At 36.1% G+C, this 41,758-nt stretch carries 37 protein-coding genes and 1 tRNA gene (1 of these 38 running past the window's edge); 9 read left to right on the top strand and 29 right to left on the bottom strand.

Annotated features, from left to right (window positions below):
• The 15 genes from HHU12_RS09115 to ccoS form a co-directional block, all read right to left on the bottom strand.
• Positions 1-1,600, bottom strand: partial view of a SusC/RagA family TonB-linked outer membrane protein gene (locus tag HHU12_RS09115; protein WP_169656433.1) — the 5' portion only. 1,502 nt of this gene lie to the left of the window's left edge; the window shows 1,600 of its 3,102 coding nt (coding positions 1-1,600); it begins with the start codon at positions 1,598-1,600; the stop codon falls past the left edge of the window.
• Between the two features lie 416 nt (positions 1,601-2,016).
• Positions 2,017-3,213, bottom strand: a complete 1,197-nt coding sequence (locus HHU12_RS09120; protein ID WP_169656434.1) for a hypothetical protein — start codon at positions 3,211-3,213, stop codon at positions 2,017-2,019.
• A 205-nt stretch (positions 3,214-3,418) separates the two neighbouring features.
• On the bottom strand, positions 3,419-4,480 hold the full coding sequence (locus tag HHU12_RS09125) for a family 16 glycosylhydrolase (protein ID WP_169656435.1): 1,062 nt from the start codon (positions 4,478-4,480) through the stop codon (positions 3,419-3,421).
• 111 nt (positions 4,481-4,591) lie between these two features.
• Positions 4,592-5,581 (bottom strand): Ig-like domain-containing protein, encoded by a 990-nt coding sequence (locus HHU12_RS09130; protein WP_169656436.1) that lies wholly within the window; start codon positions 5,579-5,581, stop codon positions 4,592-4,594.
• Positions 5,582-6,310: 729 nt separating this feature from the next.
• The gene (locus HHU12_RS09135; RefSeq protein ID WP_169656437.1) at positions 6,311-9,454 is read right to left on the bottom strand and encodes a M4 family metallopeptidase; all 3,144 of its coding nucleotides are present in this window, start codon (positions 9,452-9,454) and stop codon (positions 6,311-6,313) included.
• 581 nt (positions 9,455-10,035) lie between these two features.
• Positions 10,036-10,683 (bottom strand): hypothetical protein, encoded by a 648-nt coding sequence (locus HHU12_RS09140; RefSeq protein ID WP_169656438.1) that lies wholly within the window; start codon positions 10,681-10,683, stop codon positions 10,036-10,038.
• Between the two features lie 238 nt (positions 10,684-10,921).
• Positions 10,922-11,155, bottom strand: coding sequence for a cysteine-rich CWC family protein (locus HHU12_RS09145; protein ID WP_317170463.1), 234 nt, complete (start codon positions 11,153-11,155; stop codon positions 10,922-10,924).
• Entirely contained in the window at positions 11,146-11,856 is a 711-nt protein-coding gene (locus tag HHU12_RS09150) for a sulfite exporter TauE/SafE family protein (RefSeq protein WP_169656440.1), read from the bottom strand. The genes HHU12_RS09145 and HHU12_RS09150 overlap by 10 nt, the downstream gene beginning before the upstream one ends.
• Positions 11,857-11,858: 2 nt before the next feature.
• Positions 11,859-12,299, bottom strand: coding sequence for a FixH family protein (locus HHU12_RS09155; protein ID WP_169656441.1), 441 nt, complete (start codon positions 12,297-12,299; stop codon positions 11,859-11,861).
• 25 nt (positions 12,300-12,324) lie between these two features.
• Positions 12,325-13,944 carry a 4Fe-4S dicluster domain-containing protein gene (locus HHU12_RS09160; RefSeq protein WP_169656442.1) on the bottom strand — a complete coding sequence of 540 codons (1,620 nt, stop codon included), beginning with the start codon at positions 13,942-13,944 and terminating at the stop codon, positions 12,325-12,327.
• 436 nt (positions 13,945-14,380) lie between these two features.
• A complete protein-coding gene (locus HHU12_RS09165) occupies positions 14,381-15,253 on the bottom strand; it encodes a cbb3-type cytochrome c oxidase N-terminal domain-containing protein (protein ID WP_169656443.1) in 873 nt (290 codons plus the stop codon).
• Between the two features lie 34 nt (positions 15,254-15,287).
• Positions 15,288-15,530: a hypothetical protein gene (locus HHU12_RS09170; RefSeq protein WP_062617598.1), complete on the bottom strand. Its 243-nt coding sequence runs from the start codon at positions 15,528-15,530 to the stop codon at positions 15,288-15,290.
• Positions 15,517-15,714 (bottom strand): hypothetical protein, encoded by a 198-nt coding sequence (locus HHU12_RS09175; RefSeq protein WP_062617599.1) that lies wholly within the window; start codon positions 15,712-15,714, stop codon positions 15,517-15,519. Before HHU12_RS09175 ends, HHU12_RS09170 begins: the two co-directional genes overlap by 14 nt.
• Positions 15,715-15,777: 63 nt before the next feature.
• Positions 15,778-17,940, bottom strand: coding sequence for a cytochrome-c oxidase, cbb3-type subunit I (ccoN, locus tag HHU12_RS09180; RefSeq protein WP_169656444.1), 2,163 nt, complete (start codon positions 17,938-17,940; stop codon positions 15,778-15,780).
• On the bottom strand, positions 17,894-18,076 hold the full coding sequence (gene ccoS / locus HHU12_RS09185) for a cbb3-type cytochrome oxidase assembly protein CcoS (RefSeq protein ID WP_044206551.1): 183 nt from the start codon (positions 18,074-18,076) through the stop codon (positions 17,894-17,896). Before ccoS ends, ccoN begins: the two co-directional genes overlap by 47 nt.
• Before the next feature lie 244 nt (positions 18,077-18,320).
• On the opposite strand from ccoS, the gene HHU12_RS09190 reads away from it, so the two are divergent.
• The 4 genes from HHU12_RS09190 to truA all read left to right on the top strand — a co-directional run bounded on the left by HHU12_RS09190 (position 18,321) and on the right by truA (position 22,176).
• The gene (locus HHU12_RS09190) at positions 18,321-19,403 is read left to right on the top strand and encodes an endonuclease/exonuclease/phosphatase family protein (protein ID WP_169656445.1); all 1,083 of its coding nucleotides are present in this window, start codon (positions 18,321-18,323) and stop codon (positions 19,401-19,403) included.
• Positions 19,404-19,447: 44 nt separating this feature from the next.
• Positions 19,448-21,091 carry a dipeptidyl-peptidase 3 family protein gene (locus HHU12_RS09195; protein ID WP_169656446.1) on the top strand — a complete coding sequence of 548 codons (1,644 nt, stop codon included), beginning with the start codon at positions 19,448-19,450 and terminating at the stop codon, positions 21,089-21,091.
• Positions 21,092-21,259: 168 nt separating this feature from the next.
• Positions 21,260-21,332 (top strand) — tRNA-Trp (locus tag HHU12_RS09200).
• Between the two features lie 82 nt (positions 21,333-21,414).
• Entirely contained in the window at positions 21,415-22,176 is a 762-nt protein-coding gene (gene truA, locus HHU12_RS09205; RefSeq protein ID WP_169656447.1) for a tRNA pseudouridine(38-40) synthase TruA, read from the top strand.
• 74 nt (positions 22,177-22,250) lie between these two features.
• Here truA and HHU12_RS09210 read toward each other — a convergent pair whose 3' ends face one another.
• The 11 genes from HHU12_RS09210 to HHU12_RS09260 all read right to left on the bottom strand — a co-directional run bounded on the left by HHU12_RS09210 (position 22,251) and on the right by HHU12_RS09260 (position 33,356).
• Positions 22,251-22,745: a GNAT family N-acetyltransferase gene (locus tag HHU12_RS09210; protein ID WP_169656448.1), complete on the bottom strand. Its 495-nt coding sequence runs from the start codon at positions 22,743-22,745 to the stop codon at positions 22,251-22,253.
• A 145-nt stretch (positions 22,746-22,890) separates the two neighbouring features.
• The gene (locus tag HHU12_RS35615; protein WP_169656449.1) at positions 22,891-23,457 is read right to left on the bottom strand and encodes a metallophosphoesterase family protein; all 567 of its coding nucleotides are present in this window, start codon (positions 23,455-23,457) and stop codon (positions 22,891-22,893) included.
• A complete protein-coding gene (locus HHU12_RS35620; RefSeq protein ID WP_169656450.1) occupies positions 23,435-23,848 on the bottom strand; it encodes a metallophosphoesterase family protein in 414 nt (137 codons plus the stop codon). Before HHU12_RS35620 ends, HHU12_RS35615 begins: the two co-directional genes overlap by 23 nt.
• 320 nt (positions 23,849-24,168) lie before the next feature.
• The gene (locus HHU12_RS09225; protein WP_169656451.1) at positions 24,169-25,149 is read right to left on the bottom strand and encodes a pyruvate dehydrogenase complex E1 component subunit beta; all 981 of its coding nucleotides are present in this window, start codon (positions 25,147-25,149) and stop codon (positions 24,169-24,171) included.
• A gap of 323 nt (positions 25,150-25,472) precedes the next feature.
• Positions 25,473-26,054, bottom strand: a complete 582-nt coding sequence (locus HHU12_RS09230; RefSeq protein ID WP_169656452.1) for a hypothetical protein — start codon at positions 26,052-26,054, stop codon at positions 25,473-25,475.
• Between the two features lie 154 nt (positions 26,055-26,208).
• The gene (locus HHU12_RS09235; RefSeq protein ID WP_169656453.1) at positions 26,209-27,999 is read right to left on the bottom strand and encodes an OmpA family protein; all 1,791 of its coding nucleotides are present in this window, start codon (positions 27,997-27,999) and stop codon (positions 26,209-26,211) included.
• Positions 28,000-28,278: 279 nt separating this feature from the next.
• Positions 28,279-29,325, bottom strand: coding sequence for a glycosyltransferase family 2 protein (locus tag HHU12_RS09240; RefSeq protein WP_169656454.1), 1,047 nt, complete (start codon positions 29,323-29,325; stop codon positions 28,279-28,281).
• 103 nt (positions 29,326-29,428) lie between these two features.
• Positions 29,429-29,758 (bottom strand): YbaB/EbfC family nucleoid-associated protein, encoded by a 330-nt coding sequence (locus tag HHU12_RS09245; protein ID WP_205959834.1) that lies wholly within the window; start codon positions 29,756-29,758, stop codon positions 29,429-29,431.
• A 94-nt stretch (positions 29,759-29,852) separates the two neighbouring features.
• Entirely contained in the window at positions 29,853-31,088 is a 1,236-nt protein-coding gene (gene clpX, locus HHU12_RS09250) for an ATP-dependent Clp protease ATP-binding subunit ClpX (protein WP_169656455.1), read from the bottom strand.
• 270 nt (positions 31,089-31,358) lie between these two features.
• The gene (locus HHU12_RS09255; protein ID WP_169656456.1) at positions 31,359-32,042 is read right to left on the bottom strand and encodes a ClpP family protease; all 684 of its coding nucleotides are present in this window, start codon (positions 32,040-32,042) and stop codon (positions 31,359-31,361) included.
• A 171-nt stretch (positions 32,043-32,213) separates the two neighbouring features.
• A complete protein-coding gene (locus tag HHU12_RS09260; protein ID WP_169656457.1) occupies positions 32,214-33,356 on the bottom strand; it encodes a DNA polymerase III subunit in 1,143 nt (380 codons plus the stop codon).
• Between the two features lie 914 nt (positions 33,357-34,270).
• Here HHU12_RS09260 and trmD point away from each other — a divergent pair.
• The gene (gene trmD, locus HHU12_RS09265; RefSeq protein ID WP_169656458.1) at positions 34,271-35,002 is read left to right on the top strand and encodes a tRNA (guanosine(37)-N1)-methyltransferase TrmD; all 732 of its coding nucleotides are present in this window, start codon (positions 34,271-34,273) and stop codon (positions 35,000-35,002) included.
• Between the two features lie 65 nt (positions 35,003-35,067).
• On the opposite strand, the gene HHU12_RS09270 is transcribed toward trmD, so the two are convergent.
• Complete coding sequence (locus HHU12_RS09270) at positions 35,068-35,730, bottom strand: outer membrane beta-barrel protein (RefSeq protein WP_169656459.1); 663 nt, start codon at positions 35,728-35,730, stop codon at positions 35,068-35,070.
• A 143-nt stretch (positions 35,731-35,873) separates the two neighbouring features.
• The gene (locus HHU12_RS09275; RefSeq protein ID WP_169656460.1) at positions 35,874-36,950 is read right to left on the bottom strand and encodes a branched-chain amino acid aminotransferase; all 1,077 of its coding nucleotides are present in this window, start codon (positions 36,948-36,950) and stop codon (positions 35,874-35,876) included.
• Positions 36,951-37,090: 140 nt separating this feature from the next.
• Between HHU12_RS09275 and HHU12_RS09280 the strand changes: the two genes are divergently transcribed.
• Positions 37,091-38,413 carry a hemolysin family protein gene (locus HHU12_RS09280; protein ID WP_169656461.1) on the top strand — a complete coding sequence of 441 codons (1,323 nt, stop codon included), beginning with the start codon at positions 37,091-37,093 and terminating at the stop codon, positions 38,411-38,413.
• Positions 38,414-38,571: 158 nt separating this feature from the next.
• Here HHU12_RS09280 and tpx read toward each other — a convergent pair whose 3' ends face one another.
• A complete protein-coding gene (gene tpx, locus HHU12_RS09285) occupies positions 38,572-39,069 on the bottom strand; it encodes a thiol peroxidase (RefSeq protein WP_169656462.1) in 498 nt (165 codons plus the stop codon).
• A gap of 151 nt (positions 39,070-39,220) precedes the next feature.
• Here tpx and HHU12_RS09290 point away from each other — a divergent pair, with 151 nt between their 5' ends.
• The 3 genes from HHU12_RS09290 to HHU12_RS09300 all read left to right on the top strand — a co-directional run bounded on the left by HHU12_RS09290 (position 39,221) and on the right by HHU12_RS09300 (position 41,676).
• Positions 39,221-39,880 carry an HD domain-containing protein gene (locus tag HHU12_RS09290; RefSeq protein WP_169656463.1) on the top strand — a complete coding sequence of 220 codons (660 nt, stop codon included), beginning with the start codon at positions 39,221-39,223 and terminating at the stop codon, positions 39,878-39,880.
• Between the two features lie 102 nt (positions 39,881-39,982).
• Complete coding sequence (locus HHU12_RS09295) at positions 39,983-40,591, top strand: TetR/AcrR family transcriptional regulator (protein WP_169656464.1); 609 nt, start codon at positions 39,983-39,985, stop codon at positions 40,589-40,591.
• A 317-nt stretch (positions 40,592-40,908) separates the two neighbouring features.
• Positions 40,909-41,676 (top strand): haloacid dehalogenase type II, encoded by a 768-nt coding sequence (locus HHU12_RS09300; RefSeq protein WP_169656465.1) that lies wholly within the window; start codon positions 40,909-40,911, stop codon positions 41,674-41,676.
• Positions 41,677-41,758: the final 82 nt, after the last annotated feature.

The following is a 41,758-nucleotide window of genomic DNA, read 5'->3' on the forward strand; positions in this document are numbered from 1 at the left end:
ATTCCCATGTTCTTACGGTATTACCTACCAAAATACTCAGCTTATGGTCATTAATTTTCTTTGCATAAGAAATCACATTCTCCCATTGAAGCGTGGTATAAGTACCATGATTCTGATTCACTCTCGACACATCTGCATAAGTTACATTATTGAAGAAAGCTTCTGGAGAATAACTTCTGCCGTACCAGTTTCCTACATCTACACCCAAATCTGTTTTGATGGACAAACCTTCAATTCCCGGTGTCAATTCCAAGAACATATTGCCAATAAACTTGTTGTTTTTATTATTCCCGTAGGTATTTTCAATTCGAGCTAACGGATTTACAATCTCACGCAATGATCTATCTGAAATACCATAGAAGTCACCGTTGCTATTCTTCACGGGCAGAATATCCATGTTCTCGTATTCTTCAATTTTTGCAGGGTCGCTTTCAAGTACAGGTGTTAGCGGATCATGCAACAATGCATTTTGCAATACACTACCAAACTGATTGTTTTCATTGATACCTTGAGATTCTTCTCTTACAAAACTCATATTAGTACCCATTTTGAAATATTCAGAAAGCTTATGCGATGCATTTAAACGTACAGTAAAACGTTCGAATTTTGATTTTTCTGGAGCAACAATACCTTGCTGTCCGAAGTAACCAATACTAGTCATAAAACTCGATTTCCCTGTTCCTCCAGAAAACTGCAAATTATGGCTTTGAATAGGTGCTGGCTCAAAAATCTCTCCCTGCCAGTCTGTATCCACAGTATTATTTAATATATCATTTTCTGTGAAAGGCATTAAAGCTCCACCATTCTCAGCGCCTTCATTATGAAATGCCATATATTGTTGCGCATTCATTACAGGTACATTTCTCCATGCTTCTTGAACACCATAGTAACCATCATAAGAAACCGAAGTCACGCCTTCTTTACCTTTTTTTGTGGTTACTAAAACGACACCGTTGGCACCTCTTGATCCATAAATCGCTGAAGACGCTGCATCTTTCAAAACTTCAATTGATTCTATATCTGAAGGGTTCAAGAAATTGATATTATCAATCTGAATACCATCCACTACATACAAAGGAGTGTTGTCGCCGTTTGACCCCGTACCCCTTACTCTAATATCAATACCTGCTCCCGGTTGACCAGAAACCGGCGTCACTAAAACACCTGGCGTTTTACCTTGCAATGACTGTGCGGCATTCTGTACAGGCACTTGCGTAATGTCTTCAGATTTTACAGAAGCAATAGCACCTGTTACAACGCTTTTCTTCTGTACCTGATAACCTACAACTACCACTTCATCCAGCTGTTCTACATCTTCATCCAAACGCACATTGACACTTGTCTGAGTACCGATGTAAACGGTTTTGTCTTTGTAACCAATAAATGTAAAAACCAATTCTGTTTCTGAAGGTTCGAGCAGTAAACTGAAATTACCTCCCAAATCTGTAATCGTACCTTTCGTTATCCCTTTTACCTTTACACTTACTCCCGGAATCGGGGCATTTTGACTACCATCTACTACTGTACCCGTAATCATTCTGGATTGGGAAAAGGCAATATTGCTGATCAATAGTAAACTCAAAAAGAGGAGCTTTTTCATTGTTTTCATTTGTATTAATTATTCATCTAAAAAATTAGCTTGTTTAAGCGTGTATTTATTTAAGTACCAGGACAAAAGTAAAGGGACATTTTATCTTATCTTTTTTATCCTACTCTTCGTTAGATTTTTATCGCGTAACTAAGGCTATGCTCTGCAAATCTGCCTCGATTAGAATAAAAAATCTTAAACTAAAATTATCCCTTTTCTTCTGTCCTAGTACTTAAGGCGACTCAAGCTGTATATCATCAAATCCAATTTTATAAAGCAACGGATGCTTGAAATCTGGTTATTTTTGGATTAAGTACTGGGACAAAAGAAATGGACATTTTGAAATGTAAAAAAGTGGTCCGTGTTGTGGTTCAGTGAACCACCATAAAAACCATAATTCTTAATTCTTCTTCCAAAAAGTTTTTGTCCTAGAATTTATTTTTCTCAATCATGACATTGTGTGTGTTTTTTAATTGATATATACTGATCAGAATAGTGATGATCAGAACTAAAAAGTGATAAGTGTTTGGACTGAAAGAGGTATTTATAACGGTAATATTTTCTCTTAAAATTCCATATATCAATGTAATGACAAGCAAAGCACTAAATAGTATATCCTCTATTTTTAAGGCATTCAAAAAGTAGTGATAAATCGAAAACAATAGCATGCTAATAAGAACGGGTAGCAATAGAAAATACTGCCTCCATATATTCTGGAATGCATTATTTCCAATACTTTGATAAATTAAAGCAGCCACACACCACGCAACGATCAAATGAACTAATTGAATTCTCTTATAATTACATTTATAAAGTTGAGGTACAATACTCAGAAGCAGTGCTACATGAAGTATGACAAATAAATTGCGGAAAGGAAAAATGTTTTCGTATTCTGTATCGAATATGTACTGAAAAATGTAAATATTGCTTGATAAAAATAAAATCAGAATCCCAACTAAATATATAAAAAGTGATACCTTCTTTTTATCAAAAATTACAATCCAAATAAATGCTACAACAAACAATATTCCTAAGACCCCATATTTCAAACCCATTAAAAACTGCTGTTCATTACTGGCTCTACAAAAAGCTTCATCACTCACTATTTCGAAAGAGAGCTCATTGTTACTCGCATTGGTAAAATGAAAATACAAATCAACGGCATCTTTGTCTGTCACACCGTTGATTTTGCTTAGAGAGAAAACAGTATGCTTTGTAAACGGCGAGGAATATAAAGCATGTGTTTTAGAAATATAAGTGATAAAAAAAGTAGAGTCGTTTTGTGTTTTTCCAAAAACCTCAAGGTCTGATTGATTGTCCTTTATCTCAAAAAGCCAATTACATCTCTTTAAAAATGAAGGCTTTATGGTAACTTTTGCCCAATACGCTGTACTGCTTTCTAGTGAATGCTCTTTAGAATAAACCTGAAAATACTCCGAACCCTCTTTTACGACTTCGTTCAGCGTAAAAGGACGATCTGCAGTAAATACTGCAATTTCGCGATCTAAAATCTTATAGTGATCAGAAAAAGAAGAAGGATGAATCACTTCACATTTTTGATTTCCAAAAGTGCAAAGCGGAATAAACAGAATATAAAATATAATAAGTTTAAAAATAATTTTCATCCTTCTCTTAGTTATCTAAACACACTGATTTAAATTAGATTTCATCAACCTCAAAACGTATGAATGATTTTCAGTTGATTTGGATTCGTCGGTTATACACATCTATTCTTCGTTATAAATTTCTTCCTGTCATCAAAGCGATGTATTCTTTATTTTTAAACAAAACGATTAAAATTACACCTCTTTTCTGATTCTTATTTTTGTATTATTCTACTTCTGCAAGCTGATAAACTCTCACATAATCCACCTCATATAATACTGGAGTATCAAACATGCTATCATCAACGCCCTGTACTCCTCCCCATGATCCACCAATGGCTAGGTTCAGGATGATAAAGAACTTATCATTGAAAGGCCAGTCTCCTGCATCTTGAAGCTGAGTTGTCTCTGCAAAAGTCTTTATTAATTTTCCATCAACATAAATATGTATACGATCAAATCCCATAAACTCATTTTCTACCCACTCCATCGTGATCGTATGGAATTGGTCTGCTACAGCATAATCAAAGTTTTGCTCAGCATGCTGATTCTGCCCATTCAAACCATTTTTATTTTTTGTATGTAAAGCACAATGAAAAACATTAGGCTGATACCCCACGTGCTCCATAATATCTATCTCTCCAGCATCCGGCCAGCGACCGTAACCCAACATCCAAAATGCAGGCCATGTACCTCTACCACTTGGCACCTTAAGACGGGCTTCTACTTTACCATACCTGAAATCTCTTTTGTTTTTTGTGACGATTCTTGCCGAAGTATATCCCTTCCCTTCATATTCTTCTTTTCTCGCTTCAATGATTAGTTTGCCATCCTGCACTCTTATGTTTTCGATTCTGTCTGTATAGTATTGCAATTCTTGGTTTCCACCTCCATTGCCGTTCACCTCGTAAGTCCAGTTATCAAGATTCAGCGTGTTGCCATCAAACTCATCCTGCCAAACCATTTTATATTCTCTTTCAGGAACAGTGACGGTACATGTTGCCACTTCATCACCCATTACTACTGAAATTGTAGTAGTACCACTTTGATGCGCAGTCACTAAACCGTGAAACACCGTAGCTATATTTTCATCATCTGATGTCCAAACAACCTCTTCACCGGATTGTGGAGCGCTCAGTATTGTAATTTTTTCTGATTGATCAACACTTATTGTCAATGCATCATGTGAAAGCTGCAGGGTCTTTGTCTCACCCCCAACCACAGAAGGATTGTCTGCTACACATGCATAAAAAGATAAAGTGATAAGTAGAAGTAAAATTCGTTTCATTATAGTAATTATTGATCCAATTTGAGTCATCAATTGTAAGTAATTATGCAGTCGAATAAGTCAGTAAAGAATAACCTTCACAGTTTTGTAAAGGTTATTCTTTAGGATACCTTATTTTTTCTTCTTGTAGAAGAATACAGCATCAACATCTACAGTGTCACCAGAGTTGCCTCCTGCTAAGAATGCAAAGATGTTCACATTGCTCACTGCTTGGTTATAGAATACTCCTTGCTCATGTAAGTGAGTAAGTGGAATGCTGATTTCCTGCCATTCACCGTTACGCTCGAAATCACCGTAAGGAGCTACACCGTCACCGTCAGGGCCTGCACCCATTACTACTTTTGCTTCAGCAATTCCATCTGAAAAAATCAAAGTATAAACAGTTGACGCACTAGCGCTTTTCATTGCAACGTGGAAGTAATATTCTTCTGGGTTGTTGTACAATGGTGTCATATCAATTGATCCAAATCCAGAACCTACATTGTAACCTGCTCCAGACCAGCCTACTGAACCTACCACTAAACTCATCCAGCCTTCTTCTAAACCAAAATAGTTGTTACCGCTTGGCTGTCCTGCTAACAATGTATTCTCCCAGATGTAAAAATTCTTATCTACATCATCAGTACGTAAATCATAAGTTACTTTTGATTCAATAGTAGCAAATGCTGTCTCGTCTAAAGAAATCACATAATAGTCTTCACCTTGTAATACCTCTGGTACTGGATCTAATGTACCGCTTGTTGGGTCTTCGATTACTGTCACTTTACAAGTTGTAGTAAAAGTACCATGAGTAGCCGCCACATTTGCTTCACCTACTTTTAAAGGTTGAATATCTCCGTCTGCTACTGCTAGTACCGTTGGATCTGAAGTACTCCAAGTAATATCTCCTGTAACACCTTCAGGTTGCAATGTAGCTTTTAAAGAAGCTGATGTACCTAAAACTACAGTTAAAGAAGTCTGATCTAAAACGATACCTGTAACTTCTGGATCTACATCTCCTTCCTGTCCTCCTCCAGATTCACTGCTAGAACATGATACAAAAAATGACGTGCCTATTAAACCTAATAGAACAAATAAAGCTGATCTAAAATTAGTTGACATAATAAAAAAATAAATTAAATAGTGTACGAATAACTTTTTAGCTCTTGAGAAGGGAAAATGATTTCTACGTATTAAAAAGAATGTTTCATTTCATAATCATTTCATAAAAATTCCCTTATTGAAGAGATAGAAAAAAGCTTGCTTTGAACTTTCGATACAATTTTAGGTGTAAAACAGACACCAACAAAAAAGCGAACGTCAACTAAATCTTTACAGGCAAAAAAAACATGTCAACACACTCTCAACAACAAAACACAAAATATTGACTACCATCAATTTAAAATTAAAATATCAAACAAAAAAAAGTGGAAATATCACCTAAAAACAACAAAAAGAAGGTTATCACAACCACTCAACAACTTCATTTTTTGGCAATGTTGTAGCTTTCTTTTTAGCATTTTTTCAGAAAATAACAGAACTGCTGTTTCTTCCATTACTCATTACAAACATCGAGCTCTATTCTGAATAGGTAAGTACTAGGACAAAAGTAAACGAACATTTTATCTTATCTTTTTTATCCTACTCTTCGTTAGATTTTTATCACGTAACTAAGGCTATGCTCTGCAAATCTGCCTTGATTAGAATAAAAAATAGCAAGCTAAAATTATCCCTTTTCTTATGTCCTAGTACTTATAATGGTTTTAAAGCAAGAAAAGCCACCTCCATAAGAGGCAGCTTTAGCTATTAATTATCATTTTATTCTAATGTACTAACTATTTATTCGAAGAGTTATTCGACAATAAACTTCTTCGTTTTTGACTCTAATGCATTGCTAACTTTTATAAAATATAAGCCTTTCTGAAGGTCTTGAATTGATATGGATACCTTTTCGTTATCTATTTCCTGATCCAATACTTTCTTTCCATTAATATTGTAAATAGATAATGCTCCATTTCCTATAAATGAACTTGCATTGATGTTAAGCACTGATCTTGCTGGATTTGGATACACATCAAATACAGAATTCATCAACTCACTTTTCAAGGTTTCACCTCTTTGATTTGATATACTCTGAGCAATCGTGTTTATACTGGCACTATTAGAAATATTGACTGTGTAATCTTCTACTTCTCCATAGGTAAATGACTCACATGGAGTAGAGGCACTACCATATTTCATGGCTACTCTCATTCTCGTTAAACCTGATAGTGCTGTTTCAGGAATTGTTTGCGTAGAAGATAATAAGTTGGCACTACCTGATGAACCTTGTACAAATAATTCTCCTGCATCTTCAAAATCTCCATCCTGATTGTAATCTATCCACACAGACCAGTAAACTGTGTATGTTGATCCACTGTAGCCGGCACTGAAAGAGATTGTCTCTTGGGCACCTTTTACAAGTGTTCCTGCACTCAATGAGGTATAATCTGCATATCCTCCATCTGCATTGCTGCTATTAGAAAGTGATCCAAATCTCACGTCATCAATCCAGAAATAAGAATCGTTATTGCCATTTGAAGCACAGTAGTTTGATGGTGTTCCTCCTCCATTTGTTGTAGTGAAAGACAACGCAGGTGAGTAAGATGAACTTCCAGAAGTACAATTTGAAGCCACCTGCACTTCATAAGTTGTAGAAGCAGATAAGCTGCTAAATGATGCTGTATTAGAAGTAGCTGTATATGTTGTCCAAGTTCCTCCTTGCTCTCTTAATCGAACACTGAAATCATTAGCAGCACTTACATTATTCCAAGATAGGTCCATAGTACTTGAAGTCACTGTTCCGACCGTTAAACCTGATGGAACAGCACAAACAGATGTTGAACCTGTAGTAATTTCTACAGCATAATCTTCCACTTCTCCGTATTCAAATGTTTCACAAGCTGTTTGAGCTCCATTGTATTTCATAGAAACTCTCATTCTTGTAGTGGTTGCATCTGTACCCGACGGAATCGTTAATGTTCCCGTTTTGGTAGCATTTGAAAGAGAACCGCCATCGAAAACCAATTCATTGGCATCATCAAAATCTCCATCTGCGTTTAAATCTATCCATATTTTCCAGTACTCATCATAAGCTTGATTTGAAAAACCTGGAGAAAGAGAAACATTGTAAGTATTTCCCGCTTCAAGTGTAACAGATTGTGATGCTGAAAAATCATTATAGCCACCATTTGTGCCAGTAGTATTGAGTAAATCACCAACAGTTACATTGGCAATCCATTCATAAGATGCATTACTGCCTTTTGAAGCACAATATGCTGATGCTTCTCCATATTTAGCACCTACTCCAACAGCATGCCACGCATTGGTAGTTTGAATTTCTTCATTAGATCCTGCTCCGTAAAGGTCAATTGCAGACTGAATAGAAAATGTGCGGGCATCTGCAAAAGTTGAATTAGAAGAAAGGTAAACTGCCTCTGTTCTATAAGCAATTCTCCCTGCTTTGTCAATACCGATACCTGCCACTGAGTACGCTGTACCAAGATCATTTGTTGCTGTTTTACCTTCTGTCAATAGATAGAACCAGTAGTTTAAAACACCACTATTGATGTGCACGCCACAATAATCATTATTTCGTGTTGGAGTACCGCAGTTGGGATTGTACCAGTTTGTACCTCCGTAAGTATCAGGCTGATTTTCGGCTTTTGGATCACGCATTGAACGTAAAGCCTGACTTGTCGATCTTCTTTCAATATCTTCACCCACTAACCAAATATCTTTTTCAGGTGCAGCATAAGCTTCTACACAAGCCGCCCAGATATCAGAAAAACCTTCATTCAGTGCACCTGACTCTCTTTGATAAACAAGGTTTGCTGTTCTTTCACATACAGCATGTCCAATTTCATGCGCCGCTACATCCAAAGAAGTCAATGCATCAAAATAGGTATCACTACCGTCTCCATAAGTCATCACTGACCCATTCCAGAAAGCATTATCATAGGCGTTATCATAATGCACATAACTTTTTATTGCTGCTCCATTACCATCCCAGCTATTTCTACTGTGAGCCGACATAAAGTAATCATAAGTCATCTGTGCACCCCAATGTGCATCTAATGCTGCATTATCTTTCTGTGCATTATTCCATTCTGCCGCTGTCCAGTTGTTATCATTGTCCACAAAATCCTGCGCCTGACTGTAGTTCGTACCGGTATTCATATCGTAGGTCTCTATACCATTTCCTCTTGTATAGTCCCTCAAACGATATGATCCATTATAAGCATCCGTTTTACTTGCTTTAGTTCCAGAATAACGAGTGGCAAGTGATCCTTCTGCTGTAGCATGTTTGATAATAGGATTCATGTGCACAATGTCACCGGTAGTAGCATCTACATATACATAATCCCTGCTTAGCGGTTGTTCTGCATAAATATCAAATTTGTAAGCTAAGACCGGCTGTAAACGAAATGTTTTTTCTTTTGCTTCGTAATTGGGTACAATCACAAGTTCAGCTTTAGGATAGAAAGTATCATGCTCGCCTTCTGTCATTTTGAGTGCAATTTCCTTTTCATCAGCTCTTTGCCACATGTACGATGTTGCACCCACAGCTTTCAATGCAACACCAAGTGCTTCCTCTTCTGACAAAGAAGGCTTGACAGACTGCAACTTGATGGGCTTTACGTGATGAATAATTGACAAAGGATTTTCGCCTTTAAAATTAAGAGTATACCCACCATACTCTACCTTTACGCCGTTAAAAAACTCTTGAAATCTTCGATGACTAATGCCTAGTTCATCCACTTTGGTTTCAATTTGTTTAAAGCTACTTGGGGCCTCCAAGTTTAATTTTTTTCTTAGTACACTTTCAGCTTGCTGCAGAGTAATTTTTTGTTTTCGGTCATTGCTAGTTTGATCGAGACGTATTAACTCTTGTGCATTTAAGTTAGTGATGCTGAATATCCCCATCAGGACGACAGCGAGTAAAACTTTTCTCATTATCTTAGTTAAAGTTATTGAATTGAATTGGATTTAATTAATGCCCGTTAGCAAAGGCTATTATTAAACAGTTAGTAAATTAGAATATGATAATACTTCAATAGCTGTGCACAAATATATCGAAGTAGTTTTTTAAATCACAAATCACAACGTCCGTTAAAATCATTACATTTTTATAGAATCTACTTAAAATACAATTCAGATATTTGGTGAAAATTCATTCACTAAAAATTTTATCTGTTTCAACAAAAATGATGATTAAAGAACAGAATCCATTATTTATTACAATTCACACGCTTGAAACCTAACAACGTACACTCTTTAATTTATCATAAGTAAACTATAGAATATACAATCTATTTTTTTTTGATATTTTTTTACTGAATGACTTCAATCTGATCACTTCTCACATTAATTCTAAATTTATAAGCAGTCAGCAATACATTCATAGAGGTGATTATAACAATTGTTATAGGTACTAGGACAGAAGAAAAGAGAGATTATTAATGCATAAAAAAATGGTATTCTACCTATTAAAGTAAGAATACCATCCTTTGTGAAATCAAGAAAGTCTTGTTCTTTTATAACTCATCTTGATATATTGATAAAGAAAATTCAGGCATATCACCATAGTGGACAAGTACTTCTTGTGTCTCAATAATTTTTGTTTTTGCATTATTCATAATAATAATCATAAATAAACTACTAGATTCTCCTGTACGTATACCAAACTCATTATCATAGGTTGGCAAATCATTAAAAGTGACCTGACCGCTTGAATTTGTTATAGCATTCATTTGTAAATTCTGGATAATTTCAGTTCTATTCACCCAATAAAAATCCCAGTACTTTTCAGCACGGACAATACCTACATTTACTCCTGCAATTGGGGTGTAAACGTAATCTGAAATAGAATAATCATAAACGCCCCTATTAGTAACCTTTACTCGAAGGTCATTTTTGTTTTGCATTGGGTTAAGTGTTACAGTTTTACTTTGATCTGCAATCACTTGCACAATACTACTATCTGAGTATTCCATACCATTACTTTCTGCTGATACAATTACAGAGTAGCTTCCTTCTAATAAGGGTTCGGATTCGTAATTTCCATTTTGATCTAAATTATCAGAGATAATCAAACCATCGCTATGATAAATCTTCACTTTTCCACTTTCTGTTGCTTCAGTTGAAATCGAAAGAGATCCCGCTCGGTTGATTACAATTTCCATTTGACTTGGTTCACAACCAGTCAAAGACAATAGTATTACGCTTAAACAGATTAAGAGTTTGTTTAGTTTTATTCATTTAAAATCAAGTGAGTCTTAAGTAAAAAAAATAGTCATTGCTTTTCTTATAAGTCACTTTTACAATAGTTGAATGCAAAGATATAAATTAAAGGGTTAGGCATAAAAAAATGCCATGAAATAAGATCCCATGGCATTCAAAATATGTAAATTTTCGATTAATTCATGACTTTTGAATTTGCTCTTTTCTGTACTTAATTTGCAAATCCAACATACACGCCGCACACAAACACTCCTCGTATTCTTCCCTCATCTTTTGTGTTTCTTCATAGGTCAGCTTCACCTCATAACACTGGCACTGCGTAATGTTCCCTACTTTACACTCAAATGATTTTCCACATCGCTGACATGTTTTAATTTCGTGTTCCGGCATTTTTTTCTCTTTTTTTAATGACATTTCATTTCCACTTGACCGGCAGGCTTTTCGTCAATTCCTTCTGAGGATTGATGGATATTATAAGCTCTCCATAATAGTAAAGCTCCCATTGCTAAGAACAGCACAGGGTAAATTTTCCTTACGTTATTACGTACTTTGGTTTCAATAAACTGCCCCGCTACGGCTACTGCAAACATCATAGGGATCGTACCCAAACCAAATGCAAACATATAGCCCATACCCTCTGAAACACTTCCTGTTGAAAGAGCTGTAAACATAGCCATATAAACCAATCCGCAAGGTAAGAAGCCATTTAACACACCTATGCTAAAGAAGGTATGCCACTTTGCCTGACGCATAAACTTACCCAACTGCTTTCTTACAAATTGAAACCACTCACCTAGAAACGGTATTAACTTTAATAATTTGTCTGGGTTTACAGAAAAAATACCAAAGGCAATCATCATGGCGGCTAAAAACAAAGTCAAGTAGACTTGATAGCCGATCAACCATGATAAACCTTGACCTATTAGCCCTGCAAACGCCCCCAACAAACTATAGGTAAACGCTCTGCCTAAATTATACAATAAACGATCGAGAACTAATCTTGCTCCCGATGCTTTTCCTCCTTGAATCGCTAACGCAATAGGACCACACATTCCCAAACAATGGAAACTTCCGGCAAATCCTAATCCTAATGCTGTAAGATATAACTCTGTCATGATTAGATCACCAATGCCTTCTCAAATAAATAATCAACCCCGCTGTCTGAAAAATTGACTTGCAAAATCCATCTCCCCTTCACTATTCTTGATGCGTCGATATGCTGTATGTTTTCAGCATTCAAATCTAATTTCACATTGAAATCCAAACGTGAATCTGACGGTCTGAAAAAACGGATATTTCCTTCTGCATTTTTGATTTCTGCAGGAAGAATAATTTCTACTGCTCCTTTCTCTCTATTTAAAGTCAATACAGGAGCAGCTGATAACTTCTCTGTATTTTCTTTTTTCTTCATCGTTTCCTCATAGCGTTGTTCTTCCGCATAGTAATCTTTAGAAACCATATTTACAGGTACAGTAAACATCTTGATCACTAATCCAATCATAGTCACTCCGAATACACAGAAGACTATTACTACTCCCCAACCCCAGTTTAATTTCATGTTTGTTCTCTCTAAAGTTTGTTATTTATTTCTTTATAGGTCCAAGGAAATTAGTGGTCACTTCATCCAATTCCTCTTCCCCATTCATGATCTTGATGGTGATTTTATTTTTCATTCCATCAAGTTTATCAGGGGCAATATCAATAAAGAACGCACCATCTAAATGCGCACCTTCTTTTAACTGCATATCGCCTCCAGCAATCGTAATTTTTCCTTCTGGATCTACTAATACAACATCCAGATCGTCAAAACTAGTATTGCTTTTATTTACAAGCTGTATGGTGTATAAATTTCTTATGTCGCCATTATCCGCCTTCTGAAAAAGCATCCCCGGTGCTCTCAACACTGTCACTTCTACATCTCCACGCTTCACTAAAGCCAAGGAAATGGCTCCTACTAATACTAGCAGTACTGCAGTATAAGCCTTAATTCTTGCTGTGAATTTAAACGGCTTTCCTTTTTCAATATCGTTGGCAGATGCAAAACGGATCAAACCTCTTGGCTTATCAATTTTATCCATGACCTCATCACAAGCATCAATACATGCAGTACAATTGACGCATTCTAGCTGTGTACCGTTTCTGATATCAATACCCGTCGGGCAAACATGAACACACAGTTTACAGTCGATACAATCTCCTAAAGGTTGTTCTTCTGTCACTGTAGGATTCACATCCTCCAAGGTCATTTTTCTTACTTTTTCTTTCTTTTCTGCAACAGGCTTCTTCACCTCTTCCACTTCAGGTTTCTTGATTTCCGGAAGCGGACTTGGTTTTACTTTAGGCTTTTTCGCTTTCCCAACAATCGGTTTTACAGCCGGTGAACTTCCTCCACAGCCACCACAACCTCCTGCAGTTGCTTTTTTACCTTTCTTTAATTTTCCTCTAGGTTCTCCTCTTACATGGTCATAAGAAATTACTATGGAATCTTTATCTAAAAATACACCCTGCAAACGGCCATAAGGACAAACCTGCGTACATGCTTGCTCTCTGAACTTTGCAAAAACGTAATAGAAAACTCCTGCGAAAGCAATATGTGCTAAGAATACAGGCCAGTTTTCGGCAGGTTTGCTCGTCATCATATTAATCAAAGCATCACCTCCTACTATATAACCTAATACCATATTGGCAATGGCTAAAGAGAAGACCACGAAGATTGTGTGCTTTGTTCCTTTCTTGATTATTTTTTCTGTGGTCCAAGGTGCTTGGTCCAGTTTTCTTTTCTGATTAGCATCGCCTTCAATCCAATATTCTATTCTACGGAATACCATTTCCATAAATACAGTCTGTGGGCAGGTCCAGCCACACCAAACTCTACCATAGACGACGGTAAAAAGTACAATGAATATGATCAGTGCGATCATAATTAATACAAAAACAAAGAAGTCTTGGGGAACGAATAAACGTCCGAAGATGACAAATTGCCTTTCTAATATGTTCATCATAAAGAAAGGTTGTCCATTAATTTTGATGAAAGGGCCAACAAAGAAGAAAGCAATTAGAATGTAGGCTACCCATTTTCTTGCATTGTAATATCTACCGCTTGGCTTCTTTGGGTACAGCCAAACTCTTTTACCATCAGAATCAACCGTAGAAATACTATCGCGAAATGATTCAGGTGATTGGGAATGTAGATCTTTTCTCATGACTAAAGGTCGTTTTGATAATTTGTTCAGTGGTGGATAATTCTGAACAGTCTTTTATTCCTCTGTGTTTAAGTCCTTGGAAAGAAAAAAAGTGAGAGAATATCGTGCACCATGACTGAAGTCTTGGGCTTGTGATATTAACTCCGACAACACTAAAGTGTTGCCTCCTTTATCAACCTTCGAGACTTTAGTCTTGGTTAGGTTGCTGTATCACTTACCCATAGTTTTAACTATGGTGTACGAAACACCCGATTATTTTTTCCTAGTACTTATATCAAAAATACAATTTTGAAAACACATTGAACACATCCATAACATCTATTTACAATTCAATAGACATTAAAAATATGATCTTATATATGATGATATGTTAATATATAGAAAGTATAAAAAGGGTAACCTCTTCAGGCTACCCTTTTATATTTTCAAGCAATGATTACATTGCTACTTTTTCTCCTTGAGGTGCTTTCGCATTTGGAGGATTTGTACCTTGTAAGCTTAAAATATAGCTTGATACCTCTTGAATTTGTAATGGTGTCAACTTCGCTTCCCAAGCTAACATACCTTTGGCAGTTACACCATATTTGATTGTTTTGAAGATGCTTTTCACATCACCTCCATGCAACCAGTACTCATCAGTAAGGTTTGGTCCAACACCACCTTCACCTGCACCACCGTGACAAACTTTACAGTTGGCATCGAAAGCTTTTTTACCTGAAGCCAGTGCAGCTGCTTCTACTACAGCCTCTACATTTGTTTCATCAATGGAATTAGCCATTGTAGCTAGGTATTCTTTCTTTGCAATTGCAGCTTGTTCTACATCATAGTGATATTCGGCGATAGATACCGGTTCAGCATCTGTTTCACCCCACCAGTGATAAACACCAAGGTAACCGAATGCTAAAACGATACAACCATAGAACAATGCTTTCCACCAAGGTGGAAGATCGTTATCCAATTCTTGAATACCATCATAGTTGTGATCCATGATGATATCTTTTTCCAAAGCGATTGGTTTAGCAGCATTAATTCTTGCTAAGAAACCTTTCCACCCTGTTTCACCTTCCATTTCGAAGGCTACATCTTCTGCTGTCTTAGGAGCTTTTTTCAAGCTTTCTTTCACAATGAAAAGAAGACCTAAAGCTACAATAATGATAGCGAAGAATAGTAAAACTAATACTGATCCTAAAGTATAAATAAGTAAATCAAAATTATCTATACCATAAACCAGCTGCTCTGATGCCCAAGCTGCATTACCAGTAAGCGTAAGAGCTAAAAGCGATAATATTTTTTTATTTGCAGATTTCATGACCTGTTCAGTTTGAGAGTCAATAGCATGTTACCTATTGAGCCGTATGTTTTTTTGTAACAACTACAGTATAAAAGACCAATGCCAATACTAGGAAGATTAAGAAAAAAACAATAATCGCAAACCCTAACAATGTTACTGCCCATTCGCTTGCATTCATCATGTTTAATGATTCCTGCATTGATGACGCTGCAAAAGTTGATGAAGCGTTTAATAAGATTGCACTGATTGTCAATACAAATGACAATAATGGCTTTGAAAGTTTACTTAAATTCATTTGTGCTGTCATTTTCTTTCTCTTCGTCTAAATCTAAAGGAAGGTTGGATATTTCAGACACTGTATCATTTTTCATCTTAAAAGCATAGAAACTCCACGCCAAAAAGAAAACAAAAAAGATAAGGAATCCGATGACCGGAAAAATATCAATCCCTTCTATAGATCTAAGTACATCTTTATACATAACTATATGTTATTCAGAATGTTTACTCCCGATTTAAAAACATCAGGAGTAAACATATCTAATCTATTTTAATGGAAGGTTACTTGCTTTACCTGCGTCTATACCTAAACGCTGTAAGTAGGCAATCAAGGCAACGATTTCCTTACGAGGAGCAGTGTCAGCACCGTCATTAATTAAGCTTTCAGTAATTTCTTCTGCTTGCTTATCTAAATCTGCTACTGCTTTGTCCTCATAACCTTCTTCATATGGTACACCCAAGTTTCTCATCAATGAGATTTGAGCAGGAACGTCATCAACAGAAATGTCATCCTCCAATAACCATGGGTAAGATGGCATGATTGAACCTGGAGACATTGAACCTGGATCCAACATATGGTTGTAGTGCCATGAATCTGGATATTTACCTCCTAATCTTGCTAAATCTGGACCAGTACGCTTAGAACCCCACTGGAATGGATGGTCATAAACAAACTCACCTGATTTAGAGTAATCACCATATCTTTCAGTTTCAGAACGGAAAGGTCGGATCATTTGAGAGTGACATAAGTAACATCCTTCTCTGATGTAAATGTCACGTCCTTTTAACTCAAGAGGAGTATATGGTTTCACCGTCGCAATTGTCGGTGTATTTTCTTCTACGAAATAAGTTGGTAAGAATTCTACAAGACCACCAATTGAAATCGCTACGAAAGAGAAGATTGTCATTTGGATAGGACGAGCCTCAATCCATTCGTGCCATCTCTTCACGTTGTGCGATCCTTGTAATGCTGGAGCACTTGCTTTTTCTTCTTCTAGTAAGTTACCTGACTTAGCCGTCATATAGTAGTTATAAACACCTACTAAAGCACCTACTACATATAATAAACCACCCACTGCTCTCAACATATACATAGGTACAATTTGAGTGACTGTCTCTAAGAAGTTAGGATACTTCAAGAAACCTTCTGGAGTGAATTCTTTCCACATTAATGACTGTGTCAAACCTGCCCAGTACATTGGTACTACATAGAATACAATACCCAATGTCCCTAACCAGAAGTGAACGTTAGCCAACTTCAATGAGTGAAGTTTTGTACGGTACATCTTAGGGAACAACCAGTATAACATACCGAATGTTAAGAAACCGTTCCATCCTAAAGCACCTACGTGAACGTGAGCAATTGTCCAGTCAGTGTAGTGTGTTATAGCATTAACGTTTTTGAAAGACAACATTGGACCTTCAAAAGTAGCCATACCGTAAGCTGTCAATGCAACAACCATAAACTTCAATACAGGTTCTGTACGAACTTTATCCCAAACACCACGAAGTGTCAATAAACCGTTCAACATACCACCCCATGATGGAGCAATCAACATTACTGAGAATACAGTACCCAATGACTGAGCCCAGTCAGGAAGTGCAGTGTATAATAAGTGGTGAGGTCCAGCCCAGATATAGATAAAAATCAGTGACCAGAAGTGAATGATGGATAATCTGTATGAATATACAGGTCTGTTAGCTGCCTTAGGTACGAAGTAGTACATTAAACCTAAATAAGGAGTAGTAAGGAAGAATGCTACGGCATTGTGACCATACCACCATTGTACTAATGCATCTTGTACACCTGCAAAAACAGAGTAAGAATTGAATAATGATAACGGTAATGACAAACTGTTTACAATGTGTAGTACAGCTACCGTTACGAATGTTGCCAAGTAGAACCAAATTGCTACATAAAGGTGTCTCTCACGTCTTTTGACCAATGTCATGATCATATTAAGACCGAAAACTACCCAAATTACGGCAATGGCAATATCAATTGGCCATTCTAATTCGGCATATTCTTTACCTTGTGTAAAACCTAATGGTAAAGTGATTAAAGCGGATAAAATAATTAACTGCCATCCCCAGAAATGAATCTTTCCGAGTAGATCACTGTACATTCTAGCTTTTACCAAACGAGGTAATGAATAATAAATACCGGCAAACATACCATTACCCACAAATGCAAAAATCACTGCATTGGTATGTAGTGGTCTTAATCTACCGAAAGTCAACCATGACGTATCAAAGTTGAAAATAGGGTTTGCTAATTGCAAAGCCACGACTAGTCCAACGACCATCCCGGCTATACCCCAAAACATAGTGGCGATTGCAAAATTTTTCACAATCACATTGTCGTACGAAAAATGCTCTAAGTTAGCGCTCGTCGTCTCCTGCTTGTGTTGCTGTTCGTTGTCGATCATCTTCTTCGAATAATATTCGGATGCTTGGAGTGTAAGTATCCTCATACTGATTAGATTTTACAGACCAAATGAAGATACCCAGAAAGATCAGGGCTACAATCAAGCTGATTCCAATCAATACGATAATTGCACTCATAAGATATTTAAATAAAAAGAGTCCTATACTAATATGATACAAATATAGTCGACCTTCGAAATCCTATTACATGACATCCATCAACACAAAACATTGACTTTCGTCAATGTTTAATTCTTTGTAAAACCATTGATGAATAAAGATTCAACAGGACAAACATGACTTATATCACATATTCCTCTAACTTGCGATATGCGTCTAAATTAATTTTTTTTTCGATTAAAAAAGGTGATAAAAACTAGGTATGATATTTTTTTTCAAGCGTAATAAATTTAGAATTTTCGGAGTATTATGTGTTGTTTTTTCTCAGCTAGGAACACTTCCTGAGTCTATGTTCCCATCTGCAATATTATGGGCTTTAATTACTCCCTTTTTAGGGCTATGCTTTATTCCATTATTGATTGAAGAATTAATTGTACGGAAAAAGTATTTTCTTCATTTCACCACATTTTATATCCTTTTCTTATTAATACTAACCGTCAAAACTTTTCAATACAGTGTTCCTTCTGATGAAAAAAGCGATTTCTCTATTATGAGCTATAATGTCTCAGTGTTTAATATATACGGCTATCTCAATCATAATTACAAGGAAAGCAAAGAAATGATTGAATGGCTGAAAAAAAACAATTCTGATATTTATTGCTTTCAGGAATACTATCATTTAACTCCAACCAGTAAAAAACACAACCCTGACGGAATTTTCAATACCAATTATCAGCTAGGAACATCAAAAGGGCTGCATGTTTACGCCCCTGCATTTCTAACGAACCACATAGATGCCACTTTCGGTTTAGCCACTATTTCAAGGTTTCCTATTATAAATAAAGAGAAAATTGATTTTAAGGATATTGGAGGTTCCGTGACCAATGGAGTATTAATTACAGACCTTAAAGTCTCTGCTAAAGATACTGTAAAGGTGATCAACTGCCACCTTCAATCCATCATTCTTGACAATGGCGAAACAAAATACAAGAGCAGATGGGATAGATGGTCCAGCACAATCTTAAAAATTTACAAAGGTGCCCTCCTCCGTCAGAAACAAATAGAGATTATAATGGATCTCATCAAAAAAAGTCCTTTTCCTGTTGTACTTTGCGGTGATTTTAATGAACCTCCTTACGGATATGGGTATTTCTCTTTCGACAGTTTGTTAAAAAACAGTTTTGAAAACAAAGGGAACGGTTTTGGTTTCACTCTTAGAGATTTACCTTTCAGGATTGATCAAATCTTTTATTCAAGTCAATTGAAGCTGCATGCATTTACAACTGATTCTTCAATAAAAGCTTCGGATCATTATCCAGTTATTTCTTATTTTTCGGTGAAATAAAGATCCTGAAGGAAAACACAACGAAACACATATTAATTAGAAGAATGAAAAAATCATTACTAGCAGGTATTTCTATTTGCGCTTCATTAATGATGGGATGTGCTGAACAACCTCATAAACAAGAAGTGAAAAAGGCAGTTGCCGCTCCTAAAGTAAATCACCTTGTTGATTATACAGATTTCACTTTGACTTCAGACCTGAGCCATATGAGTGGCAATCAAAAAATAATGATCAAAAAGATGATCGAAGTGGCTGAAATCATGGATAATTTATTCTGGAAACAAGCGTATGGCAACAAAGATTCATTTATAGAAAGCTTACCTAATGATGAATTAAAAAGATATGCCGCTGTCAATTACGGTCCTTGGGACAGACTGCAAGACAACAAGCCTTTTGTAGATAACACTCCTGAAAAACCTTTGGGAGCCAATTTCTACCCTCAAGATATGACAAAAGAGGAGTTCGATAACTTAAAGGATGATGCGAAGACAAGTTTATATACTGTTATTCGTAGAGATCCTAGAGGAGAGTTGAAAGTAATTCCTTATTCTAAAGAATTTGAAGCAGAACTTGACAGGGCTTCTTCTTTATTGATGGAATGTGCTCAATTAGCAAAAGATCCTGGTTTGAAAAAGTATTTAGAATTAAGAGCTAAGGCTTTTGTATCTAATGATTACTTCACTTCGGATTTAGCATGGATGGATATGAAATCAAACCCAATCGATTTTGTGGTAGGTCCTATTGAGAATTACGAAGACATGTTATTTGGTTATAAAGCCTCTTTTGAAGCTTATGTTTTAATCAAAGACATGAAGTGGTCTAAGAAATTAGAAAAATACGCTTCATTCTTACCAGAACTTCAAAAAGGCCTTCCAGTGGATAAGAAGTACAAGGATGAAATGCCTGGTACGGATTCTCAATTGAACGCTTATGATGTCGTTTATTACGCAGGTGATTGTAATGCCGGTGGTAAAACGATTGCCATCAACCTTCCAAATGATGAAAGAGTACAAGATCAAAAAGGTTCAAGACGTTTGCAGTTGAAAAACGCTATGCGTGCAAAATTTGATAAGATCTTAGTACCTATCTCAGAAGTATTGATTGATCCTTCTCAACGCAAGCATATCACTTTTGATGCTTTCTTTGCTAACACAATGTTCCATGAAGTGGCCCACGGCTTAGGTATCAAAGAAACAATCAACGGAAAAGGTACAGTTAGAAAAGCATTGAAAGAACATGCTTCAGCACTAGAAGAAGGTAAAGCTGATATTTTAGGTCTTTATATGGTATCACAACTCCACAAGAAAGGTGAGATCGATGGTGACATGAAAGATTACTACACTACTTTCTTAGCGGGTATTTTCAGATCTGTTCGTTTTGGTGCCGCTTCTGCTCACGGTGTTGCCAACATGGTGCGTTTCAATTTCTTCAAAGAGTACGGTGCATTTGAACAAGATGCGGCTGGTCTTTACAAAGTAAATTATGAGAAAATGGAAGAGGCTATGAACGCTCTTTCTGCAAAAATCTTAGAATTACAAGGAAATGGCGATTACAAAGGCGTAACAGAATTAGTAAAATCACACGGAAAAATTTCTTTTGAGCTTCAAAAGGACTTAGACAAGATAGATGACGCTAATATTCCTACTGATGTTGTATTTAATCAAGGTGTAGAAGTGTTAGGTTTATAGTCTATTTTCGATAGATTATTTCAAAAACAGGTGTTAAATGGCTTTAACACCTGTTTTTTTCTCCCTCAAAATGAATTATTTAAAATTTTATCTCAAAAAATGTTTTGAGTAGATTTGTATAGAAATAATTTAACCGTTAATATTGCAACGTCTTAAAGAGAAAGACACACGGGCATAGCTCAGCTGGTAGAGTTACGGTCTCCAAAACCGCAGGTCGTGGGTTCGAATCCTACTGCCCGTGCTAAACCGCAAGTTCTGAATAGAATTTGCGGTTTTTTTTGTTTATAATGTACCTCTGATCAAATCGAGAAAAATCCACAGATATGAGATACTTTGCTGAAATCGCTTATTTAGGCACAAATTACCATGGCTGGCAAGTACAGCCCAATGCTGAAACAGCCCAAGGGCATCTTGACTATGTTTTAAGCAAATTATTAGGCAAGGAAATCAATACAATTGGCAGTGGAAGAACCGACACTGGCGTACACTGCTCCCAACAGTATGCACAGTTTGATTATGATGGTGATTTAAGCGGAAAAAATTTCCTGCACAGAGTCAACTCTTTTCTTTCTCATGATATTGCTGTCAATAGCTTATGGCAAGTGGACGAGGAAGCTCACGCTCGTTTTGACGCCACCAAAAGAAGTTACCGCTATGATATTGTTTTAGGAAAATCTCCTTTCAAACAAGGATTAGTGTGGCAATATTTCAGACACCCTGATTTTGATAAACTCCAAGAGGCCGCTAAAGTATTATTAGAATTTGAGGATTTCACTGCATTTTCTAAAAAACATGCTGATGTACACACGCACATATGTGACATTATGCAATCCTATTGGACAAAAGAAGGTGATACATTATCCTTCCACATTCAAGCCAACCGCTTTCTGAGAGGTATGATCAGAATTATTGTTGGGAATATGATGGAAGTAGGCATGGGGAGAATGACTACTGATTACATGAGGGAAACGCTTGCTACTAAAAGCAGAGAAAGAGCCGCTAAGTTTCTTGCTCCTGCTCAAGGACTGTTCCTTTCGGAAGTACTTTATCCTGAAGAGATCTTTTTGAAGCAAATCATTGACTAGATCAGTACATTTTAATGCAAATGGAATAACCATTTCAAACAGGTAGCACTACTAATAAAGAAAACGTCAACCTCTTATTTATTAACAGAACGAAAAGACTCATCCCCTCTTTTTTCTAAAATGATAGATTTAGGAGCAAAACCCAGTTTATTATAAAATGCAATAACCTGTTCATTCTCTACTCCGACAGCTATTTTCTGGATAGCCACACCTTTATAGTTTAGCCAATTCATAGCTTCCTTCATCATTTCTGTACCTATATCCTCCTTACGGTATTCTTTCAACACGTAGAGCGACTCTATCTCCCCTACAGTCTTGTCACATTCATGTACAGATACAATTAAATAGCCCACTAGCTTATTATCTGCTTTTGCAGTAATCACTAGCATATCATTGGCCTTCTGCAATAATTTAGAACGTCTTCTTATCCAATCTCTGTCAGTAGGCTCAATATGAACCTCATATCTTAAATAATGGTGCAGAGCAAATAGTTTTTTCCATAATTCAGCAACTTCATCAATAGAAGTCACATCATTGTTATTAATGGTATATTGGCTAGTTAATTTCATCTCATTTGGAATTTGGTGTGTTGTTTAGCTTTACTTATAAAACAAAGCCTCTTGCATCAAAAATAGTAAATACAAGAGGATTATTTTATGTTCTAGGTAACCTAAAGTAAATAACTTTAAGCATATTTATCATAAAAATGATGAATCAAAACTTTAAATACCGATCAGAAACCGATGGTGAAATCTCATATCCAAAATCAACACCCAACTCTTTTGGACCTAGCTGTATAAATTCACCTTCCTTTCCTTTTACATCAATAAAACCTTTACTATTAATCTCCACAATACCATAAACAGGCACTTTGTAAGGAACCGTATTTTTAAGAGCAGGTCTATAGTCATTAACTGTATCTGAAAATCGTTCTTTGTACTGGAATTCTTTCCCCACCCATTCATAAGACATACTATTCATTCGAATGTAATGTATACCATTTATTTCATGGTGAGCATCATGGTGATCATGGCCACTGAAACATGCAATTACTTTCTTGGTTTGCTGATTTGCTTCTTCAAAAATTGCTCTTACCACCTCTCTATTTTTAACACCGGATTCACCATCTAAATTCTGATGTGAGAAAATTATGACTTTCTTATCAGTTTGAGTAAGATCATCCCTTAACCAATCCAACTGTTCTTGAGGTAAAGTTGCTCGTGTGGGTTTATGAGCAAAATAATTTCCATTTTCATAGTCAACAAAAGATGAATCCTCCACAAAAAAAATTAGGGTCTAAAACAACAAAATGAAATCCACATTCATCAAAAGAGTAAAAGCTCTTCTCCATACCAGTATACTTCATGCTTTCATTTTTAGATGAAATATCCATATCGTGATTTCCTAAAACATGATACTTTGGACCTGAGAAAGAATTCCAGACATTCAAAAAGCCATCATTTTGGGTTTTAGGATAACAAAAATCTCCCAGTTGAATGATAAAGTCCACATCTTCTTTTTGAGCGTGTTCAACAAAGGTTTGAAGCCGTTCTGGAGCATCATGAATAATATCCTGATGTACATCTGTACAAACTGCAAATTTCACAGTTTTCTCCTCCGAACAAGAAAAACATATTACCGCTAATAAGAATAAAAGATTTAGTTTTTTCATGATTGATATTTTAAGGTGAAATGTCATTTGAATTTAACCTTACCTCAACCTTTTCTATAGCAGTTTCTTATCTTATTCTTTGTCTTAATTATCTAAAAGAAAAAGTGTTTTTTTTAATAATGAGTGATGAATTAAGAATGTAGAAAAAGTATTGCGTTACGATCCCTAAAGTGGTTTTAATGGTGATTCGGTATAACCCCACAATACGAAGCACACACCTTAACTCTTAACTCAAACAAATCATGTTTACAAAAAAGAAAACCTCTAACATCAGAAAAACTGACATTAGAGGTTTATTTATGCTTTAGGTAATCCTTAGATTACTTTCTGTACATTACTTTCTTCACTGCTTCAACAGTACGCTCAACGTTTGGTAAGATCTCTTCGATCAATGTTGGTGCGTAAGGAAGAGGAACGTCTTTAGAAGCTACTCTTACTACTGGAGAATCTAAGTGATCAAATGCGTGAAGTTGTACGTGGTGAGAAATCTCAGATGAGATTGACGCTAATGGCCAAGCTTCCTCAACTACAACTAAACGGTTTGTTTTCTTCACTGATTTAAGGATTGCATCAAAGTCGATTGGTCTTACAGTACGTAAGTCAATTACTTCACATGAAATACCAGCTTCTTCTAATTCAGCTGCTGCTTTAGTGATTACGTGAACCATTTTACCGAAAGAAACTAAAGTCACATCAGTACCTTCCTGGATAACGTTTGCAACACCTAAAGGAATGATATATTCGCTCTCAGGTACTTCACCTTTATCAGCATACATTACTTCAGATTCCATAAAGATAACTGGATCATTATCTCTGATAGAAGCTTTTAATAAACCTTTTGCATCATATGGATTAGAAGGAACAACCACTTTAAGACCTGGAGTATTAGCATACCAGTTTTCAAAGTTTTGTGAGTGCTGAGCACCTAACTGTCCAGCGTTACCTGTTGGTCCACGGAATACCATTGGAGCAGAGTATTGTCCACCTGACATCGAAAGGATTTTCGCTGCACTGTTGATTACCTGATCAATTGCTACCAACGAGAAGTTGAATGTCATAAATTCTACAATCGGACGAGTACCGTTCATTGCTGCACCTACACCGATACCAGCAAATCCAAGTTCTGCGATTGGCGTATCGATCACTCTATCTGGACCGAATTCGTCTAACATTCCTTGTGTTACTTTGTATGCACCGTTGTATTCTGCAACTTCCTCACCCATAATGAAGACATCTTTATCACGACGCATTTCTTCTTGCATCGCCTCTCTAAGTGCTTCTCTGAATTGAATTTCTCTCATTACTTTTTATAAGTTCTGCTAATAATATATATCAGTATTTTCGTTTTCGGGTGCCAAGATAAGAAGATTTACGCTATTTTTTAAGCGTATCAATAAAAGGTTTTCATAAAAAAAGAACATTTATCATTAAGCTTTGGTAAGGAAGGTGAATTTTCATCACCTCTTTTCTTTTTCAAGAGGTGCAATACAAAATGTAACACAACTTCTAGCACTGAAAATTTTCTTACCATAAATGTTCATTATAAAAGTCCTTGTGCAACTTTTACTCCTTAGAAATAATTATTTGATTAAGCTTGCAAACATTACAACCTCTCATTTTAGTTTTACATCATCAGGCCGTATGCTACTTTAATCCCTTTATCTGACAGTTTTTTCATCAACACTTTTTCATCTAATTCACTCATCAAATTGAATGCACTTTCAACCTTAACTATTTGCCCATTTCCATCATCTACTTTAAAAACAACTACTTCTTCGCTTAAAAAACCTTTTGTTTCCATGGATACCGAATCTATTTGATCAAGATTAATAGTAACCGTTTCAAGTTTATTTAATACAATTTTGAAAAGTGTAGAGAACATGCTCAACTTATTAGTCGTAGACACATATTTTACAAACGTAATTTGATCATCTAACAAATGAGCAATGATGTTTTCTTGCTTGTAGACTTTGATCCCACTATAAATTATCAACCCCAAAAAAAACATAGACATCACCTGAAGAATAATAGGATGGTCGATCACAAAGATTGCAAATGTATTGGTAAAAATAACCTGAATAAATAGAGTTACGATAAACACAAAAAAAACTGCTAGGAAGGTAGCATAACGCTTTAAAAATTTTTTGATATAATAAGACTGTAATGCAGTCTGAGTATTAAATGAAGATTGAGTTGTAGATTTCATGTTTATAAATTAATAGAATAAAAAATGTCTGCTCGAAACAATATACTAGATATTACAAAAAAATAATACACCTTTTAATAGTAAAACAAAAAAGCCTACCCTTAATGAAAAGGATAGGCTTTTTTATATTTTAATCTACTTCTAAATAAACTAATTATTTAGTAGCAGCTTGGAAATCTGCGTTTTCAAAGAAAGCGAAGAACTCAAGATCTTGAGCCGCTTTAGTTTTCAACTCACCTGCAGCTTTAATTTCGCTGATAACTGTAGCAGCATCAGATTTTCTAGCAGCAACGATCGCTAAACCGTAGTGAGCCCACTCAGTACCTGACTCATTGAAAGCTCCTTGAGCTTGAGAGAAGTCATTAGCACCTGATTTTTCAGCTTTTAATAAGTAAGCTAAACCTTTGTTGTAAACAACTGTAGCGTCATCGCCAGCTGAAGACAAGTATTGGATAGCACCGTCGTAATCACCTTCAGTGATTGCAACATAACCTTTAACAGCATTTGCAGTAGCAGCTACTGAAGGGTTGCTAGAGTTAGCTTTCTCTAAGTCAGCTTTAGCGCCAGCAACATCACCTTTCATTAACTTAGCACCAGCAAGGTTAGCATAAGCTTCAGGAACGCTGTTAGATTTAGCCGCTGTCTCTAAGTGAGGGATAGCTTTCTCTACTAACGCCATAACATCACCACCTTGTTTCGCTTGAGCGAATAAAGTAGCACCTAAGTTGTTGTGAGCGATAGCTGAATCATCTTTACGGATAGCAGCTTCGTAAATTTTTACTTTAGCAGCTAAATCCGAAGATAAGTGAGCAGCATATAATAACTCCTCAGAAGATAATGAATCTAAAGCCATTTGACCTTCTGCGATGCTAGCCGCACGTGCTGAGATCTCAGCATCAGTAAGCTTTTCTTTGATCTGTAAGATCTCAGATTTAGCATTACGTAATGGAGGGTAAACGTAACGGAATAATTTCTTGTAAGAAGCAAGTGACTGTAATTTCAATTGCTTAGATACGAAATCACCAGAACCGTTTACTACTGACATGATTTCATCTTTCTCAGCGTCAGTAAATTTATCTGAATCTTTTAAGATTGCTTTGAACGCTGTCCAGTTTTCAACTACTGGCTTCGTTACAAATTGAGGAGCAGTTTCCTCTTCAACCTTGTTTTTCTTCAACAAGTACTCGTAATACTTTTGTACAGCCTCAGGACGCTTGTTCGCTAATTTTGTATTTACCTCTGTAGAACCTTCTGGTGAGTGAGAACCAGTAATAGTTACTGTTCTTGTAGGGTTCTTAGCAGATACGTAGTTTGATAACTCCTTACCTTCAGCACCTCTCTTCTCAGAAGAACGTAATACTGATGAACCTTGTAAGAAGAAGAAATCTACGTTTGTAGGGATATACTCCTCAGCGTTGTTGTAACCGTGATCCGCAAAGTTTGCGATAAAAGTAGGCTGAACGTTTTTGATCGTAGTAATTACACCTTGACCTTGGTTGTTTGGCATTGCTGCAAAAGCACCTTCGTTAGACTCTTTTACTTTTTGGTTTTTAACTTTAGTCGCACGACCTAAGTATTCTAATTGACCTCTTTCAAACTTATCCTCATAAGCAAAAGCCATACGCTCGTTCAAAGCCGGGGTAGCTTCTGGAGAGTCAGCGTAGTCATCACCGTTGAAGCTTACTACACCTACTTCGATAGGCTCAGCGTCGTTCGGGTTGTATTGAACTACAACATCATAAGTATAACCTTTCTTTAATAATTTTGGAGGAAGTTTTGTGTCAAGTTCGAAAACAACCGAATCACCATGTAATTCCAATGGTGAAGGATTAATTGTCATTCCTTGCTCTTGAGCCATTTTATTCACATCTACGTTAGAGCAGTTTGTGAAGATCAATGTTCCAGCAGCAAGTACTGTAGACAAAGCATTAGTGTATTTGTTCATAATCGTCATCCAATTTTTCTATTTCTAGGTTCCGCAATTTAACCGCCTAAAATCAATTGTACACCTACGCAGTATAAATATTAACTTTTTTTAGAAGTTTGCATTTATATTTAGTATGATATCAAATGAAAATAGCATTATAATCGCGTAATTTTTCAGTTTTCAAAGATAAGTGAATACAATTTACTAACTCTTAATGCTTATTATTATTACAAAAGATTAACAAAAAATAAGATTCAAGAGTTACTTTAATTGATTTTTTTAGTAAAGGGCCTAAAATTAATGATTTACAAACCCTTTTAAGTCTGTGAATCTCGTTCTTTTTTTTAAAAAAAACTCCTTTACAATCAACTTTTTATAAACTTCAGGGAAGTTGATTTTATGATTTTTAATTTTCCGCCTTGCTTTCACTAAATATCCAATGGAAAAATAAAAATCTCTATGTGCCTTTAACACTGCCCATAAGTTATCCACCTCTCCTTTCAGCAAAAAGCGGACACCTGCAATACCATCAAGAATCATCCTGAAGAAAATTACAAGAAACAGTTGTGATGAAGGTAAATTCTTAAAGAGCAGGAATAAACCATTTCTGAAGTTTAAATAGGTCTTCTTTGGGTTTTCTCTGCTTAGTGTTCCACCTCCAACATGATACACCTCAGAAGTTCCTACAGCCTTGATCTTATACCCCTCACTCTTCAGCCTCCAACACAGATCAATCTCTTCCATATGCGCAAAAAACTTCTCATCTAAACCACCCATTTGATGATATAACTCTGCTCTTATAAATAAGCAGGCTCCTGTTGCCCAGAAAACATCAACGGTGTCGTCATATTGTCCATCATCATACTCAAGTGAATGCATGATTCTACCTCTGCAAAAAGGATAGCCCATAAAATCCATATATCCTCCTGCCGCACCCGCATGCTCAAAGGATTCTTGATCTGAAAATAATTTAATTTTTGGCTGACAAGCGGCAATCTGCTCATCACTTTCCATCAATGAAAGTAAAGGCGCCAGCCAATTATCAGGACATTGAATGTCAGAATTTAAAAGGACGTAGTATTTAGCATTTACTTGCTCAAGTGCTTTATTATAACCTCCAGTGAAACCGAAGTTCTCTGATAGTTCAATTAATCGTACGTTAGGATAGTTTTCTTTTAAAAATGGAACAGAATCGTCTACTGAGGCATTATCTGCCACCACTACTTTTGCTCCGCAGCTGCTTTGAATTACACTATCTAAAAATTCTTCTAAAAATTTTCTACCGTTATAATTTAGAATAACAATAGCTACCTCTTCAAAAGGAAGTTCGCTTGTTGGCTTCATGTCAACAAAAAATATCTCAATTTATATAAAAAGGGTTGCTGATGTTTTGACCAACAACCCTTATCTCTCATTACTCAGTTGTAAAACTAAGTAAAAAATTTGCTTATCCTAAATTTCCGAAGTCCATACCAGGGATATTAGGCATCATCCCTTTCGTAGTCTTCATCAATCTTTCCTGTCCTTTCTGATCTGCTTCTTTGATGGCTTGATTTACAGCGGCAACCACAAGATCCTGCAGCATTTCTCTGTCTTCCTCTTTACAAAGCAAAGGATCGATCTCTAATTTGATGACCTGCTTTTTACCATTCGCAACGGCCTTCACCATTCCTCCGCCTGCATCACCCTCAGCAGTTACATTTACAAGGTCTTCTTGTGCTTGTTTTAATTTTTCTTGGACTTCTTTCAACTGTCCAAACATATTACTAAAATCCATAATGTTAGGTTCTCCATTAAACGTTGAAACACAAACAGCAAAGCACTTAAATTAGCACTTTGCTGTTTGTTAGATTTATTATGTCAATTTGTGCTTACGCAACTTTCAAGTTTTTAGCATGTGAAGAGCTCTCAAATTTAATTTTTGCATAGTCTCTATCAATCACAAATTGTTTTATTTTCTCTTCTGAAGAAGGCAGCTCGTACATGGCGTCAAGCATGATTGCTTCCATGATACTACGCAAGCCTCTTGCTCCTAAGTCATATTCTAATGCCTTTTCTACGATATAATCCAAAGCGTCATCTTCAAACACTAATTCTATATCTTCCATTGCAAACAGTTTTTTGTACTGTTTTGTCAATGCGTTTTTAGGCTCTGTAAGAATATTTCTTAAAGCGTCTTTATCCAATGGCTTCAAGTAAGTCACCAACGGCAAACGACCGATCAATTCTGGAATAATACCAAAACGCTTCAAATCCTGTGCAGTTACAAACTCTAAAAGCTCTTCTTTATTCAACTCTGGCTGATCATCTTCTTGACCTGCAAAACCAATAGGTCTTGTATTCAAACGTGAAGCGATCATATCAGCAATACCTGCAAAGGCACCACCACAGATAAATAAGATATTTTCAGTATTTACCGAAATTAGTTTTTGCTCAGGATGCTTTCTACCTCCTTGTGGCGGAACATTTACGATTGATCCTTCTAATAATTTCAATAAAGCCTGCTGAACACCTTCACCACTTACATCTCTTGTGATAGAAGGATTATCAGATTTACGAGCGATTTTATCAATCTCGTCAATATATACGATACCTCTCTCTGCTTGCTCTACATTGTAATCCGCAGCCTGAAGTAAACGTGTAAGGATCGTTTCAACGTCCTCGCCAACATAACCTGCTTCTGTAATTACTGTAGCATCTGCAATACAGAAAGGTACTTGCAATGCTTTCGCTAAAGTTTTCGCCAATAACGTCTTACCCGTACCAGTATTACCGGTCATAATGATATTCGATTTTTCAATCACAATATCATCTGAGGTTTGTTTTTGGTTCAAACGCTTGTAATGGTTATATACAGCAACCGAGAGTACTCGTTTTGCTTTATCCTGCCCAATGATATACTCATCAAGATGTTTTTTCATCTCAGCAGGTGTTTTTAAATCAAACGAAGAAGTCTCCATATCCTTTTTACGAGGTTTTCTTTCCTCCATAAGGATTTGGTGTACTTGTTCAATACAGTTGTTGCAGATCTGAGCATTCTGACCTGAAACCATTAATTCCACCGTATCTTTAGGTGCGCCACAAAACGAACAGAAATTCCCTTTCATTTATTCTCTCCTTGCCTTTACTCTTCTTAATATAATGTATAAAGAAAACTTTCTTTATATCACAACAAACTCGTTAAAATATATAAGAGTTTATATTCTTTATATTGAAAATGCAAGTTACTATAATTTTTACACTTTCTTACAATAGATAAGAGGGAAATGTTAGATCATTTCCCTCTCAATACCAATGTTTTACACTTCAGACAGTTTTTTTATTGATTTTTCACAGTTAAATCTAAAATCCAGTTCAAAATCCTGTCAAAGTTCAGTTTACTCGTTGTTGCTAGGGTTTCTTACCAACACTTCATCGATTAAACCATATTCTTTGGCTTGCTGTGCTCTCATCCAGTAGTCACGGTCTGAGTCTTGCCATACTTTGTCATAAGGCTGACCTGAGTGCTTCGCTAAGATTTCATAAAGTTCTTTCTTTAACTTCTGAATCTCTCTTGCTGTAATCTCAATATCAGAAGCTTGACCTTGAGCGCCACCCAATGGCTGGTGAATCATGATTCTTGAGTGAGGCAAAGCTGCTCTTTTACCTTCAGCACCACCTGCTAATAGTACAGCACCCATTGACGCCGCCAATCCTGTACAGATTGTTGCTACGTCAGGACGAACATACTGCATCGTATCATACATACCCAAACCTGCATATACAGATCCTCCTGGGCTGTTGATGTACATCAAAATATCTTTTTTAGCATCAATTGACTCTAAGAATAATAACTGAGCGATAACAATATTTGAAATAGCGTCATCTACTTGAGTACCCATAAAAATGATACGGTCAGCAATTAATCTTGAGAATACATCAATTTCGGCAAATCTACGGTCACGTTCTTCAATAACGGTACGCGTCATATTTTCGAAATTACCAATATAGCTATCCATATGAAGGCTTGAGATTCCCTGGTCCTTCATGGCAAATTTTTTAAATTCGTTCTTTAAATCCATAGTTTAATCAATTTTATGAGTTAACGCTTATTAGTGCTAGACTATATATTATGAAAGAGAGCAGTGTATTTTCTATCAATCACACTGCTCTCCTATACAAATATATAATAATACTGTTACGAGAGAAGAAAAATCTGCTCTGTTTTTCGTTTTTTTCTTTAAAATTTGAAATTAATACGTAATACGCCCGAATGCCTTCCCGACCTTGATCGACAATGTTACAAAAGTAATTTTAGGGTTGGCATTTCTTTCTATGAAATAAAAAGAGTCGTTAAAGCTTTTGACTAATTCCGGCAGGTTCTTCTCTGTGAGGACTTTAGAAAAATTATTCACAAACTCTCTTGTTTCATCATCCAATCGGATCACTGCCTCTGCATTGTTTTTGATCAGCATGGCTTCTCTGAAAAGCGTCAAACCAAACTTAAAAAAGTTCTTCTGTCCTTCTTTCCCTAACTTATTGAACTCCTCAGACCATTTTCCAGCAATTTCTGTAAAGTCGCGTTTGAAGCATGAGCGCATCCAATTCTTAAAAAGTTTTTCGCTCTGATCAGGCACATCTGATGCAATTCTTAATGCTTCACGGATATTGCCATCCGCTAGAAATGCGACTTTCTGCGCTTTTGTGGAGTCAACGCCCTGTCCCTCTAAAAGGTGAGCTACTTCTTCGTCAGCTGGAGATGACACGTATACTTTCTGTGCCCTTGAGAGAATAGTGACCAATAGTTTTTCTGGATCATTGCTCACCATAAAAAACAACGTCTTCTCCGGTGGCTCCTCTAATATCTTTAAAACAGCATTAGCAGCAGGAGCTTGCATTAATTCAGGCATCCACATCAATACAATTTTATAACCACCTTGGTGTGCCTTGATCGACATGGATTTGATGACCTCACGGCTTTCCTGTCTTGAAATAATGGCTTGTTTGTTCTCTCCACCTATATAATCAACCCAATCACTTACATTTTTATAAGCACCGTTTTCCTCCAAAACAAAAGATCTCCAATCTGTCAGGAAACGCTCCGTTACAGCATCTTCCCTTTTGTTTACTTTCTTAGTTGTCACTGTTGGCACTACAAAATGCACATCAGGGTGAAGCATTTTCTGTGCATTTCTACATGATTTACACTGTCCACAAGCGTCCTCTGCTCCAGGATTTTCACAGTTCAAATAATTAGCATATGCCAATGCCAATGGAAGCTGTACTCCTCCTTCTTTCCCTATAAACAACTGAGCATGAGCAATTTTATTTTGCTGCGCTGCATGGATTAAAATTTTCTTTACGTCTGACGCTCCCGGTACTTGTGCAAAAAGCATGTAAATCTGTTTTATTGATATTCTAGATTATCACAGCAAATTTCACTTTTTCATACTTTAATGCAAATTCTGAATGAACTACTTCCCCAATATTTGTTATAAAAAAAGAGACCTCAAATTAATGAAGCCTCTTTAGGGGTAAATACATTTCATTTCATACATAGAAATTTTAATATTTTGATTTATTCGTGAACCATATGGTATATGTTGTTCGTATCATTCGGATTATAACCTGATGCTACTGAGCTTTTGTAGGAAACACAGCTGCTTAATGAAAGCAAGAATGCCCCAATCAGTAGGAGTTTTAAATATTTCATAGTAGCGTGAGTTTGAGATAATACTTTTAATTAGTGTAAGTTACACTCTTTAAGTTAACATTTATTTATTAGAATCACAAAATATTGATAAAAGTTAAAGCCTGCAGTCAATTTTAGCAGGCTAAACATCTAATTTTTATGATTTTAAGCCTATTTATTTTAATGAAAAACGGATGATTTTTTATGTAAAAATATCTGATTATTAATACTGTATAAATGTCTTTTGATTGATTATTTTGTTCTTTTTCACCATCTAACCCTCCTCTTTTTATTCATGATTTAAATGGTAAATATTCTCTATATCATTTGAATTATAACCTAGCTCAATTGATTTCTTGTATGACAAACAACTGCTTAGGGATACTAATAATAGACCGATCAATAAAGTTTTAATGTGTTTCATGTTTGTAGGTTTTAGTTTTGAATCTTAATATTTATACGTAATAAATACACTTTAAGATTCATTTTTAAGTCTATTTCACAAGAAAAGCCAATAGTTGTGAATCAGAAGGCAGGAACAAAAAGGAAATCAATACATTGTTTGTATCTTTGCTTTTCAAATTTATATAGATTTTCAACTCAATCGTTGCCATTAAAATGCGTATTGACATCATTTCTTGTGTGCCAAAATTATTGGACAGTCCATTTTCACACTCTATCCTCCAAAGAGCCAATGACAAAGCACTTTCTGAAGTACATGTTCATGACTTAAGAGAGTATAAAGTGAACAAGCACGGTCATATTGATGATTATGCCTATGGACATGGTGCCGGAATGGTATTAATGGCTGACCCTATTTTCAACTGTATTGAGGATCTTAAAAAAGAAAGAGACTATCAGGAAGTTATTTATATGACACCTGACGGTGAGGTTTTTGATCAGCAGATTGCCAATCATCTTTCTATCAGCTGTGAAAATATTATCATCCTCTGCGGTCATTATAAAGGTATTGATCAAAGAGTCAGAGATGAAGTCATCACTAGAGAGATTTCTATTGGTGATTTTGTACTTTCGGGTGGAGAATTAGCGGCGGCTGTGGTTGCTGATGCTATTATTCGTTTGATTCCGGGTGTACTTGGTGATGAAACATCTGCTTTAACAGACTCTTTCCAGGATGGCCTTTTGGCTCCTCCTGTATATACTAGACCAAGAGAATGGAAAGGACAAGAAGTACCTGATATTTTACTTTCTGGTCATGAATCAAAAATCGATGAGTGGCGATTGGAACAGTCAATGGAACGCACCAAGGAAAGACGTCCTGATTTATGGGAAAAGTATTTGGATGCTCATCCTGAAGTGAAGACGAAACCGAAGAAAAAAAAGAAATAAAAATAAACCCCTTCTTTTAATGCAATAGCACATAAAGGAAGGGGATTTTTTTGACTCAATAATGCTTACAAATGTAAATCAATCGAAGCTCCAATTTCTATAAAATCAGCGTTTACTGCATCGCCAATATTATTTGAGGGACCAGATGCTACTGTTGTAGAATTGCTATTGTATCTTAGATAAGGAATCAACTTAAACTTTTTTGTAAAGTGAATAGGTACACCGAAGTCAATATAAAACCCTAAGCTAGACTCAAAGCTAGTGGAACCGTAATCTGTATTATTTTCAGTGACACTATACTCTCCAGGAATTTCGTAAAGAAGACCTCCACCTATTCTGAAACCTTTTACTTTTGCACTTTGATTCGTGATCACTTCATACTGTGCTCCTCCTCTAAAAAGTGTTCTGCCAAAAAAAGAAGAGTTGACATTATTACCAGAATAAGATGAAGTTGTAGCGTTGTACTGCAATTGTATTGCATACCCAATGTTAGCTAACACAGAAAGGTTATTATTCAAATAGTAACCTAGCCCCACTTCGAAGCCAAAACCACTTCCGTAACTTGCAGTGGAGTTTCCAGGTACTTCCACACTTCCCAAACCAATACCAAGATTAATTTTACCGTTTAGAAAAAATGGTGAATCAAAATTTGTGGTTGACTGAGCATTGACCGTCAGATTACACAATCCTAAGACTAGAATTGAAAAAATAAGCTTGCTAAAATTCATGATTTCAGTTTTTAAAAAAAATAAATAGTCAGTTCAAAGATAATAGTAAGTACTAAGACATAAAAAAACACTTATAATTTATTGCTAAACTATAAGTGTTTTATGTTTTGAGTGAATTTATACTATTCTTAGAATTCTAAAAACTAGATTTTGTAAGTCCACCCTCTTGTATCTTCAATTTCTCCTTTCTGAATACCTTGGAACTTATCTTTCAACTCTTGAGCGAAAGTATAATCTGCTGGCAATTCATAATCAATTCCCTCATCGGCAATTGAAGCAAAAGGAGCAATCGTAACTGCTGTACCAATACCGAAAGCACCGTTTAATCTGCCTTCCTTGATCGCTGTGATCACTTCCTCTACAGAAATATGACGCTCTTCTACTTTCTTACCCATTTCTTCTAGTAATTCAATTACAGTTAAACGAGTGATAGAACGTAGGATTGTGTCCTCTACAGGAATAGTAGGTGAAGTCACGAATGTACCGTCGATATCGAACATTACATTCATAGTACCTGATTCCTCAATATATTTACGCTCTTTAGCGTCTGTATACAATAACTGGTCGTATCCTTGCTCTGCCGCTAATTTTGCTGGAAGTAAAGAAGCTGCGTAGTTACCTGCCACTTTTGCGAAACCTGTTCCGCCTGGAGCCGTTCTTGCAAACTCTTTCTCCACTTTAAGTCTTAGCGCTTTAGAATAATATTTCCCTGCTGGAGCTGTGATGATTGCAAACGTATATGTTTCTGATGGACGCATTCCTAAAAATGAATCTGTTGCAAACATAAATGGACGGATATAAAGTGAACTGTCCGGAGTATTCGGCACCCACTCTCTGTCAATCTCTAAAAGCGTATGTAAACCTTCCATAAAGATTTCTTCTGGAATCGTTGGCATACAGATTCTTTCTGCAGAGACGTTTAATCTTTTAGCGTTTTCCTCTGGACGAAAGACTAATACTTCCTCAGCGTTTTGTGCGTTTCTAAAAGCTTTTAATCCTTCAAATATAGACTGCCCATAATGCAATGACGACGTTGCAGGACTTAATTGAAATGAATCGTAAGGGACGACTCTTAAGTCTTGCCATTTACCATCGCGATAGTCAGCTACAAACATGTGGTCAGACATAGTCTTTCCAAATGGTATATTATTGAAATCAACTGTACTTAAACGTGAGTTCTCAGTCTTCTCAATTCTGATGTCTAGTGTCAAATCCTTCATAATACTGAACTAACAATTTTTTGCGATGTGAAAAATGTGCCATAAATATAGATAGATTTGTACTATTGTGAGTTATTATTTCGAAAATTGTACGACTCTTAAGGAGATTTTTTGATATTTGTTAAAAATTTCGGAGAAAAATGAATGAAAACATAATTTACATCGGTTTATGTCTTTTATTTTCTGCTTTCTTTTCCGCCACTGAAATTGCTTTTGTTTCGGCGAATAGACTGCATATTGAAGTACAAAGACAGAAGGACTCTTTTACGGGCAGACTGATTGATAAATTTTTTGAAAATAAATCTACTTTTATTACCACTATTCTGATTGGCAATACTTCCGCACTGGTAATGTATGGTGTGTTTGTATCCAATGTTTTAGACCCTGTTTTACAGCTCTTTTTTAAGAATAATTTTCCTACTTTGGATGCAGGATCTATTGAAGTGGGTGTATTGATTTCTCAAACGATTGTATCAACGGTTGTGGTATTGATCACGGCTGAGTTTTTGCCTAAAAGTTTGACAATGCTCAACCCTGATTTATTCTTGAATATTGCGGCGCCGCCGATGAACATTATCTATACTGGCCTCTACCCTGTTACTTGGGCTGTGGAGAAACTTTCACAGTTCTCTATCAAACATTTGATGGGCATTAAGATGGAAGAACAAGAAACACCTTTCAATTTGACAGATTTAAGTCAATATATCAATGATATAGAAGTGGCCTCTCTAGACGATGATGATCCAGATAGTGAAAGTATAGATAAGAAGTATTTTGAAAATGCTTTACAGTTCAAAGAAGCTAAAGCAAGGGACGTAATGATTCCGCGTAAGGAAATTGTAGCTTTGGACATTGAAGAGGATATTGAGGCACTTAAAACACTTTTTATTGAAAGCGGTCACTCCAAGATTCCTATTTACAGAGATGATTTGGATGATATCGTTGGGTATTGTCATGCAAGACAGCTTTACAAGAAACCACAAACCATACAGGAAATTATCCGTGAGATGCCTTCAAAGCCTGAAACTGCAGCCGCAGATGAAATGATGGCCTATATGATGTCAGAACAGAAGAGTATGGTCTGGATTATTGATGAGTATGGAGGTACAGCAGGTATTGCTACGCTTGAAGATATTACGGAAGAGATTGTAGGTGAAATTGAAGATGAGCATGATGAAGATGACCTTCCTTTCTTCAAAGAAGATGAACATACTTACTTGCTTACCGCAAGACATGAAGTCGATACGTTAAATGAAAAACACAATTGGAATATCGATGAGGAAGGAGAATTTGATACTTTAGGTGGCTTTATTCTTTATCACCATAGAAATATCCCTCAAGTGGACGAGGAGATTGAAGTGGATAATATGAATTTCAAAATTGTAACCATGGATGGTGCTAGAATAGACATGGTGAGATTACACTTTAAACAAGAAGAAGAAGATCAAAATGAGGAAGGTTAAATTATTCTAACTTATTTTTACATATTTTTCACACTAGTTAATGGTTTTAAATATAAAAGATATATAATTGTATTATACAAAATAAGAAAACCTTTCCACACAAGCTCTCTCAAACTTTGTGGAAAGGTTTCTTTTTTAAAATTCAGCCTATCTATGACTTATAATGCCGCGATAGCTGCTTCGTAGTTTGGCTCGTCTACAGTCTCAGCTACTTGCTCAGTGTAGGCTACTTTACCTTCTTCGTCAATTACAACAATACATCTTGAGCATAATCCTGTAAGTGGACCGTCGATGATTTTTAAACCGTAAGCATCTTCAAAAGAAGTATCTCTGAATGATGAACCTGTGATTACATCTTCGATTCCTTCAGCACCGCAAAAACGGCCAAATGCAAATGGTAAATCTTTAGAAACACAAACTACAACTGTGTTGTCTAATGATGATGCTTTTTCATTGAAAGTTCTTGTAGATGTTGCACATGTACCTGTATCAACACTTGGGTAGATGTTTAGAATTACTTTTTTCCCTTTCAACTCTTCCAGAGTTACTTCTGAAAGGTCTGATTTAACTAATGTAAAAGCGGGAGCTGCTGAACCTACTGCTGGTAGTTCTCCTGAAGTATGAAAAGGATTTCCTTTTAAAGTAATTTCTGCCATTTTTTTAGCATTTAAAAGTTTGTAATAAATTCGTTTTTGAGAGCACATTTGAAATACACACCAAACTGGAAATTGTTTTTAAAATATGCTTTAAATTTGCGAGTCCGTTTGAAAAAACGTAAACATCCACAATTTAACAGTTCCATTGAAAATGAATTCACATCAGATAGAAATAGTTGAAAAAACAGCCCAATTTATTCAAAAAAAGTTTGAAGGGGAAGGTACAGGTCATGATTGGCACCATATCTATAGAGTTTGGAAATCGGCGGAAAACATTGCGAAAACGGAAGATTGTGATCCTTATATTGTTTCGCTCAGTGCTTTACTTCATGATATTGCGGACCATAAATTTTATGATGGTGATTTGATGGAAGGAAGTCGACAAACAAAAACTTGGCTGAAAGAAATTGGGGCAGATGATGATACCATTGAAAAGGTAGCGGATATTGTTAGCAGAGTTTCTTTTAAAGGAGCAAATGTTAAAGATGATATGCCAAGTATTGAAGGACAAGTAGTTCAAGATGCAGACCGATTAGATGCAATTGGAGCCATAGGGATTGCTAGAGCTTTTGCTTATGGAGGTAATAAAAATAGATCGCTTTATGACCCTTCTGAAAAATATGAAATGCACGAGAGTTTTGATGCTTACCATAAAAGTGAATCTTCTACAATTGCTCATTTTTATGAGAAACTTCTTCTGTTAAAAGACCGTATTCATACTGCTACAGCTAAAAAAATTGCTGAAGAAAGACATCAATACATGGAAACTTTCCTAGAACAGTTTTACGGAGAGTGGGAAGGAAAGAGATAGGAATTAAGAATGATGAGGGAAGAGGTGTATGTACTTCCCTCTTTTTTTTAAAATAAAAACATACCACTTGGAATGTTTTTATTTTATCTCTATGTTTGTAGCATGGAACAGAAATTAAAATCGGAACAAACACAACAACTCATTATCGATACTTCTTTCCAGCTTTTTTATAAAGATGGGTTTCAATCAACGAGTATCAATCAGATTATGAAAGCCACCTCTCTAACTAAAGGAGCTTTTTATCATCACTTTAAGGATAAAAGAGAAATTGGTGTCGCTGTCATTAATCAAATTGTATTTGACCGAATTCATAAATATATGATCCTCCCTTTACAGCAGGAAGGTGATGCTATTGAAATCCTTAAGGATATTTTCACGAAAAAGATCAGGACTTTCACGGATTATGAAAAGGAAAAGGGATGTCCTGCCAACAACCTCATTAATGAGATTGGAAACACTGAAGAGGTCTATCAAAATGCATTAAGAGACATTATTGATCAATGGACTTCTGCTATTGAAGCTGTGATTGAGCGAGAGAAAAAGAGAGGTACTATTAAAGAAAATACCGACAGTAAAGCGGTAGGAACATTTCTAGTCAGTGCTTTTGAAGGTGTAAGAGGATTAAGAAAGCTTTATCATGATGACGCTATTCTTGAGCAGTATTTAGTAGGAGTTTCTACTTACCTTGATCAATTAAGATATTCCAGTTAAACCATTTATCTACCCATTCTTTTAACCAATTCAATTTCAATAGGGAAGTGCATCGTAAAGGTGTACTTCCTACTTTCACTTTAAACACAAAAGCAGAGTGGATAAACAGATTTTAGAAATCAGGAGATTTCTAATGATCTACAGGACACGAATGACGCTTTCGCTTAACATTCGCGCCAGTTTACCCTACTACGCTTCCCTAGCGCAAGAGTTAAGCAATAGCGCCTCTTGTGCTTTAAAATCTTTAGAAGTCTCTGACTTCTACTCAAAAGAGATTCAATTTATTTTCAGAATATTCAACTTAACCTATCATTCAAATGAAAAATCTATTTTTATTTATTCCACTTACTCTATTACTTTTTTCATTCAACACACCCGAATCGAAAAAGGAATCTCCAAACGTCAAAGTCATCTTTCTTGATGTCAACGAAACAATTTTGGATCTGAACAATATGAAAACTTCAGTGGCTGAAGCCTTGGGTGGCAGAGAAGATTTACTGGGGCTTTGGTTTTCTAAAATGCTTCACTATTCGCTAGTTGCGACAGATATCAATCGCTATGAGCACTTTGGTAAAATCGGAACAGCAACATTAATGATGGTCGCTGAAAACAATGACATTCCATTGACGATGGAAGAAGCTAAAAAAGCCATTGTTACGCCATTAAGGTCACTTCCTCCCCACCCTGATGTGAAAAAAGGTTTAGAGATTTTGAGAAACAAAGGCTACAAGATTATCACCTTTACCAATTCCTCTTATGAGGGTGTAAAAACACAAATGGCCAATGCTGAATTGACGCCTTACATTGATCAGATGTTGAGTGTGGAAACGATCAAAACGTATAAACCTCATTTGGATAGCTACAAGTGGGCATTAAAAGAAACAGGCTACAAAGCTGAGGAAGTAATGATGGTTGCTGCTCATGGTTGGGATGTGGCAGGTGCTAAAGAGGCAGGGCTTAATACAGCTTTTATCAAACGAAAAGGGAAAACACTTTATCCATTAGTAGAGAAACCTGACTATGAGGTGAAGGATCTTATTGAGCTAGCAAATCAATTGGAAGATTTATCCAAAAATCAGAAGTAAGAATTATTTTAATCAAGTAGGGTAAATATGGAATAAGTCTACGTCTATCCCATATTTATCCCTCTCACAGAACCGTGCGTAC

It is taken from the genome of Flammeovirga aprica JL-4 (assembly GCF_012844305.1).
Classification (GTDB): Bacteria; Bacteroidota; Bacteroidia; order Cytophagales; family Flammeovirgaceae; genus Flammeovirga; species Flammeovirga aprica.

Excerpts from the sequence above, each read along its gene's own strand:
- HHU12_RS09170 (WP_062617598.1), bottom strand. The coding sequence starts at position 15,530 with ATGAATTTAAGTAAACTTTCAAAGCCATTATTGTCATTTGTATTGACA.
- HHU12_RS09160 (WP_169656442.1), bottom strand. The coding sequence starts at position 13,944 with ATGAGAAAAGATCTACATTCCCAATCACCTGAATCATTTCGCGATAGT.
- HHU12_RS09290 (WP_169656463.1), top strand. The coding sequence starts at position 39,221 with ATGAATTCACATCAGATAGAAATAGTTGAAAAAACAGCCCAATTTATT.
- HHU12_RS09275 (WP_169656460.1), bottom strand. The coding sequence starts at position 36,950 with ATGAAGGATTTGACACTAGACATCAGAATTGAGAAGACTGAGAACTCA.
- clpX (WP_169656455.1), bottom strand. The coding sequence starts at position 31,088 with ATGAAAGGGAATTTCTGTTCGTTTTGTGGCGCACCTAAAGATACGGTG.
- HHU12_RS09155 (WP_169656441.1), bottom strand. The coding sequence starts at position 12,299 with ATGAAATTAAACTGGGGTTGGGGAGTAGTAATAGTCTTCTGTGTATTC.
- HHU12_RS09210 (WP_169656448.1), bottom strand. The coding sequence starts at position 22,745 with ATGAAATTAACTAGCCAATATACCATTAATAACAATGATGTGACTTCT.
- ccoS (WP_044206551.1), bottom strand. The coding sequence starts at position 18,076 with ATGAGTGCAATTATCGTATTGATTGGAATCAGCTTGATTGTAGCCCTG.
- HHU12_RS09135 (WP_169656437.1), bottom strand. The coding sequence starts at position 9,454 with ATGAGAAAAGTTTTACTCGCTGTCGTCCTGATGGGGATATTCAGCATC.
- truA (WP_169656447.1), top strand. The coding sequence starts at position 21,415 with ATGAGATACTTTGCTGAAATCGCTTATTTAGGCACAAATTACCATGGC.
- HHU12_RS09195 (WP_169656446.1), top strand. The coding sequence starts at position 19,448 with ATGAAAAAATCATTACTAGCAGGTATTTCTATTTGCGCTTCATTAATG.
- HHU12_RS09280 (WP_169656461.1), top strand. The coding sequence starts at position 37,091 with ATGAATGAAAACATAATTTACATCGGTTTATGTCTTTTATTTTCTGCT.
- HHU12_RS09240 (WP_169656454.1), bottom strand. The coding sequence starts at position 29,325 with ATGAAGCCAACAAGCGAACTTCCTTTTGAAGAGGTAGCTATTGTTATT.
- HHU12_RS35620 (WP_169656450.1), bottom strand. The coding sequence starts at position 23,848 with ATGAAAAAACTAAATCTTTTATTCTTATTAGCGGTAATATGTTTTTCT.
- HHU12_RS09245 (WP_205959834.1), bottom strand. The coding sequence starts at position 29,758 with ATGGATTTTAGTAATATGTTTGGACAGTTGAAAGAAGTCCAAGAAAAA.
- HHU12_RS09175 (WP_062617599.1), bottom strand. The coding sequence starts at position 15,714 with ATGTATAAAGATGTACTTAGATCTATAGAAGGGATTGATATTTTTCCG.
- HHU12_RS09225 (WP_169656451.1), bottom strand. The coding sequence starts at position 25,149 with ATGAGAGAAATTCAATTCAGAGAAGCACTTAGAGAGGCGATGCAAGAA.
- HHU12_RS09260 (WP_169656457.1), bottom strand. The coding sequence starts at position 33,356 with ATGCTTTTTGCACAAGTACCGGGAGCGTCAGACGTAAAGAAAATTTTA.
- HHU12_RS09255 (WP_169656456.1), bottom strand. The coding sequence starts at position 32,042 with ATGGATTTAAAGAACGAATTTAAAAAATTTGCCATGAAGGACCAGGGA.
- HHU12_RS09270 (WP_169656459.1), bottom strand. The coding sequence starts at position 35,730 with ATGAATTTTAGCAAGCTTATTTTTTCAATTCTAGTCTTAGGATTGTGT.
- HHU12_RS09230 (WP_169656452.1), bottom strand. The coding sequence starts at position 26,054 with ATGAAATCTACAACTCAATCTTCATTTAATACTCAGACTGCATTACAG.
- HHU12_RS09300 (WP_169656465.1), top strand. The coding sequence starts at position 40,909 with ATGAAAAATCTATTTTTATTTATTCCACTTACTCTATTACTTTTTTCA.
- HHU12_RS09165 (WP_169656443.1), bottom strand. The coding sequence starts at position 15,253 with ATGAAATCTGCAAATAAAAAAATATTATCGCTTTTAGCTCTTACGCTT.
- tpx (WP_169656462.1), bottom strand. The coding sequence starts at position 39,069 with ATGGCAGAAATTACTTTAAAAGGAAATCCTTTTCATACTTCAGGAGAA.
- HHU12_RS09120 (WP_169656434.1), bottom strand. The coding sequence starts at position 3,213 with ATGAAAATTATTTTTAAACTTATTATATTTTATATTCTGTTTATTCCG.
- HHU12_RS09145 (WP_317170463.1), bottom strand. The coding sequence starts at position 11,155 with ATGTCATTAAAAAAAGAGAAAAAAATGCCGGAACACGAAATTAAAACA.
- HHU12_RS09125 (WP_169656435.1), bottom strand. The coding sequence starts at position 4,480 with ATGAAACGAATTTTACTTCTACTTATCACTTTATCTTTTTATGCATGT.
- HHU12_RS09295 (WP_169656464.1), top strand. The coding sequence starts at position 39,983 with ATGGAACAGAAATTAAAATCGGAACAAACACAACAACTCATTATCGAT.
- HHU12_RS09140 (WP_169656438.1), bottom strand. The coding sequence starts at position 10,683 with ATGGAAATTGTAATCAACCGAGCGGGATCTCTTTCGATTTCAACTGAA.
- HHU12_RS09130 (WP_169656436.1), bottom strand. The coding sequence starts at position 5,581 with ATGTCAACTAATTTTAGATCAGCTTTATTTGTTCTATTAGGTTTAATA.
- HHU12_RS09190 (WP_169656445.1), top strand. The coding sequence starts at position 18,321 with ATGATATTTTTTTTCAAGCGTAATAAATTTAGAATTTTCGGAGTATTA.
- trmD (WP_169656458.1), top strand. The coding sequence starts at position 34,271 with ATGCGTATTGACATCATTTCTTGTGTGCCAAAATTATTGGACAGTCCA.
- HHU12_RS09150 (WP_169656440.1), bottom strand. The coding sequence starts at position 11,856 with ATGACAGAGTTATATCTTACAGCATTAGGATTAGGATTTGCCGGAAGT.
- ccoN (WP_169656444.1), bottom strand. The coding sequence starts at position 17,940 with ATGATCGACAACGAACAGCAACACAAGCAGGAGACGACGAGCGCTAAC.
- HHU12_RS09235 (WP_169656453.1), bottom strand. The coding sequence starts at position 27,999 with ATGAACAAATACACTAATGCTTTGTCTACAGTACTTGCTGCTGGAACA.